The following is a 57,671-nucleotide window of genomic DNA, read 5'->3' as shown; positions in this document are numbered from 1 at the left end:
TAGATAATAAATTGGTATTTGGTTGTACATTGCCCAAATATAGAAATTAATTCTTACGTGAAAAAAGAAGTTGGAGAATTTACATCACTTTGGAATGTGTGATATTATAGAATATCACCGAAAGACTAATTTATGCCTCTTTTGTACTAAGTTATGAAATACAATTCTTTATAGTTGGGCACAATTTTTTATACATAAAACAATTATTCTTTATAACTATTCTTAAATCATGCGTTCCTTTTTACCAGAAAGTAATATTTTTGTTCCCATAAAAAGAATGTTTAAGCGACATATTCTAAATTAAGTCTTATGAATTTTTTAATATAAAAAGACAGCTGTTTGTGAAAATCGCTAATATTGTTTGTTTTGTTTGTGTTATCCCATTTTGAGTCAGGTGTGACTTCAAAATGGGATTTTTGCTATACCGGCCATTAAAACCACCTGAATACTATCAAAAATGACCTAAATTCTATCAACCGATAGATTTTCCCCTAAACAATGTCTGTTCTTCACCTGCCACATTTGTTGAAAACCCGTAAACTTGCAACATCAAAATTATAACAACGAATACTCACAATTTAAAAATAGCGTATATGAAAAGTTTAAGCTTCAGGAAAGATCTGATAGGAGTACAGGATGAATTACTCCGCTTCGCATACAAACTGACAACCGATCGTGAAGAAGCAAACGATTTGTTACAGGAAACCTCATTAAAAGCATTGGATAACGAAGACAAATATACCCCCGACACAAATTTTAAAGGATGGATGTATACTATAATGCGGAACATCTTTATTAATAATTACCGCAAAGTAGTGCGCGATCAGACATTTGTCGATCAGACTGAAAACCTCTATCATCTGAATCTGCCACAAGAGTCAGGTTTTGAAAGTACAGAAAGAGCTTACGATTTAAAGGAAATGCACCGCGTAGTCAATGCTCTGCCTAAAGAATACAGGGTTCCGTTTGCTATGCACGTTTCAGGATTCAAGTACCGTGAGATTGCAGAGAAGTTGAATCTTCCGTTAGGTACTGTAAAAAGCCGCATATTCTTTACCCGTCAGAAATTGCAGGAAGAGTTGAAGGACTTCCGCTAAACGTTAACTATCATTTTTCAGTAGGTATCAATAGGTATAAGGCAAAAGGATCTCGTTTCCTTTTGCCTTTTTTGTTTTATGTATTGGAGGTATACCTGCTATGGGGATTTTTTCAGTAACTTTGTCGCTGGGTAATAGACTGTAAATAAAAAATATAGATGTTATGATAAAAGCAATCATGCTCGATGTAGATGGAACATTAGTGAGTTTTGAAACTCATAAAATATTGCAATCTTCTGTTGAAGCTCTTAAGAAGATTCATGACCGTGGGATTCGAATAGTCATTGCTACCGGTAGAGCGGCAGGCGACCTTCATGAAATAGCTGCTGTTCCGTATGATGGAATTATTGCATTGAATGGAGCTGACTGTGTCTTACTGGATGGCACTGTGATAAGGAGACACCTTATTCCAAAGGATGATTTTAAGAAAGCCATGGAAATAACAAAAGCTTTTGATTTCGCAGTTGCTATTGAACTGGATGAAGGCGTGTTTGTCAATCGGCTGACTCCGACTGTCGAACGGATAGCCAAAATCGTGGAACATCCCATCCCCGCCGTTGTAGACATTGAAGAACTATTTGACAGAAAAGAGTGTTGCCAGCTTTGTTTTTATATCGATGATGAAATGGAACAGCAAGTAATGCCGCTTCTGCCTAACCTTTCCTTATCACGCTGGCATCCCTTATTTGCTGATGTGAACCTTGCAGGAATCAGTAAGGCAACCGGACTTTCAGCTTTTGCCGATTATTATGGAATTGAGATGGCGGAAATAATGGCTTGCGGTGATGGCGGTAATGATATTCCTATGCTGAAAGCTGCCGGAATCGGAGTAGCTATGGGAAATGCATCGGAGACTGTCAAGGCGTCAGCCGATTTTGTTACTGATACCGTTGAGAATGACGGTTTGTGTAAGGCTTTGAAGCACTTTGGAATCATTTAGTATTGATATTCTTATTTCAATATGGAGCACTGTTCCTAATTTTGTAAATCTCATTATTCTGACCGTATAAAAGAAAAACTCCTGTAAGTATTTCATTTACAGGAGTTTTTCGTGGGCCATCTTGGGCTTGAACCAAGGACCTCCAGATTATGAGTCTGTTGCTCTAACCAACTGAGCTAAAAGCCCGATGTATCCATTAACTGGATGCGGTGACAAAAGTAGTATTTTCCGTCGAATTATGCAAATTCTTTCGAGAAAAAACTGTAATCCTTTGCTTCTAGAACTTATATTTGCGCTTCGGATTCTTGGGGAACCATCCTTTTTGTACCCGTTCTTCCTGTTCGAAAACCTCTTTGATCGTCCAGAAGGAAGAAAACGCAAACACGCCTAATAAAGAAGATAAGATCACATTATCGATACTTAAGGAGGCAATCACACCGGCAATGCCGAGTACCAGGAATATCCACCAGCATTTTGTGCCCCAGTAATATTCGGCCTTTACCACGACGGGGTGAAAAAGGCCGATAATCAAAAAGGTACAGATTCCGATGAATAACCCTGCAAGGTGATATTCATTTAGAAACTCCATCACAATTATTTTTCAACGCGGATGGGAATCTCTTTCTTGATACTCTGTTCCAGAGAAATCAGAGTCTCGGTAGCTACTACACCTGGTATTTCTTGCATTTTGTTATTCAGCAAATCCATCAGATGTTCGTTGTCGCATGCATAAAGTTTTGTCAGCATTGTGTACGGGCCTGTAGTGAAATGACATTCCACTATTTCGGGAATCTTTTGTAATTCCGCTACGACAGATTTGTACATGGAGCCTTTTTCCAGCTTGATACCCACGTATGTACAAGTTCTGTAGCCCAATGATTTCGGGTTCACATGGTAACCAGAGCCTACAATGACACCTAGGTCAATCAGTCTTTGCACGCGCTGATGGATAGCTGCGCGTGATACTCCACATTCGGCTGCTACGTCTTTAAAAGGGATGCGGGCATTCTGGGAGATAATCTCTAGGATCTGCCTGTCGAGGTTGTCTATTCTTTCCATAATAATAAATTGTAATTTCCTGTTGTTATCAAATAGTAAGCAAATATAGAGATTTATTTTAATTATTCTTCTTTTCGGAGAAAAAAAATAGGAAAAAGCAAAAAAAAGAGGCACAAACGTTTTGTGCCTCTTTCCTTTTTCTATTTAGAAAAGAACTTTTTTATTTCTTATCTTTTTCGATGCTCAACAGTTCAACTTCGAAAATCAAAGTAGAGAACGGTTTGATTTGGTTGCCAGATTCTCTTGCACCGTAAGCAAGTTCTTGTGGGATATAAAGTTCCCATTTAGAACCTACAGGCATCATAGTCAAAGCTTCTGTCCAACCTTTGATTACTTGGTTAGCACGGAAAGTAGACGGTTCGTTACGTTTGTAAGAGCTGTCGAATTCTGTTCCGTCGATCAAAGTACCTTTGTAGTTCACTTTCACTTTGCAAGTGTCAGCAGGAATTTCACCTTTACCTTCAGTGATTACTTTGTATTGCAGACCGCTTGCAGTTGTTTTTACGCCGTCTTTAGTCTTGTTTTCAGCAAGGAATTTTTCGTTTTCAGCTTTATAGTCAGCATATTTTTCTTCCAAAGCTTTTGCTTTGATAGTTTCCATAGCTGTACGAGTATATTCTTGAGCTGCTTCCATAGTCATTACGCCGCCTTTTTCCAAAGTACCTGCGATGAAACCTGCCATGAAGTTTTCTTTGCTGATAGTTTTAGTAGAGTCTGTACCAAACAATTCCTGGTTGATACCTTTCATCATCTGGTTGCTGATTTGCTGACCGATTTGCAGACCTGCCATGTAAGCGATGTCTTTTTTGCTAGTCTTGTTTGCACCTTCATTCAAACCTTTGATGAATTCTGCCATATAAGCAGTATCAACGTCCAGACGACCTGTCAGATAGCCTTTCAAACCTTGAGTCTGCGCCATACCGATAGAATACGACAGTGAGTCGATGTCTGTTTTCAGATTTGCTTTAGGAGCTTGAGCTGTACAAGAAGCAAGGCTTGCTGCAGCGGCGATTGCCATAAAAATACTAACTTTTTTCATTTTGCTTTGAAATTTTTTATTTATAATACTTCGAGTAATTCTACTTCAAAAATGAGTGTGCTGTGAGGAGGAATCATTTCTCCGGCACCTCTTGCGCCATAAGCGAGTTCTGACGGAATATACAGTTTCCATTTGGAACCTTCCGGCATCAGCTGCAAAGCTTCCACCCATCCCGGGATTACTTGGTTGACGCCGAATACAGCCGGTTCTCCGCGTTGGATAGAGCTGTCGAACAGTGTACCGTCGATCAATGTACCTTCATAGTGGCATCTTACCTGATCGGTAGCTTTCGGCTTTTTACCTGTACCTTCTTTGATGATTTCATATTGTAGTCCGCTGGGAAGGACAACTACGCCCGGTCCTTTTTTGTTTTCTTCGAGGAATGCCTGTCCCTGCTCAATAGCAACGGCACTCATCTTAGATTCCAATTCTTCGAAATATTTGTTCACTATTTCGCGGGCTTCATTGTGGCTGATAGCTGTCTGATTACCTTCTAATACATCTTTGATTGCTTGTGCGAAATCATCTACCGCAAGGTTTTCGATTCCCATGCTTGATAAGTTTTGACCAATTCCGAGGCCAATAGAGTAACTGAATTTATCCATATAATGTTTTTTGTTGGCGATTGAAATGTATCACCTTCATGGTTTTAGCTTTCAATCAATTGCAAATTTATGAAACGCAAAAGTACGTGTTTTATTTGAATGATTTAGCATTTGCTATTTAAAAATTCTTATATCTGTGAAAGTTAATCGCTTTTCTTTAAAGAATTAGTTTTTTGTTCGTAGGATTTAATCGGTTTATTCTGATTATTTAGGTTTGTTTATGCAGATAATTAATCGTCTGACTATAGTTTACTTTTCGTCTAACTATAGTCAGACGAAAGAATAACTATAGTCAGATGTAAATATAACTATAGTCAGACGAATAAATCTTAGTATGTCTGACACTAACTATCTGTATCTTTCATCTTAAAGTTTCGTATATATCAGGTTAGATTAAGCGTAAGAAAGTCTTCTTTTATTCGATGATTCTGATTACATTTGTGTGGCTATTAAAAAAGAAGGAGGAATAGTAATGAAAAATCTGGTAGTTTTGACGGGTGCCGGTATGAGTGCCGAGAGTGGGATCAGTACATTTCGGGATGCGGGCGGTTTGTGGGATAAATATCCTGTGGAGCAGGTGGCTACTCCTGAAGGTTATCAGCGGGACCCGGCTCTGGTGATTAATTTCTATAATGAACGCCGGAAACAGTTGTTGGAGGTGAAACCGAACCGTGGACATGAGTTGTTGGCGGAACTGGAGAAAAGTTTCCATGTAACGGTGGTGACGCAGAATGTAGATAATCTGCATGAACGCGCAGGAAGTAGCCACATTATTCATCTGCATGGCGAACTGACAAAAGTATGTTCCAGCAGAGATCCATATAATCCTCAATTTATAAAAGAGCTGAAACCGGAAGAATATGAAGTGAAGATGGGAGACAAGGCCGGTGACGGCACTCAATTACGACCTTTCATTGTATGGTTTGGAGAAGCTGTGCCGGAAATTGAAACAGCTATCCGCTATGTGGAGAGAGCGGATATTTTCGTCATTATCGGTACATCGCTTAATGTATATCCTGCGGCGGGGCTGCTTCATTATGTACCGAGAGGAGCAGAGGTGTATCTGATTGATCCGAAACCGGTAGATACGCATACTTCCCGTTCGATACATGTAATTCAGAAGGGGGCTTCTGAAGGAATGGGTGAATTGAAACAATTGTTGGGAGTTTGAGACTTCTTTCCCTCCGTTTTATTCCAGTTCGCTGGCAAAAATATGATTATTCCGGAGTATTTCTGATATTTCGAGTGCAGTGATACCACTGCACTCGATTCTTAATATTTTCTCCCAGTCCTCAAAGTCCACATTCCATTTGTCTATTTGAGGGAACTCTGCCAAAAGTTTTCCTATGCGTTTGATGTCACATCTTTTGGTGATAGAAGTTCGAAAAATCAGAATCTTATTTTCTTTTTCCATATTCTTTAGCGTTTTATTTTAGTGAGCGGAACTCCCGGATCGTCATACTGAAATGCAGCCTGAAATTGCGACTTAACAGCGAAAGGCTGCTAAAGCCGCAAAGGGCGGCAATTTCGGTGGCGGAAAGTTCCTTGTTTTGTTTTAATAATAGGGCTGCTTTTTCAATCCGGGTGCGTTTGATATAATCCGTAGGCGTTTCGCCGGTCAGGATTGTAAATACGCGGTGGAAGTGGAAAGGAGAAAAGCATGCGATACCCGCCATTTTCTGTAATGATAACGGCTGGTCAATGTTTTGATGGATATAGTCGGTCACTTTGTTGATCCGTAACTGATATTCTTCCTTATTTATATCTTTCGTTTCCATATCTTCTGCAAAATAAAGGATAATAAATGCCGGAGAGTTATCCTATCTTGCTAACTTCTCCGGCAGATAGTCAATTATCTTTTTTGTCCTATATAGAATACATAGCCGTAGTATTCCTTATACTTATTATATAGGCTCTCTTCGTGTCGTTGACCGGCGATGAGGTCTGCGGCAGCTTCATTTCCTGCATATTCCTTCAGAAAGGCTTCCTGAACCGGGAATTGGGGAGCATAGAAATGCTCGGTCCAGCAATTTTCCGGTAAGATGAAATGGGCTGTCGGGATATATCCGGCTTTCTCCATTTGTGCTATTTTTCTCGGAATCGTATCGATTTCCGGGTAATTAGCCATCCAGAAGTCGTCTATTTCGGAGGGGCGTTCCGGGGTGAACTAGGATGCTTCCGTTACAGCGATGAATCCGTTCTTTTTCAGGAACTTATTCCATTCATTCATGCCGCGTTCGAATCCTATATTATAGATAGCTCCTTCGGACCAGATCAGATCGAGTTCTTCCTCTTGAAACGGCAAAGCGTCCATAGAACCGACAATGCCTTTTACTCTGTCTTCGCAATGGGCTTCTATTGCATTTCTGTTGAATATTTCGATGAAGTCGGGGAAAAGATCGATGCCTGTAATTTGCCCTTTCGTATAGTTGGCTAATGCCATTGTCTGCCCGCCTGTGCCACAGCCAATATCGGCTATTCTGGCATTGTCAGACAGTTCGTTGGTGAAACTTAAGGCTTTTTGTGTGACTTCAGGGCTTCCCGGACCTTGACGTTTTAGTCCTTTGAAGTAATTACATATCAGTGTAAAATCGAATTCGTGGATTGTTTTTAATTCGTTACTCATTGTTTTTTAATGTTTTAGCAGTACGGTAAATGAAGGCATGTGACGATGCTTGTGACCATTTGACCATACAAATAGTTTAAAATTTAGATATAGAAAATAACTCTGACAAGAATATGTCAGAAAACATAAGGGATAATCTGTAATGAGAGGAAGGCTTACAGATTATTTACAGAACGGAATCCTTATGGAATGAAAATGAGTTAAACATCCAATTTTTCTTTTAGTTTGTGACAAAGATAGGATTTTAGGTGTAAAACTCAATGATAACTTTGATGAAAAAATACTGTAAACCTGCATTTTAGCAAGAATCGTCAAATAGAGACCCGTTTGTCTGTCCGGTTGTATGGATGAGATTGACTGCCCAAATTGATTGAAACTACCTATTTTTGAATTACATTTGCAGGATATTAGATACAAATCTCTCATTTAATGTATAATACCGATGAAAAGCAAATTATTACTCGCATGTACCATTCTGTTTTTCTGTTCCTCTTTTCTGTGCGGACAGAATCAAACATCTAAAGTTGCAAACTCTGCTGAAACGAATAATGGAGCTGTCCGGCATCCGTGGCAAGGAAAAAGAGTGGGATATTTAGGAGACTCTATTACAGATCCCAACTGCTATGGTGACAAAATAAAGAAATACTGGGATTTCCTGCAGGAATGGCTGGGGATTACTCCTTATGTATATGGTATCAGCGGCAGACAATGGAATGATGTGCCCCGTCAGGCCGAGAAACTAAAGCAGGAACACGGTGGAGAAGTGGATGCTATCTTGATTCTGATGGGTACGAATGATTTTAATGACGGTGTGCCTATCGGAGAGTGGTTTACGGAAACAGAAGAACAGGTGATGGCAGCCCGCGGACAGGTCAAAAAGCTGGAAACCCGCAAGAAACGTACGCCTATAATGGATGGAAACACGTATAAAGGACGTATCAACATCGGAATCCACAGGCTGAAACAACTGTTTCCGGATAAGCAGATTGTACTATTAACCCCGTTGCACCGCTCACTGGCGGATTTTGGAGAGAAGAACGTGCAACCGGATGAAAACTATCAGAATAGTTGTGGTGAATATGTGGATGCCTACGTGCAGGCCGTCAAGGAAGCCGGTAATGTGTGGGGAGTGCCCGTAATTGATTTTAATGCGGTAACCGGGCTGAACCCGATGGTGGAAGAGCAACTGATTTACTTCTACGACGCAGGATATGACCGTTTACATCCTAGTACAAAGGGGCAGCTACGTATGGCACGTACGCTGATGTACCAGTTGCTTGCGTTGCCTGCAACATTTTAAAGAGAACCAGCTTTACCGGTGAATCACCGCACGGATCACAAACCATATATGATGTGCTACGGTGCCAATCAACCCGTAGTGCTTTGCCATGATGCGAAATCTCTCTTTCAGGGAGGCTTTCTGATTGCGGGTAGTCATTCCTTCATCCAGATAATCGATAATCGTCAGATGGGTATTGTGTAAGGTGCGCGCTTTCTTCATAATACGGATGCACCAGTCGAAATCGGCAGAAAAACGATATTTCAAGTTGTAGGGCTCTACCAGCGTATGACGGGGAAAGAATGCCTGATGGCAGACTAACATACCCTGTTTGAAACTTTTCCAGGTAAGCGTTTCGGGAGCGGACAATCTGCGCATCCGCAGGAAATGCCTGTCCTGGTCTACGATAGCGGTTTCTCCGTAAAGCACATCGGGCAGTTCGCTGCCGTTGATGGTATGCACCATTTGTTGTAGTGTGTCGTCCTCGTGAAAACAGTCGCCCGCGTTCAGGAAACAGAGATAATCGCCGCTGGCAAGGGCGATGCCTTTATTCATGGCGTCATACAGCCCTTTGTCCGGTTCGCTGACAACGGTGTGTATGTGCGGGCGGTAGCGGTTGATAATAGAAATGGTTCCATCCTTGGAAGCTCCATCTACGATGATGTATTCTATATGATGATAGGTTTGTGAAATGACACTCTGAATCGTGTCTTCCAATACCTTTTCAGCATTGTACGTCACCGTAATGATAGAGAACTTGGGAGTAGGATGGACACTATGCATATTTCCCCGTTATTTTATTGTAGACATCTGTATATTTCTTTGCGACGATGCTCTCCGAATAATTGCCCAAGACCTTGCGGCAGGCTTGTGCGGAGAGTTCATCGTATTCCGGTTCCGTCAATATCCAATGTATGCCGTTGGCAAAATCTTCTGAAGATTTGTATTGTGCCACATAACCGTTGTGCAGATGATCGATCATTTCGGGGATACCTCCTACATTAAAGCCGACACAGGGTACTCCGCAGGCCATTGCTTCCATAATCATGTTAGGAAGATTCTCTTCCAGAGACGGGATGGCGAAGAGGTCTACGGCATTGTAGATATTTACTATCTCATGCTCATTCTTGATGTAAGGGAGCGGGTAGACATGGAAAGGAAGCTGCTCCTGCAATTGCTGTGACTGGTTGCCGAATACGACTACCCCCAGTGACTCTTTCCATTCCGGATGCTTTTCTGCCAGCAGTTTGCAGGCTTCAATGAGATAGTCGACTCCTTTTCGTTTGTCGGTGATCTTTAACGAGCCGAACAGAACCAGTTTCTTACCTTCCGGCAACATGAACTTGGCACGTGCTTCTTTTTTGTTCATGGGTTTGAACAGGTTGGTATTAATAGCGTTCGGAATATTGGTGACGCTTTTTCCTTCAAACAATGCGCTGGTCTGTGCTTGTTCCTTCAGCCAGTGACTGCACGTGACGAAATGGATGGGAGCGTAGCTGTATAACTTTTGTTTTTTGCGGAAAGTGCGGTAAGATAAATCTTTCCGGCCACCGCCTTTGTAGATGTAAGGGCAGTCGTGACACTCTTGCTGATAGTTTTTACACTCCCGTGCGTAGTGGCAGATGCCGGTACATGGCCACATATCGTGCATGGTCCATACCACAGGTTTGCCGGAAGTGAGTATTTTCCGTATATCTTTCAGCGAGAGCATTCCTTGGTTGACCCAATGCAGATGGATCACGTCGGCTTGGCGAAATTCCGGGAGTGAGGTGATGTCTGTACCTGTGTTGGCAATGTCAACGTCGAACAGATGGTATCGGCGGAAACGATTGGCACTCCAGATAACGATCCGTTCCCACATGAACTTCCACACTTGCAACCAGTTACTTTTTAAGCGGACCACACTGATTTGGTCGGTCTGCTTGTCACGCACCAGCATTTTGGCTTTGATACCGTTGTTTTTCAGTGACTCCATCAACCGGCTTGCTGCAATGGCCGCTCCTCCTATTCGTTCAGATGTATTTATTATCAGGACTCTCATGGGCAAAAGTTTATGCAAATGTACGGTTTTTAGAGGAAATGTTTGATATTTCCAACAAGCTTTCTGCTATTTCGCGCGAAAAGATTTCGAGGTTGAAGCGTTCTTCTGCCAGTTTGCGTGCATTCTCTCCCATGCGTCGTGCCTCTTCGGGATGGTCGGCGATGTAGCGGATAGCGTCTATCCAGCCTTGTACATCGTTATATTCTACGGTGATGCCGATTTCTTCCTTGTCGATGTCGATTTCGAAGTTGGGGTTGCGCGAGCAGATGACGGGGATGCCGAGGGCAAATGCTTCTACGAGAGTGGTCAGTCCTACGGTGTAGGGGAAGTCCAGACAGCAGATGACGATGCAGCTTTTGCGGGCTACCAGTTTTCCCAGTTCGTAGGGAATCACTCCGTCGGTGTAGTGGATGTGGATGGAGTCGGGCACTGAATAGCGGTCGAGTATCTTTTTATAGTTGATGTTGCCGCATGAGACGGCAATGTACAGATCCAATTCCTCGTTGGTTGCGGAGAATGACTGGAGCAAGGTGTCCACGTCCCGGTTCTCTTTGCCGGTGGAGATAAATCCTTCGGGTTTCCGATCGGGCATTTCTGCCAGCAGATGGTCGTAGAAAGGAAGGTCCGGGCCCCAATGTATCAGTTTCAGTTTGTGGGACGGAGCTTTCCGGGTTTTCTGCGAGTCCTGAATCAGCTTCCGGCTGAATAGGAACATTTGGTCGATACCTTTGTAAAAAAGGCGGGAGATTTGTTCGCGCCAGGGTTTGGGGTTGGTGACGACGGCCGTGTGATGCCAGATGACAATAGGTTTGCGGTACAGTCCCAGCGCACGGAGGAAGATGACGGGTTCTATCCCCCGGAAAGAGGTGGCATAGAGCACGTCGTATTTTTCTTTGCAGAAGAGAATCTCTTTGGTGGCGTAAAACATGAGTTTCAGGCGGCCGGAGAAGTATTTGCATTTGTGCATCACGGAGCGTATTCCGTAATTTTCCAGCAGAGGAAGTCCGTATAAAATATGTCCGGGGAATTTATATTCTTTCCATTCCTCGTAACTTTCCCGTGTGAGGCGGGTATGGTAAAAATAAATAGTAAGCAACGTATTTAGTGGTGCTTGTTTCTTTTCAGCCATTTGTTTATTCGGTTTTTGACAGCTTTCGTAATGATGGAGAAATTACCGTATTTCAGGTTGAGGAACAGTTCTTCGAACGAACGCCCTATCTTGATCCATGGATGATCCCAGCCCATGATGCGGTAAACCTTCTCTTTGTAGGCTACGTTTTCAATGACGTAGCGGGGATGCCGCAGCGGAAAGTCCACCTCGTAACGCTTCATGGTGAAGATGCGGCGATAGCCCTTGGGCAGGGTGTGGACCGAGCCGGCAAAATGGGTGGAATCTGCCGTTGCTCCGAGGTTGTTTATCATGTTGCGGGTAGGCACGATGCTTAGTCCGGAGTTGAACAGGATAGAGGCGTGGAAGATGGTTTCATAAAAGGCTTTCTGCTGTTCCCGGTGACGCTGGCACATATAGATAAAGTCGCTCCGGAATTTGCGTTCCTTGATGAGTTGCTCAAGCTGCTGCATGTTGAAGGAGTCGTCCAGGAAACTGTAAAACTCGTCCCATTGGTCGACTACCCGTTTCCAGCTCGCCCATCCCCAGATGGAAAAGGTGGTGGCGAAGAAATAGTCGGATGGCATATCCTGGGTGATTTCTTCGGGGTTGAATCCGGCAATCATGCTGATGCGGGTGTCGTGTTCGTATTTATCCAGCATCTCCTTGCAGAATTGGAAAAAGGAGACGGAGGGCACATCGTCGTCTTCCAATACGATGCACTTGTCGACTTTGGAGAAGGCCCATTTTTGCGAAATGTATTCTGAAGGGTCACAGCCGAAATTCTTTTCCTGATAAAGCTGTTCTACTTCACATTCCCAGTCTATCTGTGATACGATTTCACGGCAGGCTTCTATTCCGGGCAAATCGCGCTCGTTTCGTGCTCCGTCCTGATAGAGGAAGAGCCGGGACGGACGTGCTTTCTTCACTTGCTCGAACACTTGCGACAGTTGTTGCGGGCGGTTGAAGAACAGGATAAGTACCGGGACGTCTACTAAAGCGGATTTCATATTCATAGTTCTTGTTTTGGGGTTGTACTGAATGACAGGGCGGCAGGATAGTGGTTGTTCACTTTCTCCTGTTCTTCCTTGGTAAATCGATGCAAGGTCGGGTAGTTGTATCGCAGGAACCCTTCCAGGTCATCGGGAGTGGTCACGGTGAGGGGACCGAATTTCACCGGTTGCAGGTGGCGGAGGCTTTCTACGGTCACGTGGTCGGCGGTTGCCATGACGTTGTTGTAGTAGCGGGTGTTTCGTGAGTTGAAACAGCTTTGCACGGATACTAGCATCCGGTAAATTGCTTTTTTAGAGAAAAGAGAGTCGACTATTCTGTTCAGGAGACAGGAGAAGGCTCCCCGGTTTGTAGGGTTCTCTATTTCACATTTGCCGAAGTGTTTCCACATCCATATCTCTTTTCCCATCAGGCAGCATTTGAGGAAGCCGAGTATGCCGGATTGCATTTGCCGCAACAGTTTGTTGTCGGGAATCCTGTCGAACGGGAAGATATCTACAAAGATGCCCGGATGCATCGGGACGTTCTTGAACATTTCTTCTACGAAAAGGGTGTTGTTTTTCTTAACCTTCGCGTAGTAATAGGGGGTGTGAGGGTCTGTCTCTATCCATGAAAGGAAGTAGGAAGGACCCAGTTCTCCGGGTGCTACTTTTAAGAATTTGTTGTAATTCTCCCGCGTCATGCCGATGTCTATATCATCATCCCAGGGGAGAATTCCCTGATCGTAGAGTGCGCCGATGGCTGTGCCGCCTATCACAAAATAGGGAATATCGTGCTTCTGACACACCCGGATGGTTTCTCCCAATATGTCGTAAAGTTCGGCATGTAATAAATCAAGCTCTTCGGCTGTATATTTCTTGTTCATCGGAAATGGTTAATGCACGTTGTCTTGCAAATGTAGTAATTATATTGCTAAGTTACTATAACTTTAAGTTTCCTTGCATAAATTTGGTGGCCACTCGCCCACGTCCCGGAATGGGGAGGACGGATGCTTGCGGAAAGTCCTTGAGCAGACAGTCTGCCGGATTGATCTCCGGATAGAACTTCTTCAACAGGAACAGGCTGGGACCGGTGGTGATACTTCCTATAAAGACGGAAGCATCCATCAATAGCTGTATCGAGCAGAGGAAACGTGCCATTTGCTTCTGTTTCAGTTCTTTGGTGGTCTGTGTGAAGGCGCTGTTGACGTATCCTTGCTCGTTGGGGCTGCAAAGGGTGTACCAGTGTATGTCCGGGGCAAGGGTTTGCACTTGCTCGAAGAGGCGGTAGTCGTCGGTCAATACAAAGACGTCGCGGATGGCTGTTTTTTCTTTGATGAGGCGTATGTAGTGTTCCGGTGGCAGCAGGTTGGTTTCGGTTATCTTGTCTCCTCCGCGTATCTGGCATCCTGCGTATTGAGGCGGAAGTTGCAGGGTGGCGGCAAATTGGCGACATTCCTGTGCGGTGGTGTCGTTGAGTTTCCAGGTGATTTCCGTCAGTTTTTGGAAGGTGTGGAGGTAGTCACCGTCTATTCCCAGTTCGAGGATATGGAAGCGCTGGTTGGGGTTGAACGTCACTTGGAAGTTGAGCAACACCGGTTTACCATACGTGAAGAAAGCAAGGGCTTTTCCGATGATGTTCTTGCAGGTTACTTTCAGTTTCCATTTCAGTAACTTCGTTTTAGATAGTTTTTTGTCTTGCATCAATGCTTGCCATGAAGGCAGGCGATGGGTGTTGTAGGTGTGGTGAAACGGTTCGTGCACTTGCTCGCAGAAAGGTGCGAAACAGTCTTCCCAGCCTTTTCCCCATCCGAAGTTAGCGTCGTCGGAGTAAAGCTTGAACTGTATTTTGTGTTGCAGGCAATAGAGCATTGCATGGAGCATATAGGTATATTCGGTAAAGAATCCGGCGTCTATACCTATGTGATAGATCATCGTCTTTTTGAAAGAATTATTCAGAAGGCGGTATTTGGTGGCAAGATCATTGGGGTTCATGTGTCTTCTTTTTGATGAAATACTGGATGCTTTCTTTAAAGGTGACCGAACGGCTGCCCCACATGGCGGCTACGTAGAGTGCTGCTGCGAGCACTATCTTGCTTGCCAGGCGGAGATAGATATTCTCGATGGAGCGGGTGGAATAATAGGTGATTACCATAACGGTGGCGGCAATGACAGCGTATGGAAGTATGTCTATCAGTGCATGGCGCAGCTTTAGTCCGATTTCTTGCCATACGAAGTAGTGCCACGTCAGTAGCCACAGTATATTGGTGGATACATAGACGGCGAGCATGGCATAGATCCCGTGTGAATGGACTAACAGAACGCCTGACAGTAGAATAATGCCGAGCGCTATGGTGTTCCACATATAGATGCGGGATTTTCCTTTGCTGATGATGAGTTGCTGATAGAGGTATGCGATGGGAGTGAAGGCTCCGCTGATACACAGAATCTGCATGATGGATATGCTGGAATACCACTTGTCGGTGATGGTGATGGTAATCAGTTCTTCTGATACGATTCCCAGTCCGAGCATGGCGGGAAACGAGATGAAAGCGGTGAAACGCAGCATTTTGCGGAATACCCGTTTTTGCCGTTCAAGGTCGTCCGACACTTTGGTGAGTACCGGTTGCGCCACTCCGTTTATCATGCCGGATATAAAGAGCTGTCCCATGCCGCACCATTTATTGGCCTGGTTGTAATATCCTACTTCCTTTTCGGTGTAGAACTTACCCAGTATCACAGAGAACAGGTTGTTGTTGATGTGATTGAATACATTGGTTACCAATAGCTTTCCGCTGAATCCGAACATTTCCTTAATCGGGGTGAAATTGAATTGCAAGCTCGGTCGCCAACGGGTGAAATGCCAGTAACAGGCTGTGTTGACGGCTACATAAACGATGCTTTGCGTGGCAATACCCCAATAAGAGAAACCGAAGTAGGCAAGAGTGACTCCGGTGATTCCGGATACGGTAAGCCCGATAACGGAAGACAGGGCCCGCTGTTTCACCATCAGGTTTCGCAGAAGATAGGCACTGTGGGATATTCCCAGGCTGGCTATGAAGAATCCGATGAAGGAATAACGTGCCAGCGGTGTCAGTTCGGGAGTATGGTAAAAATCGGCAATGAGCGGTGCGCACAGGAATAACAGCAGATACAAGGATAAGCTGATGGCTGCATTGAACCAGAAGACAGCATTGTAATCGTTATGTGTCACTTCCTTCTTGTTGACAAGGGCGGCTGTGAAACCGCTCTCCTGTATCGAACTGGCAATGAGGGAGAAGATAGCCAACATTCCCACCATTCCATAGTCTGCCGGAGTGAGCAACCGTGCGAGGAATATTCCGAAAAGCAGGTTTAACAACTGCTGTATGCCGTTGCTGAATCCTCCCCAAAATAGTCCTTTGGCTGTCTTTTCTTTTAGTGACTGATTCTCGCTCATGTTATTTGCAAAGAATACATGAAAAGGCTATGCGCAATGATAGCTTTTCATGTATTCCCTATTTAAGTTTTATTATTTTACTTCGCTACCCGGCTTCACCTCACGTCCCGGCATGATAACTGCCAGACTGCCGTCGTTGTTTTCGGCACTTAGAATCATGCCTTCGCTGACGATGCCTTTCAGTTTGCGCGGAGCAAGGTTGGCGATGAAGCAAACCTGTTTGCCTACCAGTTCTTCCGGTTGATAATGCTTGGCAATACCCGATACGATAGTACGTGTTTCCAGTCCGTCGTCGATTTTGAATTGAAGCAATTTATCCGCTTTCGGCACTTTCTGACATTCAAGAATGGTACCTACACGGATATCCAGTTTCGTGAAGTCGTCGAATTCGATGTTCGGGCGGATAGGATTAGCCTTGTAGTTGGCTTCTTCGTTTGCTTTCTTTGTATCGAGCAATTTTTGTACTTGTGCTTCGATAGTAGCGTCCTCAATCTTTTCGAACAATAATTCCGGTTTGTTCAATTGGTGACCTACAGGCAGAAGGTTGTCACGTCCCAGTTCAGACCATTCGAAAGTATTCATGTTCAGCATTTTGCGGAGTTTTTCCGAGCTGAACGGCAGGAACGGATCGAAAGCGATGGCAAGGTTGGCAACCAGTTGCAGGGAGATGTTGAGGATGGTACCTACACGCTCCATATCTGTTTTTGCCAGTTTCCACGGTTCGGTGTCGGCCAGGTATTTGTTGCCGATACGTGCCAGGTTCATGGCTTCTTTCTGTGCGTCGCGGAATTTGAATACGTCGAGCAGTTTTTCCACTTCTGCTTTTACGTCTGCAAATTCTTTCAGTGTTTCCTTGTCGTAGTCGGTCAGTTCACCTTGTGCAGGTACGCGCCCGTCGAAGTATTTTTGAGTCAATACCATTGCACGGTTCACGAAGTTACCGTATACGGCTACCAGTTCGTTATTATTGCGTGCCTGGAAGTCTTTCCAGGTGAAGTCGTTGTCTTTCGTTTCCGGTGCGTTGGCGGTCAGTACGTAGCGGAGTACGTCCTGTTTGCCGGGGAAGTCCGCCAGGTATTCGTGCAACCATACAGCCCAGTTGCGGGAAGTGGAGATTTTGTCTCCTTCGAGGTTGAGGAATTCGTTGCTCGGCACGTTGTCCGGCAGGATATAGCTGCCTTCTGCTTTCAGCATGGCGGGGAATACGATGCAGTGGAACACGATGTTGTCTTTCCCGATGAAATGGATCAGGCGGGTTTCAGGATCTTTCCACCATGTTTCCCAGCTGTCGGGGAGAAGTTCTTTGGTGTTGGATATGTAGCCAATAGGTGCGTCAAACCATACATAAAGCACTTTTCCTTCTGCTCCTTCTACGGGAACAGGGATACCCCAGTCGAGGTCACGGCTCACGGCACGTGGTTGCAGTCCCATGTCGAGCCAGCTTTTGCATTGGCCGTATACGTTGGGACGCCATTCTTTGTGATCTTCCAGAATCCATTTGCGCAGCCATCCTTCGTGCTTGTCGAGAGGAAGATACCAGTGTTTGGTTTCTTTCATCACCGGTTTGCTGCCGCTGATAGCACTTTTCGGGTTGATAAGATCCGTAGGAGAAAGTGAGGTTCCGCATTTTTCGCATTGGTCGCCGTAAGCGCCTTCGGAATGGCAGTGGGGACATTCTCCGGTGATATAACGGTCGGCAAGGAATGTTTTTGCTTCCTCGTCGTAATATTGTTCAGACGTTTTCTCGATGAATTCGCCTTTATCGTACAATGTTTTGAAGAAATCCGAAGCCAATTGGTGATGCGTCGGCGAAGTGGTGCGGCTATACACGTCGAATGAGATACCGAATTCTTCGAATGATTTTTTTATCAGCGAATGATAACGGTCTACTACATCCTGCGGAGTAATTCCTTCTTTCTTGGCACGAATCGTGATAGGTACCCCGTGTTCGTCCGAACCTCCGATGAATAATACATCTTCTTTTTTCAGACGCAGATAACGCACATAAATATCTGCCGGTACGTATACACCAGCCAAGTGACCGATATGGACAGGACCGTTCGCATACGGCAGTGCCGATGTGACGGTGGTTCTTTTAAATTTCTTTTCCATTATATAGTGTGATTTTTGTTGTTTTCAACTTTGTAATGTGCAAAGATAATGACTTTTCACCACAGATTACACGGATTAACACAGATTATTTCATTGAAAAGTGGTCACAGAATGAAACAGGAACGTTTCGTAATAAAAAAACAGGTAAAAAGAAAGTGTTTTACCCTAATATAAGTTGGCTAGAAAATAGCCAATTTGTATCGGGGTATTTTTATATTTTCTATTATGTTCTATTTTTAAGATTGAAACAGATTAGGAGTATCTAAACTGTATTCTAATAAAAGAAGTGACGTATAAAATACTGTATGAATATGCGGAATAAGTCATCTTTCTTGAATACAAATGAGTGAATATTCATGATTGTTGATAGAATCATGAATCATTTCTTTTAAAGGAAGACTTCGTTCCTTTTAAAGAAACGGTTTATTGGTCAGTGAGAAGTGCTTCCTTGCTTTTAAACGAAAGGACAAAAGGGTATTTAGAATACTTGTTTTGTGCTGGTTGCTGTCGAATAGGTAACATGTGAGTTGTTTCTATTTGAACTTATATTTGCAATAATCTGCTCCTGAAATTAGGAATTTTGCCTTTTTGATGTTGAATCGAATGATTTAAAGTCTGTTTTGTGTGAATATGGATTATGCAACTTGCTTATCCTTCAAGTTTTCCAATATACTCCGGACTCATCTTGTATATTTTTGATTCTGTATGAGTTTTATGTCCATTTTTTCTGCATAAAGTGATATTCTGTTCTAATGATAAGAATTACATGGTAAGATTATAGCTTTGCATTTCAATAAGTCAGTATAATCTATATAATTTCTTGCTCATTTCCTCTTTTATCATCTATTTCCATCTATATTTCTCCCCTTTTTCTTTCTTTTTTCTCGTAAGAAAGAATATATTTGTACCTAAGTTAAACGAAAACCAAAGCATGATATGATAACAACCCAGTTGCTTCGTCCTGAAAGTATTGTCGTAGTAGGGGCATCGAATAATGTGCATAAGCCGGGTGGCGCAATATTAAAGAATTTGATAAACGGAGGTTATCAGGGAGAACTTCGGGCGGTGAATCCGAAGGAAAAGGAAGTGCAGGGAGTTCCCGCCTTTGCGGATGTGAATGATCTGCCGGACACAGATCTGGCGGTGTTGGCTGTGCCTGCCTTGATGTGTCCTGATATGGTGGAAACATTGGCTAGCAAGAAACAAACCAGGGCATTTATCATACTCTCGGCTGGTTTTGGTGAAGAAACCCACGAAGGGGCGCTGTTGGAAGAACGTATTTTGGAAACAGTTAATAAATACGGCGCTTCACTGATTGGTCCTAATTGCATCGGATTGATGAATACATGGCATCATAGTGTATTCAGCCAGCCCATTCCTAATTTAAACCCCAAAGGGGTGGACTTGATTTCCAGCTCCGGTGCTACGGCGGTATTTATTCTCGAAAGTGCCGTAACAAAAGGTTTGCAGTTCAATTCAGTCTGGTCGGTGGGAAACGCCAAGCAGATCGGTGTAGAAGATGTATTGCAATTTATGGATGAGAACTTCGATCCCGAAAAAGATTCTCATCTGAAACTACTCTATATTGAAAGTATTCAGAATCCGGACAGGCTGTTATTCCATGCTTCGTCTTTGATTAGAAAAGGGTGCAAGATTGCGGCAATCAAAGCCGGAAGTTCGGAGAGCGGAAGCCGGGCGGCATCTTCCCATACAGGAGCAATCGCCAGTTCCGATTCGGCAGTAGAGGCTTTGTTCCGTAAAGCAGGCATTGTGCGTTGCTTCTCTCGTGAAGAATTGACTACTGTGGGTTGCGTGTTTACTTTACCCGAATTGAAAGGAAAGAATTTTGCCATTATCACTCATGCCGGAGGGCCGGGAGTGATGCTGACAGATGCGTTGAGTAAAGGCGGACTGAATGTGCCTAAGCTGGAGGGAGAAGTAGCCGAGGAACTAAAAGCCCAACTATTCCCCGGTGCTGCCGTCGGAAATCCTATTGATATTCTGGCTACCGGAACACCGGAACATCTGCGCCTTTGCATTGACTACTGCGAGGAAAAGCTTGACAATATAGACGCCATGATGGCCATCTTCGGAACTCCGGGATTGGTTACTATGTTTGAAATGTATGATGTGCTTCACGAAAAGATGCAGACTTGCAAGAAACCGATTTTTCCCATTCTTCCTTCCATTAATACAGCCGGAGCAGAGGTTTCCGCCTTCCTGGCAAAAGGGCATGTGAATTTTGCAGACGAAGTGACCCTGGGTACTGCTCTTTCACGTATCGTCAATGCTCCTAAACCGGCAGTTCCTGAAATAGAATTGTTCGGAGTGGACGTTCCGAGGATTCGTCGTATTATTGATTCGATTCCGGAGGATGGTTATATCGCTCCCAATTATGTACAGGCATTGTTGCATGCTGCCGGTATTCCGTTGGTAGATGAATTTGTTTCCGATAATAAAGAGGAGATAGTAGCTTTTGCCCGTCGGTGCGGATTTCCGGTAGTTGCCAAGGTTGTTGGTCCTGTGCACAAATCAGATGTCGGCGGTGTCGTTCTGAACATTAAAAGTGAGCAACATCTGGCACTGGAATTCGATCGTATGATGCAGATACCTGATGCAAGAGCAATTATGGTACAGCCGATGCTGAAAGGTACGGAACTGTTTGTTGGCGCAAAATATGAAGAGAAGTTCGGTCACGTGGTACTTTGTGGTTTGGGAGGTATTTTTGTGGAGGTGCTGAAAGATGTATCTTCCGGTTTGGCTCCGCTTTCTTACGAAGAAGCTTATTCAATGATTCATTCTTTGCGTGCTTATAAAATCATTCAGGGAACACGTGGGCAAAAGGGAGTCAACGAAGATAAATTTGCTGAAATTATTGTCCGTTTGTCCACTTTACTACGTTTCGCTACAGAGATCAAAGAAATGGATATAAATCCGCTCTTAGCAACAGAAAAGGCCGTTGTAGCAGTTGATGCGCGTATCAGAATAGAAAAATAGGACTATTCTTTCATTCATTGAGACATAGTTTTTATATATATTTCGAGAAATATTATTCCAAGATCCAAACTTTCTCCATCTTATTTTGCCAAGTGTTTCCAAAACAATTTGGAGTATTGCCAATGGATTTTGTAAGTTAATATTGATTTAGAACTATAAAGATTAGGTAAAAAGAATCTCTTAAAAGAATGATTTGATGAAAAAGTATGTAAATTTGTTCGTCTTCGTATTCATGATAGATGCCTGTTTTTCACGGGGGGGGGGGAAAGCACAGACAAAGTCTGCAGTGGGTTATAAAAATCTGATTGTAGATATTGCCAGGCCTGACTCTACGGTGAGTAAAGCTGCGGATGGGTGTTTTTATGTGTATGTTACCGAATTTACCAGAAATGTTCCGATAATGAAGTCGAAAGATTTGGTAGAATGGATGTATTGCAACACGGCATTCCCGATAAGACTCGTCCTTGGTTTGAGCCTAAAGATGGAATTTGGGCACCCGATATTAAAATTATATGGACGGTAAATATGTGTTGTATTATGTAATGTCGGTGTGAGGAGGATCTCCTTCTTACGAAACACAAAAAGCACCTGTATTTAATAACTGATTTTCAAATAAACCAATTATAATCTTAAATACCACAAGCATGAAACATACCCCTATTAGCAGGCGGGATTTTCTAAAGAATTTAGGCATAGCCGGGGCTGGCACTCTTCTTGCAGCAAGCCCTTGGCTTTCTGCTTTTTCGGAGGTGATGAACACCTCAAACGAGAAGTGTCGTCTGGCAATTATCGGGCCTGGTTCCCGGGGACGGTTTTTAATGGGATTTTTAGCTAAGAACCCCAAAGTCGATATTGTAGCATTGTGCGACATTTATAAACCGTCTATTGAGAACGCATTGAAACTTGCACCTAATGCCAAAGTGTATGGTGATTACCGGGAAGTGTTGGAAGATAAGTCGATAGATGCTATACTCGTAGCTACTTCTCTTAGCTCGCATTGTAAGATCGTATTGGATGCTTTCGACGCAGGAAAGCATGTGTTCTGTGAAAAGTCAATAGGTTTCACGATGGAAGAGTGTTACCGTATGTATCAGAAGCATCGTAGCACGGGAAAGATTTTCTTCACAGGACAACAGCGTCTGTTCGATCCTCGTTACATTAAAGCAATGGAGATGATTCATGCAGGTACCTTTGGTGAAATAAATGCCATCCGTACTTTCTGGAATCGGAATGGGGATTGGAGACGTTCGGTACCTTCACCCAATTTGGAACGCCTGATAAATTGGCGTCTTTACAAAGAGTTCTCAAAAGGACTGATGACGGAACTCGCTTGCCATCAACTTCAGATCGGAAGCTGGGCTTTGCGTAAGATACCCGAAAAGGTGATGGGACACGGTGCCATCACTTATTGGAAAGACGGCAGAGATGTGTATGACAATGTGAGCTGTGTATATGTGTTTGATGATGGGGTAAAGATGACATTTGACTCTGTTATTTCCAATAAATTCTATGGACTGGAAGAACAGATCATGGGTAATCTCGGAACGGTAGAACCGGAAAAGGGAAAATATTACTTTGAAAGTGTAGCTCCTGCACCGGCCTTCCTGCAAATGGTGAATGACTGGGAAAACAAAGTGTTTGACTCTCTGCCTTTTGCCGGAACAAGCTGGGCGCCGGAAACAGCAAACGAAAACAAAGGAGAATTCATTATCGGAGAACGTCCCAAGAGCGATGGTACATCATTGTTGTTGGAAGCTTTTGTTGAGGCCGTCATAACACAAAAACAACCTAAAAACATCGCAGAAGAAGGGTATTATGCAAGTATGCTCTGTTTGTTGGGACATCAGGCATTGGAAGAAGAACGGACACTCTATTTCCCTGATGAGTATAAAATAGACTATCTGAACCATCAATCTGTAAAAACATCCGAAGCAATATGAAAGACACGATTGTAACCGCACGACGTAAGAAAATAGAGTTAATCACTTTACTCGTTTGTTTCGTAGTATCTAATTTGCTACATCTTTATGCAATTATTGCTTATCATGCACCATTTACGGAGATGATAACGTCTATTTTTTATATAATTATATTTACTTTTGTGCTTTATGCTTTCTGGGGGATTTTGCGTCTCTTGTTTTATGGAATGCAAGCACTATTTAAAAAGAAAAGCAGGAGTTGATAGTTTTCTTGCATAATTTTAAAGAAGAACTTAATCAATATCAATGAAAATAAATAATTTATGGTAACACGAAGGGATTTTTTGAAAACGATGTCGATGGCTTCAGCCGGATTGGCATTGGGAACCGGTGATTTATTACATGCGCAAACTGCTTCACCTAAAAAAGGAAGAGGTGACAAAGTGAAGATTGCTTATATCGGCATTGGTAACCGTGGAGAGCAGATTATTGAAGACTTTGCACGGACAGGTATGGTGGAAGTGGTGGCTTTATGTGATGTAGATATGGGTGCCAAACATACACAAAAGATAATGGCTAAATATCCGAAAGCAAAGCAGTTTAGGGATTTTCGCCAAATGTTTGATAAGGCCGGTAACGAATTTGATGCTGTAGCAATTGCTACTCCCGACCATTCGCATTTCCCGATCAGTATGCTGGCTTTGGCATCCGGAAAGCACGTATATGTAGAGAAACCGCTGGCACGTACCTTCTATGAAGCGGAACTGTTGATGCAAGCTGCGCTTAAACGTCCGAACTTGGTTACTCAAGTAGGAAATCAGGGACATTCTGAAGCAAACTATTTCCAGTTTAAAGCCTGGATGGATGCGGGAATTATCAAAGACGTTACTGCTATCACTGCCCACATGAATAACCCACGTCGTTGGCATAAATGGGACACTAATATTTATAAACTTCCTTCCGGTCAGCAACTGCCGAAAGATCTGGATTGGGACACTTGGCTCGGAGTTACTCCTTATCACGAGTATAATAAAGATTATCATTTGGGACAATGGCGTTGTTGGTATGATTTTGGTATGGGAGCATTGGGCGACTGGGGAGCACATATCCTCGACACGGCTCACGAATTCCTGGAACTGGGATTGCCATACGAAGTCACTATGCAATATGCAAAAGGGCATAATGATTACTTCTTCCCGTATTCTTCCACGATTCTCTTCCGTTTCCCGCAGCGTAAAGGAATGCCACCGGTAGATATTACCTGGTATGATGGTTTGGATAATCTTCCTCCTATTCCTGCCGGTTATGGAGTTTCGGGACTAGATCCGAACATCCCGGTAACTAATCAGGGAGATACTCCGAAGTCTAAGTTGAATCCAGGAAAGATCATTTATACTAAGGATTTGATCTTCAAGGGTGGTAGTCATGGAAGCACTTTGTCTATAATTCCGGAGGAGAAAGCAAAAGAGATGGCAGACAAGTTGCCGAAGGTTCCTAAAAGTCCTTCCAATCACTTCGAGAACTTCTTGTTGGCATGTAACGGTATTGAAAAGACACGCTCACCGTTCGAAATCAATGGAGTGTTGAGTCAGGTATTCTCACTGGGGGTGATGGCTCAACGACTTAATACACAGTTGTTCTTTGATCCTCGTACGAAGCAGATTACAAATAATGAATTTGCTAATGCAATGCTGGCGGGACTTCCACCGCGTAAAGGTTGGGATGAATTTTGTAAATTATAAATAGAAAATAGCCTTTTCCATTCCTTCTTCTAATATAAGGGAGTGGGAAAGACTAATCAATGATTATGAAGAAGAATATCGTATTAACTTTACTTTTATTCTGTACCGCTTCTTTAGGTGCGCAGAATTGGGAACCTCTTTTCAATGAGAAAAACCTGAAAGGATGGAAGAAATTGAATGGCAAAGCCGAGTATAAAATTGTAGATGGTGCCATTGTCGGTGTATCTAAAATGGGAACACCCAATACTTTTTTGGCAACGACAAAGAATTATGGTGACTTTATCCTTGAGTTTGACTTCAAGGTAGATGACGGTTTAAATTCCGGAGTACAGCTTCGTAGTGAAAGCAAGAAAGATTATAAGAAAGGTCGTGTACACGGTTATCAGTTTGAGATCGATCCTTCCAAACGCGCTTGGTCAGGTGGTATCTATGATGAGGCACGTAGAAACTGGCTTTATCCTTTGACGCTGAATCCGTCGGCAAAAACCGCTTTTAAGAATAATGCATGGAATAAAGCTCGTATTGAGGCTGTGGGTAACTCAATCCGTACTTGGATAAACGGAGTACCTTGTGCTAATATCTGGGATGATATGACTCCTGTGGGCTTCATTGCTTTGCAAGTGCATGCCATTGGAAATGCGGCAGATGAAGGTAAAACTGTTAGTTGGAAAGATATCCGCATTTGTACGACAGACGTAGAACGCTATCAGACACCGGAAGCGCAAGCTGCACCGGAAGTGAATCTGATTGCCAACACGATTTCTCCGAATGAAGCAAAAGAAGGATGGACTCTATTATGGGATGGTAAGACTACTGATGGATGGAGAGGAGCTAAGCTTTCTACTTTCCCTGCAAAAGGCTGGAAGATAGAAGATGGAATTCTGAAAGTAATGAAGAGTGGTGGCGCTGAATCTGCTAATGGCGGTGATATTGTGACTACCCGTAAATACAAGAACTTTATTCTGAAAGTAGATTTTAAGATTACCGAAGGTGCCAATAGCGGAATTAAATATTTCGTAAACCCGGATATGAATAAAGGTGCAGGCTCTGCTATCGGTTGTGAATTCCAGATTCTTGATGATGACAAACATCCTGATGCAAAACTGGGTGTGAAAGGTAACAGAAAGCTAGGTTCGTTGTATGATTTGATTCCGGCTCCTAAGAATAAACCTTTCAACAAGAAAGAGTTTAATACTGCTACCATTATCGTAAAAGGTAACCATGTAGAACATTGGTTGAACGGAGTTAAATTGATTGAATATGATCGTAACAATGATATGTGGAATGCATTGGTAGCATACAGTAAATATAAAAACTGGCCTAATTTCGGAAATCCGGAGGAAGGAAATATACTTCTTCAGGATCACGGAGACGAAGTATGGTTCAAGAACGTGAAAATTAAAGAACTGAAGTAAGGCGTATTCCATATTATTGTGGGAGATACGTCAAAATTCTTTATGACTTTTTATTCAGGCACGGATTGCGCGAATTTCACGGTTGTTCTAATGAAATAGCAATCGTGTAATTTGGGTAATCCGTGCCTAATTTGTCCTGCTATACGATGCAAGTCCCTATTCAACATATGTATAAGCCGTCCCATGAAGGCAGTGGACTGCTTTATGCCTGGTTTCTTTCCATGCATACACGGGTGGATATTATCCTGTATAGCAAGAAAACGGAAGGAGAATTGTTGTTTGTGGTCAATTGTATTTATGATGCATTGTGCCGGTTGGAAAAGATGGCGAACTTTTATAATCCGGCCAGTGAATTGGCTTATGTCAACCGGACAGCTTTTGTTTCTCCGGTCGTTCTTAGCGAAGAACTCTATTCAATGATTGATCTATGTCTGGAATATAATGGGAAGACTCTGGGGTGTTTTGATATTACAGTCCATTCAGAAAATTACAATCAGAACACGATACAATCGGTCCATTTATCAGCTGAAGATCATAGTATCTATTTTTCACGACCGGGAGTTGCTGTCAACTTATCTGGTTTCCTCAAAGGGTATGCTTTGGAAACAATTAAAAGCATATTGAATGAGTGTGTGATAGAAAATGCATTGATAAATATGGGAAACAGTTCCGTCCTTGCTTTAGGTAATCATCCGGTAGGAACGGGATGGAAAGTCAATAATATACTTCTTCATAATGAGTGTCTTACAACCTCTGGTAATGACTCTCCTGAACGTCGGCATATTGTTTCTCCTCGAGATGGAAAATTGGTGGAAGGTGCTCGACAGATATCTGTAGTTACAACTAATGGGGCAATAGGAGAAATATTGTCTACCGCTTTGTTTGCTGCTGACAGCGAACTGCGCAAGGATTTACTGGCTGAATTCTCTTCTGTATTAAGCCAGTTTTTCTTGATTGGTTATTAGGTATTTCTCTGATGTGCTAATATTTGTTTTCCTAAGTAGCTATGTTTGATTTTAAAGTATTCTGATGGGTTTTTCAATTATTAATAATTAAGGAGGTAGTTATTAATAGTTGAGGTGATAACTACTGATATCTGACAGGGCTTTTTGGGGCATATAGATACAAAATAGATACGGTAACTATTGTCAGGGAATGAGAACGCTATATGATAGAGATGCTCAATAATTCTGTTTCAGGTATAAATAAGGTATTGTTATTGCTAAAAGTGACAGTGTGGTACTTTGCGGTTTGGGAGGTGTTTTTGTGGAGGTGCTGAAAGATGTGTCTTCCGGTCTGGTTCCTTTTTTAGCTACACCAAAAGCCGTTGTAGCAGTTGACGCGGCGTATCCGAATAGAAAAATAGGACTATTCTTTCATTCATTGAGACATATTTACTATCTTTCCGCTGTGATTTTGCCTACATTTGGTAACTCAAACGGAAGGATAGAAAATATGTATATTTATGAAGAAAGTTCTAATACTTTTAATCTGTTTAATAGGCTATCAGATAAGCTGCCATGCACAAATGGCGGATGAACATTATTATTTTAAAAATCTAAGTGTACAAAACGGCTTATCCCAGAATACGGTTAATGCGATTTTGCAGGACAGGCAAGGCTTTATGTGGTTCGGCACCAAAGATGGCTTGAATAGATATGACGGTTTATCATTCCGTAAATTCAAACATGATGACCGTACTCGACGGAGTATCGGAAATAATTTTATCACAGCACTTTATGAAGATACGAAAGGAGATATTTGGGTAGGTACTGACGTGGGACTTTATATCTATGATCCTGAAAAAGACTCTTTCCGGCACTTTACCGAATTGAGTGAGGAAAACACTAAAATAGAACATACTGTAACCGCAATTTCCGGAGACAACGAAGGATGCGTTTGGGTGGCAGTGGAATCACAGGGACTGTTCTGTTATAATCTCGAGAAAGGAGAGCTTCAAAACTATACCTTACAGAACTTCTCCTTTCTTACTACTAATGTTGAGACCTTTGCTTTTGACAATAGCGGAACCCTTTGGATCGGCTGTTATGGTGATGGACTATTCTATTCGAAAGACCGTCTGCAAACCCTTCATCCTTATCTTTCGCCTCTGGATAACAAGGAATTTTATGCGAACGACGTAGTGACCTGTATTGTGAAAGGTGCATACAATTGTCTGTATGTAGGTTCTTTAAAGGGAGGGGTGAAAGAGCTGAACCTGACCTCTAACAAATTGCATGACTTGCTTTCAGAAGATGAAAGTGGAGAGCCTGTTTTCTGTCGTGAACTGTTGGTCGCTTCTGACAATGAACTATGGATTGGTGCAGAGTCGGGACTTTATATTTATAATTTCCGGTTAAGTAAGTACGCCCATTTGCGCAGTTCGATCAATGACCCTTATTCTTTATCCGATAATGCCATTTATTCATTGTGTAAAGATCGTGAGGGTGGCATATGGATTGGTTCTTACTTTGGTGGTATAAACTACTATCCCCGTTTTTATACGAACTTCGAGAAATATTATCCCAAAGGGACTGATAAAGGTTTGCATGGGAAACGGGTACGTGAGTTCTGTCAGGATAACCAAGGAATTCTGTGGATTGGTACAGAAGATGGCGGTCTGAATCGTTTTAATCCTAAGACCAAGACTTTTTCTTTTTTTACACCAAGCAATGCTTTTACAAATGTTCATGGGCTGTGTTTAGTTGATGATAACCTTTGGGTGGGCACTTTTTCGAAAGGAGTGAAAGTGGTGGATACGCGTACGGGAGCTATTGTGAAAACCTATCAGAAGACAGATTCGCCCCGCTCATTGATAGATAACAGTGTTTTCTCTATTTGTAGAACGACGACAGGGGATATTTATCTGGGTACTTTATTCGGTTTGTTGCGTTATAATAGACAATCTGACGATTTTGACCGGATACCAGAGCTGAATGGCCGGTTTGTATATGACATAAAAGAAGATTTCGGAGGAAACCTTTGGCTGGCCACTTATGCAAACGGCGCTTACTGTTATAATGTAAGCGAGAAGAAATGGAAGAATTATCTGCACAATGAAAATGATCCGAAAAGCCTTCCGTATGATAAAGTGGTAAGTATCTTCGAAGATTCTCACCGGCAAGTTTGGTTGACAACTCAAGGCGGAGGGTTCTGCCTGTTCCACCCGGAAACGGAAACTTTTACCAGCTATAATCTGGCAGACGGATTGCCAAACGATGTTGTTTATCAGATTGTAGAAGATAAAGACGGATTTTTCTGGTTGACAACGAATAATGGGCTCGTATGTTTCCAACCTACTACCGGAACAATGAAAGTATATACTACCTCTAATGGTCTGCTGGGCGATCAGTTTAATTACCGCTCCAGTCTGGAGACGGAAGACGGTACGATTTATTTGGGAAGTATCGACGGTTTTATCGCTTTCAACCCGAAAACTTTTTCAGAGAATAGGTCGCTTCCATCTATTGTGATTACGGATTTCCTGTTGTTTGGTAAAGAAGTGTATGTCGGTGAACCGGGATCTCCATTGAAAAAGAGTATCACTTTCTCTGATGAACTCATTCTCCAGTCTAACCAGAACTCTTTTTCTTTCCGGGTAACAGCATTAGACTTTCAAGCTCCAAGAATGAGTAAAATCATGTATAAACTGGATGGTTTTGATGCAGATTGGCTGACAATTGGCGAAAGTCCTATCGTTACTTATTCCAATCTGCGATATGGCAATTATACATTCAAGGTGAAAGTTTCTAATAGTGACGGAGTATGGAATGAAAACGAAATATCATTAAAAGTGCATATCCTTCCGCCTTTTTATTTTTCTGCTTGGGCTTATTTTGTGTATGCTTTGTTGATTATAGGTTGTTCTTTGTATATAATTATGTATTTCAAAAGACGTAGTAATAATAAGCATCGCAGGCAGATGGAGAAGTTTGAGCAGGAGAAGGAGCGTGAGGTTTATCATGCAAAGATTGACTTTTTCACGAATGTAGCTCATGAGATACGTACACCGCTGACATTGATTAAAGGTCCGTTGGAAAACATCATACTGAAAAAACAAGTGGATGCTGAAACCCGTGAGGACTTGAACGTCATGAAACAGAACACGGAACGATTACTTAATCTGACCAATCAGCTACTTGACTTTCGCAAGACGGAAAGCCAGGGATTCCGGTTGAACTTTGCAAAATGCAATATAACGGAAGTACTGAAAGAAACCCATGTACGTTTCACTTCTCTTGCAAAACAGAAAGGGTTGGATTTTACCCTACAGGTTCCAGAGAAGGACTTCTATGCTCATGTTAATCAGGAAGCATTTACGAAGATTATTAGCAATCTGCTGAACAATGGAATGAAATATGCCGAAAGTTATGTACATGTAATGTTGGAAGCTCCCCAAAGGGATGATAATAATCTATTCCGTATTCGCACAGTGAACGATGGAGTAATTATTCCTGATGCAATGAAAGAGGAGATTTTTAAACCTTTTGTTCGTTTTAATGAACAAGAGGACGGAAAGGTGACTACCGGTACTGGAATCGGTTTAGCACTCTCCCGCTCGCTGGCTGAATTCCATCTGGGAACGTTGGTTATGGAGGCAGGAGAGGAAAGTAATATTTTCTGTTTGACTTTACCGGTTGTTCAGGATACGACAATCACTTTGACTCCGGAGGCGGAGGTTGAAATTGAAAGGGTTAACGAAATTCCTGCAGAGCAGGCAGGAAAGAAAGATAATCGCCCCGCTGTGCTGGTAGTGGAAGATAATCCTGATATGCTAACTTTTGTTGTCCGTCAATTGTCGAGAGATTATACAGTGCTGACAGCCACTAATGGTGCAGAAGCCTTACAGGTGCTCGATGGCAATTATGTGAACTTAGTGATAAGTGATGTTGTGATGCCCGTGATGGATGGTTTTGAATTATGTAAGACTATTAAGTCAGATTTGAATTACAGTCATATTCCTGTCATCCTGCTGACTGCCAAGACCAATATACAATCAAAGATAGAAGGGATGGAACTGGGGGCAGATGCTTATATTGAAAAACCTTTCTCTGTAGAATATCTGCAAGCATGTGCTTCTAATCTTATTCAGAATAGGGAAAAATTACGTCAGGCTTTTGCAGAGTCTCCTTTTATAGCTGCTAATACAATGGCCTTAACAAAAGCTGATGAGGAGTTTATTAAGAGGTTGAACGAAGTAATCCAAATTAATTATGGCAACCCTGAATTTAGCATGGATGATATGGCGGATAAGCTGAATATGAGCAGGTCTAACTTTTATCGGAAAATAAAGGGAGTCTTGGATTTGAGCCCGAATGAGTTTTTACGCTTGGAGCGTTTGAAAAAGGCGGCCCAATTGCTGAAAGAGGGAGAAAACCGTGTGAATGAAATCTGTTATATGGTAGGATTTAATTCTCCGTCTTACTTTGCTAAATGTTTTCAAAAGCAATTTGGAGTATTGCCTAAAGATTTTGTTAATTCGAAAGAAGAGTAGTTTATACATAAAGCTGTATTTCATTCTATTGCATCTATTATATTGAGATTTTATAATTTATTAGTGTAAATTTTTTTAATAATACTATAAGATATGATGACCAGACAAAAGACAGTGTGGCTTGCACTATTACTAATTGGATTATATACTGATTTTTTGAATGCCAGTGAGATAATGAGATGGATGATTGCTTCTTCCGATAGTATTTGCTGGAAAGTGAATGGGGCGCATAATGACCACATTGAAATGAGTGGACTGAAAGTTTCAACGGTATTGCGCTATGGTGTTAATGAGGCAGGTGAATGGGTGATTGACCGGAATATGGTTTTACCTACTTTTCGTACTATCCCTAATGATACCCATGGTAGTTTACAACACCATTTTAATGGGGACTGGGCACATTTATGTCTTGTAAATGGCCAGCCGTTAGTAGGGGAAAAGGTGGAGACTGTATCGTTGAATGGAATTATGACTGTAAAGAGTATATATGCTGCTAGGGGGATTTCATTGACACGTACGCTTTTTCCTTCCACATCACAACCGGCCTTCTGTGAGAAATATGAGTTGGAGAATACGACAGATCACCCACAGACAGTTCAATTCCCATCGACCACTCTTTCTTATTCTACTGATGAGACAAAAGGAGTGGAGGGTAGCTATACATTAACGGCCACTCTTTCTTCTCCAGTAAAAAATGGTACTTATCTACTGAAAGCCGGAGAAAAAGCTTGGTTTCAGGTAGTCTATGCAGGATATAAGAAACATGATCAGGAGTTGGCGCTGGATGTTAATAATGAACTTTTGGCACGTCGGAGATTTTTGAGACGGATACAAGGTAACCTTGTGTTAGAAACTCCGAATGACGTAATCAATACCATGTTTTCTTTTGCCAAGATACGTGGTTCGGAAAGCATATTTGATACCAAAGGCGGATATATGCAAAGCCCTGGCGGAGAAGCTTATTATGCTGCTGTTTGGGCAAATGATCAGGCTGAATATATCAATCCATTTTTTCCATATTTAGGTTATCAAGCCGGAAATCGTTCGGCTATGGATTCATTCGGCTTGTTTATGCGCTATATGAATGATGAGTATAAACCTTTACCCTCGTCTATAATTGCAGAGGGGATTGATTGTTTTGGTGTTGCGGGTGATCGTGGTGATGTAGCAATGGTTGGCTATGGTGCAGCACGTTATGCTTTGGCATCCGGTAATCGTAATGAGGCTGAAAAATTGTGGCCGCTGATTGAATGGTGTCTGGAGTATTGTCATCGCCAACTGAACGTAGACGGGGTAGTAAAATCAGATTCAGATGAACTTGAAAATCGTTTTCCTGCCGGAAAAGCTAATCTATGTACATCTTCATTATATTATGATGCCTTGATTTCAGCTGCTTATCTGGGGAAAGCGTTGAAAAAAGAACATAAACAGATAAAGTCTTATCAGGATAGGGCTGCTGAACTTTATAAGAACATTGATGTATATTTTGCCCGTAATGTAGAGGGGTATGATACTTATCGCTATTATGATGGTAATACTGTACTACGTTCATGGATTTGCATTCCTTTGACTATGGGTATTTATGAGCAGGCGAAAGGTACTGTAGAGGCTCTATTCTCTGATAAACTATGGATGGAGAATGGGTTGTTAACTCAGTCGGGTACTTCTACTTATTGGGATCGTTCTACACTCTATGCTTTCCGGGGGGCTTACTCTTGTGGTGCTAGAGACATAGCTACTGAATATTTGGATAAATACTCTGCTACTCGTTTGTTGGGTGATCATGTTCCTTACGCAGTGGAAGCGTGGCCGGAGGGAAACCAAAGGCATTTGTCCACAGAAAGTGCTTTGTATTGTCGCATTATGACTGAGGGCTTGTTCGGCATCCGTCCCATAGCATTGGATGCTTTTGTGATGACACCGCAGTTGCCGGAAAGTTGGAACATGATGTCATTGAAACGTGTCTGTGCATTTGGTTCCATATTCGATATTGAGGTGAAGCGTGATAAAGATAACAAACTGTCGGTTTTGATAAAAAAGGATCATAAGATTGTAAAAAGAAGCAAGATAATGAACGGAAAACCGATCGAAGTGCGCATTTAAATAAGATAAAATAATCTGCCCTTTGGTTTAAGCCAATTTTGGTAACAAAATTGGCTTAAATATTATTTTTTAGTACGATTCTGGTTGATTTGTTATATCATTTGGTCTGGTTATTTCCTAATGATTGGCAGATACGCCCTATTTTTGTGTCGGATGTCATTAACAAATTAAATATATTATTTTTTATATGAGAAGTCTATTGATCGTATTTTATTGTCTAGTATCAGCTCTCACCATTAAGGCAAATGGACAGGATCGTTTGTGGAAGATACAGACAACTGATTATCACGGAACTTATTACGGGGCAACAGTAGCCAATGGAGGTATTGGTATCCTGCCGTGGAAAGAGCCGTTTTCTATTCGCCATGTCATGCTGAACCATGTTTTTGATTCTGCTACTCCTCAAGATGTGAGCCGTGTTTTACGAGGAATCAATCCATTCAATTTACAGATGCAAATTAATGGACAGACTGTAAATGGCGATAATATTTCGGGATGGGAACAGTGTATAGATATGAAAGAAGCTACTCATAATACGCATTTCATTTGTGATGGAAAAGCAGATGTGTCTTATAGTATCTGTGCTCTAAGAAATTTGCCTTATGCGGGACTAGTTCGTGTGGAGGTTACGGCACTGGGGGATATGTATTTGACAGTGTCAAATCCTATCGAGGTGCCTGATGAGTATAAAAACATAGGTTCGAAACTGGTCAATGTGAATGTTAATGGGAATGATATAAAAATAGTGCGTACTTGGGCTTTATCAAAACACCGTGAACAGAAAGTTTCGGCTTCTTCCGCATTTATTTATGATAAGAATTCTAACGTGCAGCAACAATATAATGGGAATGGGCAGATTTCTATTCCATTAAAGAAAGGAGAGAAATTCTTCTTTACTTTATTAGGTGCTGTTTGTACCGGGCGTGATTTTATAGATCCGTACAATGAGGCGGACCGTGAAGTTATTTATGGTGCGAAAGAGGGATTGGCGCGTCTGATGGATGGGCATCAGAAACTCTGGGACGAGATGTGGAAAGGTGATATTGTGATTGAGGGGGATGACGAAGCGCAGCGTGCTGTGCGTTTTGCACTTTATAATCTGTATTCCAATGCACGCAAAGGAAGTCGGTTGAGTATACCTCCTTTTGGGCTTTCTTCACAGGGATATAATGGACATATTTTCTGGGATACCGAATTTTGGATGTATCCGCCTATGCTCTTTATGAATCAGGGGATTGCACGAACAATGATGGACTATCGTACTGACAGGTTGGAAGCTGCTTGTCAGAAAGCATTAAGTTATGGATATGATGGAGCTATGTTTCCTTGGGAAAGTGATGATGCAGGAGAAGAGGCGTGCCCAACTTGGGCGTTGACTGGTCCTTTTGAGCATCATATCACTGCTGATATCGCTATTGCGGCTTGGAATTATTACTGTATGAGCGGAGATCAACGATGGTTGCGTGAAGAAGGGTTCCCTTTAATGGAGAAAGTGGCAGAATTTTGGGTAAGTCGTGTAGAAAAGAATGACGATGGTTCCTATTCGATTCGTAATGTTGTTTGTGCCGATGAATATGCAGAGGGTGATGATAATGCCTTTACGAACGGTACTGTTATTCGCGCATTACAGGATGCTACTAAGGCTGCTTTCATATGTGGGGTTAAAGCTCCGGTAATTTGGAAAGAAATAGCAGCAAAGCTACGTATCCCCAAATTTGAAAATGGAGTGACTATGGAGTATGATGGTTATAGTGGACAGGTTATCAAGCAGGCGGATGCTAATTTACTGGTCTATCCATTAAACCTGATTACCCGTCCGGAAGAAATTCGTAAAGATTTGGAGTATTATGAGGGGAAGATTGACAAAGGAGGTCCTGCAATGTCTTTCTCTGTATTGGCTTTGCAATATGCACGCCTTGGTGAGGGAGATAAGGCATATGAGCTGTTTGTGCAGAGCTTCCGTCCTAATCAGTTACCGCCGTTCGGTGTTCTTTCTGAGGGTGCAGGAGGTACTAATCCTTATTTCTCAACTGGTGCGGGGGGACTTTTGCAGACTGTAATCAATGGCTTTTGTGGTTTGGAAATTACAGATAACGGCATTAAACAATTGCCATCGAAATTGCCGGAACATTGGAGAAGGTTGGTAGTTAAAGGAGTCGGACCGGATGGTAAAACATATGTCCGGCTGCAGAAATGAGTTCAATTTTTTTGGTTGTGTAAATAAAAGTCAGAGGATGTATGCTTTGGGAGGGAAATTGAGACTGGAATTTCATTTATTGACCTGTTTTTAATATCCTAAGCTGGTAGAATTCCATATTTTTGTTGCGTATCACACAAGCTACAAGATGTTAGCTGTTGCTCAAGTTTGAAAATGAATTATTAATGTATTAACAGAACCAGTATTTATTTTATTACTGATTCATTTAATTGAATTTACATGAATTTAAAATGCTTATTTTGTGGAATACTTGTTGGGTTATATGTTGAGGCTATTGAAGCTGTCAATTATACTCCAGAAAAGATTTCAGCATCTATTTCCTTAAAAGTACCGGGAAATGAATCGGAAAAATACTCGCTGGATATGCGGCAGTTGAAGAATGACCGTTCATCTTATCTGTTGGAACCTTCAAAAGGTATTCCGATGGTAATAACTCAGAGAATGGAGGATATGAATGGTAAGTTACGCATCAATGTCAGTCTAACTGCATTAGAGGATGTTTATTTTAATTTTAGCGAGCAGTTGTCAACCGGTTTTAATCATGATGATTGCCAGTTCTATATGCCGGGGTTCTGGTATCGTCGCAATCTGCGATCTCCTAAGGAAGCACCTTCATTTCATACATCAGACAGCTGGTTGGTACGTGAGGATAGATTGAGTGCTCCTCTTACAGGTATTTATTCAGAAAAGGAAAAAAGCTTTGTGACAGTGAGTCGTATAGACAATTTTGCTAATGAGGTTTTGTCTACTCATCGAGAGGGAGAAATCATTCTTGCAGGTAAAACTTCAATAGGTTTTACTGGATTCGAAAATCAGAATGGAGTGGCAACACTTTCTTTCGGTTTTCCTTACCGTGAAGCACCTAAAAGCTATATTCGAAAATTAACATTGGCTCCGGCGGTAGAGGCTTTTCAGTCTCTGAAAAAAGGAGAAACAATGTTACTGACATGGGAGATTATGGAGAATAAAGCTGATGATTATTCTGATTTTATTCGGAATGCGTGGGAGTATAGCTATGACACTTATGCTCCGGCTCCGGTTGATACTCCTTATTCTATTGAGGATATGAAAGAAGTAATGAGCCGTTTCTTTGTCAATAGTCTGGTGACTGGTAATTCGTTGACTTTTAATTCGGGTATTCATTTGCGGACTGCTGATTGTCAGAGTAACGGCCAGGCAGAAGTAGGTTTTATCGGTCGTGTGCTTCTTAATGCATTCAATGCTTGGGAATATAGTTGGCAATGTGGCAGAGAGGATCTGAAAGAAAACAGTATGAAAGTATTCGATAGTTATTTGAAGAATGGCTTTACCCAAGCTGGTTTCTTTAAAGAATCGGTAAACTTTGATAGAGGGTATGAAGATCCTGTACATAGTATTCGTCGTCAATCAGAAGGAATTTATGCTATGCTTCATTTTCTTGCTTATGAAAAGGAGAATGGTCGTCGTCATCCTGAATGGGAGCAAAAGATGAAAAATATGCTTGATATACTTCTACAGTTGCAGCATGCGGATGGCAGTTTCCCCCGTAAATTCCACGATGATTTTACAGTAGTTGATGACAGTGGGGGAAGTACGCCTTCGGCCACTTTGCCTTTAATAATGGGATATAAATATTTTAAGGATAAACGTTATTTAGCCAGTGCTAAAAGGACAGCAGATTATCTGGAGAAAGTCTTGATATCTAAAGCTGACTATTTTTCATCTACTCTCGATGCCAATTGTGAAGATAAAGAGGCTTCTCTTTATGCTGCTACAGCAACTTACTATCTTTCGTTAATAACGAAAGGAGACGAGCATCGTCATTATGCCGACCTGACAAGAAAGGCTGCTTATTTTGCATTGTCATGGTATTATGTATGGGACGTTCCTTTTGCTCAAGGTCAGATGTTGGGTGATATCGGTCTGAAAACTCGTGGTTGGGGCAATGTCTCTGTAGAAAACAACCATATTGACGTGTTTGTTTTTGAATTTGCTTCGGTACTGCAATGGTTGTCAAAGGAATATGAGGAGCCACGTTTTGCCCATTTCGCAGAGGTGATCTCTACCTCCATGCGCCAATTGCTACCTCACGAAGGGCATCTATGTGGAATTGCTAAATCCGGTTTTTATCCGGAAGTCGTTCAACATACCAACTGGGACTATGGCAAAAATGGAAAAGGGTATTATAACGATATCTTCGCACCAGGATGGACAGTTGCATCTTTGTGGGAGTTATTGACTCCGGGACGTGCGGAACATTTCTTAAAATGACAGAAATAGGTCAGAAGATATCTCAATTATATTTTAATTTCATTTTGAACGATTTTTTTTAATTATTGGTTTATATGTTTTATTATATTTTATGTTGGTTGTCTACTTTTGCTCTCACTCAATATGAGATAAAGTATTTATTATGAGTTTTTTAAATTTAATATTATGGATTTGAAGAAAGCATTGTTTGTTTGCTTGTTGTTGTATTATGGAATAAGTGCTAACTCCGCTTTACCGGAACATTCTTCTATGTTTGGTAAGACTAATATGTCGGAGCAAGCGAAAGGTATTCGTATCAGTGGTACGATAACCGATAAGGACAAGAATCCTCTTCCTGGTGTGAATGTACGTGTACTGGAACAGACAGGGACTGGAGTGATTACGGATATGGACGGACACTTTTATTTGGATGTACCCGGAAAGAATTCCGTAATAGAGATTTCGTATATTGGTTTCAAAACTCAACAAATAAAAGTTGGAAGTAAGATTAACTTTGATGTAATTTTAGAAGAAGATATTGAAGCCTTGGATGAAGTTGTGGTTACTGGATATGGTAGTCAGAAGAAAATGTCGGTTATCGGTTCTATCGAGACATTACAGCCTAAGAAGTTACAGGTTGGTGCCACGCGCTCTTTGTCTAATAATCTGGCAGGACAGATTGCCGGTGTGATAGCGGTTCAACGTTCGGGAGAACCGGGTTACGATTCCTCGAATTTTTGGATTCGCGGTATTGCTTCTTTCTCTGGTGGACAATCTCCGTTAGTGTTGGTAGATGGTATTGAGCGCGACTTGAATAACATAGACCCTGCTGAAATTGAATCTTTCTCAGTATTGAAAGATGCATCGGCGAGTGCTATGTATGGTGTACGTGGTGCAAATGGTGTCATCGTTATCAATACGAAGCGTGGTAAAGTAGGAGCTCCTTCTGTCAATCTGCGTGTGGAACATTCTATTGCAGAGCCGACAAAACTTCCGGATTTTATTGGGGCAGCCGATCATATGACATTGATAAATGAAATAACAGAGAACAAGTCGCGTTTGCCTTTCAGCCAGGAGCAGATTGACAGAACGAGATATGGTTATGACAGAGATTTGTATCCGGATGTAAATTGGCTGGATGAAATAACAAAGGATTATGCTTATTCTACTCGTGCGAATCTGACCGTATCAGGTGGTTCTGATTTTCTGCGTTATTCGTTGGTTGGTTCTTATTTCGGTGAGAAGGGAATTATGGAGACGGATAAATCATTGCCTTATGATACGGGAACGAAACTAACTCGTTATAATATGCGTGCGAATGTTGACTTGGATGTGACTAAGACAACAGTGCTGCGTTTAAATGTCGGTGGGTTCCTTCAAACACACCGCAGACAGGCATTTAGTACGGACGATGCTTTTGATAGAGCGTTTATAACTTCCCCTTTTGTGTATCCTGCCCGCTATTCAGATGGGACTATTCCAATTATGGCTATTAATGATGTGAACCCTTGGGCAGCGGTGACACAGCGAGGTTACGACGTAGTTACAGCTTCACAGATTCAGTCACTCTTTGCTATTGAACAGAATCTGAAGATGATCACGCCGGGATTAAAAGCGAAAGTAACCTTTTCTTTCGACCGTTGGAATCAGAGTTCGATTACAAGGGGAAAGGATGCTACTTATCATAGTATTGCTACCGGACGTGACATTGAAGGTAATCTGATTCATTCGGTACTTAAATATGGAGATGAGTCTTTGGGACATGGAAATAAGGGGGAATATGGAAATTCGAGGGTGTATTTTGAAGGAACATTAACGTATGCTCGCACTTTCGGAAAGCATGACGTAGATGCATTGTTTCTGTATAATCAGCAAAGTTATGATAATGGTAGTGTACAACCTTATAGAAAACAAGGTATTGCGGGTAGATTATCTTATACTTTCGATAGCCGTTATGTGACGGAGTTCAACTTTGGATATAATGGTTCAGAGAATTTTGCTAAAGGTAAACGTTTCGGCTTTTTCCCTTCTGTGGCAGTCGGATGGTTATTGTCTGAAGAACCTTTCATGGATCGTTTCAGAAATACATTGAGTAAATTGAAATTAAGAGGTTCTATAGGAAAAGTAGGTAATGATGATATCGGAGGACGCCGTTTTGCCTATATAACAACATTGAATACCAATGCAGATAAGTATAACTGGGGTGATACAGGACAGATTGGTCGTACCGGTATTTCAGAAGGAGAAGTTGGAGTTGAAAATCTTACCTGGGAAACAGCTCTGAAAATGAACCTTGGTTTTGAGCTGGGATTATGGAATGAATTGGAATTACAGGTAGATGTTTTCAAAGAAAAACGTACCAATATCTTTATGCAGCGTAAGATTATTCCTTCACAGACAGGATTCTTGACTAATCCTTGGGCTAATTTTGGTGAAGTGACTAACCGCGGTGTAGAATTCTCCTTAAACTATAATAAACAAATTAATAAAGATTGGTTTGTAGGTTTCCGTTCTAATTTCACGTATGCTATCAACAGGGTGGACGAATACGATGAACCAGAAACTGTGAAAGGTACATACAGAGGATTGACAGGTCGTTCATTAAATACTTTGTATGGATTGCAGGCAGAAAGATTGTTTACAGAAGATGATTTCGATGCGAATGGTAATTTGAAATTCGGTATACCGACACAGGACGTTGGAGCTTCAAAAGTACGTCCCGGTGATATCAAATATATAGATATGAATGGTGATGGCATTATCACTGATGCGGATGAAGGATACATTGGTGGAACGGTAGACCCGCGTATTGTTTATGGTTTCGGAGGTAATGTAAGCTACAAAAACTGGGATTTGAATTTCTTCTTCCAGGGAACAGGTGATACTTATCGTGTGATTGGTGGAACTACGTATTTCATTCCGGGTAGCGGACAAACATTACAAGGGAATATTTACTCTAATTATAACGACAGATGGACAGAAGAGAACCCTGCTCAAGATGTCTTCTGGCCGAGACTGACGGAGGAGCCTAATAGACAGAATTACCGGAATTCCACATGGTGGAAAAAGAATATGCGTTTTATGCGTTTGAAAACGTTGGAACTTGGATATACTTTACCGCAATCTGTAACTGATAAGATACATTCCAAAGCTATTCGTTTTTACGTGAGTGGTAATAACTTATTTTGTTTCTCTCCTTTCAAACTGTGGGATCCGGAATTAAATACGAACACCGGTCTGCGTTATCCGGCTATGCGTTCTGTAATGTTTGGAGTTGACCTGAATTTCTAATTAAAAAAATGACGATAATGAAACTTAAGAAATATATAGTTGCCGGTTTAATAGGCATTGTATCGTTGGGTTCCTGTACGTATCTTGATAAAGAACCGGATACGGAAATTGACATAGACATGGTCTTTGAGAATAAGACAAAAGTAGAATCATGGCTGGCCAATGTATACAGCCGTATCCCTAATCCGGGTAATGACTGGCTAAATACGTATGGTTGGGAAGTGTTTGCAGATGACTTGACTGCTTCTGCACGCTGGCAGCAATGGGACTGGCCCAATATCACCAAGATTTTTGGTGGATGGACACCGAATACACAATGGGCAGGAAATTTCTGGGATGGTCTTCCGAGAAAAATACGTCAGGCTTATATTTTTATAGAACGTGTACACGCATTACCTGATTCCGACCTTCCTCAGAGAGAAGTGGATTATATGAAAGCGGAAGCACGTTTTCTTGCAGCTTATTATTGGTGGCAATTATTGGAAGCATATGGGCCTATTCCATTCAGACCGAATTATATTGCCCCGACTGACTTTACTCTTTCAGATTTGATGGTGGGACAAAGGCCATTTGATGAAGTTGTCAGTCATTTGGATAATGAAATGTTGGAAGCATCTAAACAATTACCTGCTGTATGGCAGAGTGTGGAGAAATATGGGCGAATAACTTCAGTCATGTGTCTGACTGTTCGTGCGAAGATGTTATTATTTGCTGCAAGCCCGTTAGTAAACGGAAATGAGTGGTATATCGGGCATAAGAATAAAGAAGGTGAGGAATTGTTTAACTCTACTTATAGCCAAGAGAAATGGGTGAAAGCGGCAGAGGCTTGCAAACAATTACTTGATGTGGCAGAGCAAGCTGGTTATCGTTTGTATGTAGAATATAATGATGAGGGAGAAATTGATCCGTTCACTTCACTTGAGAATCTTTGGTTTACAAAATTTCAGGATGGAAACAAGGAAATATTGTTCCCATATACAAAAGAAGATGCTTATCAAAGTTATCAGTTCTACACAAACAAGGCGGTTACTAAAGAATATGGTGGCGGAAATGGTTTGGGCGTATATCAAGGATTGGTGGATGCTTTCTTTATGAAGAACGGACTTCCGAAAGACGATGACAATTCAGAATATGTAGAAGAAGGTTTCTCGACAAAAGTAGAAGCTAGGTCTACCAATTGGACTGGCGGAACAGGGCAAAAGGGAGAAATAACTGCCGAAGGTACATATAATATGTATTGTAACCGAGAGCCACGTTTCTATACGGCAGTGAGCTATAATGGTTCGTGGTATGCTTTGGCAGGGCGTAAATTTGAATTTTTTAAGAATCAGAGAGATAATGACTATACACACGATGCCCCCCAAAATGGTTATTTGGTTCGTAAAAAAGTATATCCGCAAGATAGTCCGAAGAATGGTAGTTATAAATGGCGGCAAATGTTCTTGTATCGTTTGGCAGCTTCCTATTTGGATTATGCCGAGGCCGTTAATGAGGCCTACGATAATAGAGCATCTCGTGAGGATGCATTGAAATATGTGAATAAAGTCCGTGAACGTGCGGGTGTACGTCAATATACGCTGAATACTGTAGCACTGGATGATCCCAAATACATCCATGTTGATGATAATCAATTAGCTGTGCGTGCGATCGTTCGTATGGAACGTCGTGTTGAACTTTGTTGTGAAGGATCACGCTGGTCGGATATTCGCCGTTGGAAAATTGTAGAACAACTTCCGGAGATGTGTGGAGATGATTATGGTATGAACTTTGCAGGAATAAATAGTCAGGAATTTTACAAGAGAACCGTTTTTCAGACCCGTGTTTGGAAAAAGGCGATGTATTGGCTGCCGGTATATATAGATGAGATGAATAAGAACACGAACTTGGTCCAGGCGCCTTTCTGGAATTAATAAAATGAAAAGCATAATTATGAATAAGATAATGAAACTAATATGCTTGCTCTTTCTTATGTCGATAGCAGCGAGCTGTAATAAAGATCCGGAGTATTACGCGCTTGAAACTCCTGTAGATCAGATGCTTTTGAAGGCTTCTTCTACTGAAATTACTTTGGAGAAAGAGAAGGAGAATGAAGTTGCTGTTTTATTTACATGGGATGCTGCGGCTCAACGTGGGGGAGCTGATGCTACTATCACCTATTTTTTCAGAATGTATATGGCAGATTTACATTCTAATGTGACAGATTTGTATGAGATTGAATCGGAGGAACGTTCCATTAGTTTTACGCATAAGGAGTTGAATGATATACTGGCTTCCTGGAGTGTACTTCCTGGAGATAAGGTGACTATTGAAGCAGAGGTTATAGGACAGGTCAATTCATCTGTAGAATACTTGAAACCGGAGTTGTCGAAGACGCAATTGGATGTGATCGGATATGATAAGAATGCTACTGCGATATATATGGTGATGGTGGATGATGCTGGAGAGAAAACTGTTCGCCGAATGACCGAGAAGGTTGTGGGTTCAGGAGTATATCAGTCGACAGCAGAATTGAAGCCATGTGAGTACTTCTTTGCACTTAGTCCGGATTCTGATTATCCATGCTACATGAAAGCTGAGAATGGAGATAATTCTTTGCAATATGTGGCAGAAGCAGGGAATGGTGAGATGTTTGAAAACACAAAGAGCGGTACCTATACAATAGTTGTGGACTTAAATCGTTTGGATGTGAATATCGTTAGTATTTACCCTTTACCGCAAGATGGGATTTGGATTGTTGGCGATGCCAGTACCATCGGATGGGATTGGGGTAAAATGAAAAAGGAAGGTGCATTTGTGAATAATGATCCACGCCATCCAGAACGTTGGACGTATACAGGTAACTTTTATGGCGGTAAAGAGTTTAAGTTGGCGTTGGAGCCGAATGGAGCAGATTTTGCAGGAAAATTCTTTTTTGCTCCTTCACAAGGAGCAAATCCGGGCGTAGAACATGAACTCGGAGAAGCAAGGTATCAGGATAATGGCGGTGACTTGAAATGGATTGTTGCTGATGATGGTAAATACATTTTGACAGTAGACCTTAATGAGATGAAGATATATTTGGAGCCGACTGAATAATCTCCATAAGAAGTAAATTAAAATATGAAAATCATGAAAAAACTGTTTATAATACTATATCTGCTTACTAATATATTTGTATTGGGAGCATGTGGAGATGTGGAAAGTGAGGGTGACCCACAACCACGTGTACCGAGAGTAGAAGTGGAATCTGATGATTATTATGTACAGATTACACAGGAGAATATGGATGGGGTTGCTTTTGTCTACCGTTGGCTGGATATAGAAACAGCATCGAAGTATGTTATGACTTTAGGACTGCAGGTAGATGGAGAAATAACTGAAACAATGGGTGTGGAAGATAAAAGCATACTTACTTATAACGGAGTACGCGAACAGCTTTTTACCAATCAACAGATAATGGAATATATGAAAGCTTTTGGAGTGGACGAAAAAGAAGCTCAGTTTAGCATTACATTGGAAGCGTTTCAGTCGGATGGTATGCCAATTACTTCAGAAATGGACAAAGAATCAAAGACTTCCATAATCCATATTGTATTGGGACCTGGTGTTGAATTGAATTCGAGTATGGAATAGATTAGTAAAATTAATAAAAAACTGAGAACTTATGTTATACTTACAACATACGATTACGCTTGGAATACTCTCCCTGCTTACATGGGGGTGTGGTAACAGCGATAAACAAAAAGGTGAAGCAGAACAAGCTCCATTGGCAGACAAAGTGTGGTATTCAAATCCTGTCATCGATTCCGATAATCCGGATCCGACAGTGATAAAAGCGGAAGACGGATATTTCTATTTGTATGCTACCGGAGGAAATACATGGATACACAAATCCAAAGACTTGGTTCACTGGACTTATGTGGGCGGTGCTTACGAGGATGATAAGAAACCGTCATGGGAACCGGAAGCAGGTATTTGGGCACCGGATATCAATTATATCAATGGAAAATATGTGATGTATTACTCCTTGTCCAAGTGGGGAGGTGGAGCAACTTGTGGTATTGGTGTTTCTGTTTCGGACAAGCCGGAAGGACCGTTTACTGATCAAGGCAAATTATTCCGTAGCAATGAGATCGATGTTCATAATAGTATCGACCCTTTCTATATTGAAGATGATGGTAAAAAATATCTTTTCTGGGGAAGCTGGTATGGTATTTGGGGTGTTGAATTGACTGAAGACGGTCTTGGACTGAAAGGAGGTATTGAAAATGCAAAAGCGACAAAAATACAGGTCGCTGCCAATACTGGAGGTACCAATGCTTATGAAGGATCATATATCTTGAAAAGAGGTAAATACTATTATTTGTTCTGCTCTACAGGCACTTGCTGTGACGGTGCAAATAGTACATACCAGACAGTTGTGTGTCGTTCCACCGAGCTTTTTGGTCCTTATTTGAATAAATCAGGTGACAACATGAATGATAATAAACATGAGGTACTGATACACAGAAATGATGCGTTTCTAGGGACAGGGCACAATGCTGAAATAGTGCAGGATGATGAAGGTAAAGATTGGATTATCTATCATGCTTACCGGACTGCCGATCCATCTTTAGGGCGTGTAGTATTGCTTGATAGAGTTTATTGGGATGACGATGATTGGCCGTATCTCGTAGGGGACGGACCGGTTGTGAAGGCGGAAGCTCCGACTTTCAAGAAGAGTAAGTAGTTGACATAGGGTGGTTGTAGCTATGATAACTGCAACGACCCTATTTTATTCTCGAATTATAAATTTATTGCTTTTAAATGTTATCATGAAAAGAGGATTATTGCTTTTACTCTGTGTCATGCAGAGTTTTATATTTGTATTGCATGCGCAAAACACACAGCGAAATATTGCTTATACAGATGATAATGTAAGATTTACAGTCATTTCTGATGGAGCAATCCGTCTGGAATATGCACCGGATGGGAAATTCGTAGACGATAGATCTCACATCGTTGTGAATCGTAACTATCCCCAGGTAGATTACAAGCTAAAAACAAGAGGGGGATGGGTTGAAATAACGACTTCCAAAATGAAGATGCGTTATAAGAAAAACAGTGGACAGTTTACAGATAAGAACTTGGTTATCACTGCCTCTAAAGAAATATTACCTTTTACTTGGAAACCCGGTATGCAACAGAAGGGCAACTTGAAAGGAACCTATCGTACATTGGATGGTATGGATGGTGATACACAGACACAAACATGGGTGGCTGATACAAAGAAAGGTGATAAACTGAAACTGGAAGATGGTCTGTTGGCTACTGACGGTTGGACTCTGATTGATGATTCTCAGGGACTTTTGTTTGATGATAATAAAGATTGGGATTGGGTGAAAGAGCGTCCGGCTAATGGCGGACAGGATTGGTATTTCATCGCATATGGACATGACTATAAAGCTGCCTTGAAAGATTATACCCTCTTTGCGGGAAAAGTACCATTACCTCCCCGGTATGCATTTGGTTATTGGTGGTCACGCTATTGGTTATATTCTGACAGGGAGTTCCGTAATCTGATTGATAATTTCCATACTTATCAGATTCCTTTGGATGTATTGGTGGTAGATATGGACTGGCATTATACAGAACAAGGAAAAGGTGGTTGGACCGGTTGGACATGGAATCGTGATTTATTCCCGAACCCAAAGGAGTTTTTGGGATACTTGAAACAGAATGATGTGAAAATCACCCTTAACTTACATCCGGCGGATGGAGTAGCTTCTTATGAAGAAAAATATCCTGGATTAGCAAAAGATATGGGAGTCGATCCTCAGTCCAAACAGACTATTCCATGGATAAATTCAGATAAGAAGTTTATTAAAAATATGTTTAAGAATGTATTGACGCCAATGGAGAAAGATGGTGTTGATTTTTGGTGGCTGGACTGGCAACAAGGGATATATGATCCGAAGGTGAAGAATTTGAGCAACACTTGGTGGATTAATTATGCTTTCTTTAGTAATATGGAAAAGAACAGGGACACACGTCCGATACTATATCACCGTTGGGGAGGTTTGGGTAATCATCGCTATCAGGTGGGTTTCTCCGGTGATGCAGTTGTTTCATGGAAATCATTAGATTTTCAGCCTTACTTCAACTCGACAGCTTCCAATGTATTATATGGTTATTGGAGTCATGACCTGGGAGGACATATCGGTGAAAGTATAGATCCGGAAATGTACACTCGTTGGTTGCAATTCGGAGCCTTAAGCCCGATTATGCGTACACATTCTCAAAAAAGTGCCGGTTTGAATAAGGAACCATGGGTATTCAACAAAGAATATTGTGATGTTCTTCGTAAGACAATCCAGCAACGTTATGAGATGGCGCCTTATATTTATACAATGGCTCGTAAAGGTTATGATGAAGGATTAGCACTTTGCCGTCCGATGTATTATGATTATCCGGATAATAAGGAAGCATATGAATTCCGTAATGAATATATGTTTGGAGATGATATTCTGGTTGCTCCTGCCACAGCTCCTGCAAAAGATGGTTATGTACAAGTGCGTGTGTGGCTGCCCGAAGGTGAATGGTATGAGTTGCATACAGGCACCTTACTGAAAGGAGGACAAATAGTGGAACGTCCTTTTGCTATTGATGAATATCCGATTTATGTAAAAGCGGGAGCGGTATTACCGATGTATACAAGAAAGGTGATGAACCTGAACGGTAATGATGAGGAGGTTGTTGTTACCGTATTCCCTGGTGGAAATGGAATTTCGTCCTTTAATTTCTATGAAGATAATGGAAACGATAAGAACTATGCTTCGGAATATGCTGTGACTAAATTAACATCTTCCAGCCAAGGGCAGGAACGAACGATTGTTATCGGTAAACGTGATGGTCAATATAAAGATATGCCTGAATCTCGTTCATTCAAAGTGAAAGTGCTCTCATCACTTGTTCCTCAGTCTGTCACTGTAAATGGTCAACCTGCCAAATATGAATATTTGGGTGAAGAGTTTGCTCTTTCGGTTGATTTGTCTGTTTTGTCGTGTGATCAGGAAAAGGTTATTAAAATAGTTTATCCTACGGAAACAGCTGATATGAACGGCTTGTTGGGAGTATCTAGACGAATTGCTAAATCTATGGAGCAGTTAAAATACCGTGATTCATATATTTGCTTCAAGGAAGAATTTGGTAAAATGGGAAGTCTGAGTGAAGCGGTAATCTATGCACCGGAGAAGATCTCTTCTTTAGTTTCCGATTTCTGGAAAAGTTATACTGACCTCCCGGAGGTTTTGAAGCGTCAAGGTTTGAATGACGAAAATAAAGCTTGGTTTTTGCAATCTATTTGCTGGAGCAAGCAATAGTATGAGAAATGTAATAGTGGGGTGATAAAAGCATCCCACTATTTTTTTTATAAGTAATGAAGGGCAAGCCAGATACTGTAGTTGATATTTTCTGATGTTGCTCCGTTTTAGAAAATGTTTGTATTTTTATGACCATTTATATAACTATGCTATATGTAACATCACTTTCGGGGGGGGAGATATAGGCTGGATGATAATAGAGGAAAGCACACAACATAATAAAATAGTAAAAGTGCTCCAAAACATACTTGAGATAGTCGTTTTATAGGTTCTTGACCTGTTTTTGTCATTTATTGAACCGTTATTTTTATTCTATTAATAGGATAGCGTTTTATTTTGCATTTCGTTAATAGTGCGCATTGGAATAATGTATAGTTATTTTTTTCTTTTGATTTTTATATTTATTGTTTAACGAATAATTAAATACAATGAAAAACCTTTTTAAAACAAAAAAAGGAGGGAAACAGGTTAGGTTTGTATTGTTTTCCTTGATTTGCCTGGGTGGATTGGGTAGTTGCATGGACAAAAATGTGGAAGTAAATCTTCCGTCTTATGTAGCTTCTGATCCTAATGTTGAAGTTGTTTTTACTGACTATTCTCCCTTAGAAGGTGCTGTGCGCACGAACATGTTTATCAATGGTAGTAATTTTGGGACTGATCCTTCACTGATACGAGTGGTTGTTGGTGGTAAGGAAGCGAAAGTTGTTAGCTCTTCCGGTACACAGATTTATTGTATTGTTCCTTCCCGTGCGGATGGAGGATTTGTGCAGGTGGATATATTGAATAAGGATAAAAGCTTGAATGCCACCTATACATTTGAACAAAAGTTTTCTTATCAGTATAATGTAGTTGTCGGCACGTTGTGCGGTGTAGTAGATAGTGAAGGTAATACTTCTATTACGGATGGTAATTTTGATAAAGCAGGAACTCAAACTCCTCTTGCCATGTACTATGACGAATCATCAGGCGAACGTTGCATTTATTTTTTCGAGAATGAACATAGTTTACGTAAAATCTATCTAGATAAAGATTCCATAGCTACTGTGATTACCAATGGTGCTGCTGGTTGGAGTAGTGCTCCGAGTGGGCTTGGCTGGAGTGTGGGCAGGGATACTATGTTTGTGAACTGTCCGCAGGGGAATGTAGAACGTGCAGGAGCTTATTATCTACTTCGTAAAGAAAATTTTAAAAATTCTTATCCGGCTTTAAATGGGGATGATTTCAATACATTATTCACACATCCTATAGATGGTACTATCTTTTTGTGCCGTGGTCGTGATGCTACGCTTCATAAAGCGGTTTGGAATGAGAAGACACAAATGTGGGATCCGAAGCAGATTGCCAAGATGGGACCAAGCGGCTGGTTTCAATGTGTTACTTTTCATCCAAGTGGAAACTTTGCTTATTTAATAGCACGTGACAAGCAATGTGTGATGAAAGCAGAATATAATTGGGCTGGTAAATATCTGGAAACTCCTATTACTTTTGCTGGAGAGTTCGGGTCATATGGTTACAAGGACGCATCCCAAAATTCAGCCCGTTTCGATAATCCAATGCAGGGGTGTTTTGTGTTGAACGAAGAATATGTGGCAGAGCAACGTTTAGATGTATATGATTTTTATCTTACTGATGCTGCCAATCATTGTATTCGTAAGATCACTCCTGATGGTATTGTTACAACGTTTGCTGGTCGCGGAAGTTATTCGACAGATCAAATAGTATCAGGATATATTGATGGTGATCCTCGTGAAACAGCACGTTTCAACTATCCTTTAGGACTTTGTTATGAAGAGTCTACAGGTACTTTCTATGTTGGTGACAACGGTAATCACCGTGTTCGTACCATTGCATTGCAGTAAATTGATGATTAATACACAATTCTTATTTTATGAAGAAATTTTTATTTATGATATTATTGCTGACAACAGGTTGCGTCATTGATATGTATGCCCAGAGTCAAACGATAGAGGTAACCGGTATGGTCAGAGATGCCGAAAAGATACCTTTGGCTGGAGTCAATATTTCGGTAAAGAATGTTGCAGGTTTGGGAGTTATCACTAATATTGATGGTGAGTATAAGATCAAAATAGCTCCTTACAGTACGCTGATCTTTTCTTATATAGGATTTGAAACACAAGAAGTCCTGATAAAGGATAATATGAGTAAGGTTGATGTCACATTGCGCGAATCTTCTGCGAGTGTGATCGATGAAGTGGTTATCACTGGTACAGGTGCTCAAAAGAAGATAACAATGACAGGTGCAGTCTCTACGGTAGATGTGGATGTGCTGAAGTCATCTCCTACTTCAAGTCTGGTAAATGCATTGGCAGGAAATGTTCCTGGTGTGTTAGCGAGGCAGACTTCCGGTAGACCGGGAGCCAATATGTCGGAATTCTGGATTCGTGGTATTTCTACTTTTGGGGCAGGCTCCGGAGCATTGGTTTTGGTAGATGGATTTGAACGTAGCCTGAATGAAGTCAATGTGGAAGATATTGAGTCGTTCTCCGTATTGAAGGATGCTTCGGCTACAGCAATTTATGGTAGTCGTGGTGCGAATGGCGTAGTGTTGATTACTACTAAGAGAGGTAAGGCTGGTAAAATTAATATCAATGCGAAAGTGGAAACTTCTTATAATACACGTACCATGACTCCTGACTTTGTAGATGGTTATACTTACGCTACCATGCTGAACGAATCACGTACAACTCGTTCTCAACAGCCAATGTATTCCCAAGATGAGTTGAGACTGATTCAGACAGGACTGGATCCAGATTTGTATCCGAATGTGGACTGGATGGATGTATTGTTAAGAGACGGTGCAATGACTTATCGTGCTAATCTTGATATAAGTGGCGGTGGTTCTGTGGCACGCTACTTTGTGTCAGCAAGCTATGTTAGCGAGGGGGGGATGTATAAGACAGACGGCAAGTTGAAAGATTATAATACAAATGCCAATTATCAGCGTTGGAACTATCGTATGAATGTAGATTTTGATGTTACAAAGACCACCATGGTGACGGTGGGTGTTTCAGGCTGGCTTTCTACTCAAAATGATCCGGGACTTGGTTCTGATGCATTGTGGAAGTCTGTAATGGGACAGACACCTATTAATATGCCAGTGATTTTTTCGAACGGAAGAATTCCGGCCGCTGGAACAAGTGAGCGTACTAATCCATGGGTAATTGCTACACAAACTGGTTATTATGAGGAGTGGCAGAACGTAATTCAAACGAATGCAACTTTGGACCAGAAATTGGATTTTATAACGAAAGGTTTGAAGTTTACCGGACGTTTTGGATTTGATACTTATAACAATAACTATCGTAATCATAAGCAGTGGCCTGAACAATGGCAAGCCGAACGTCAGCGAGATTCTAACGGTGAAATCGTTTTCAAAAAAGTGGCAGAGAAACAGTTGATGTTTCATGAGTCTTCTGCTTCAGGTAACCGCAGGCAGTTTTTGGAGGCTATTCTGCAATATGATCGTAGATTCGGCGATCATTCGGTGGGCGGTACGTTGAAATATACTCAGGATGAATATGTCAACACACAAAGTACAGCCGGCTATGATTGGCTACCTAATAGGCACATGGGACTTGCTGGCCGTGTTACCTATGGATGGAAATATCGCTATATGGTTGATTTCAACTTTGGTTACAATGGTTCAGAAAATTTTGCCCCAGGTAACCAATTTGGTTTCTTTCCTGCATATTCAGTAGCATGGAATATTGCGGAAGAACCTATTATTAAGAAGAATCTGAAATGGATGAATATGTTTAAGCTTCGTTATTCTTATGGTAAGGTAGGTAGTGACAATATTGGAACTCGTTTCCCTTATCTGGAGCTTTTTGAAAGTAGAAATCCTTATAATTGGGGAGATTACAATACTCCTAATGTGGATAATGGACAGATTTATAAGCAGATATCTTCTTCTGGTGTGACATGGGAGATTGCTACTAAGCATGATATAGGTGTTGACTTCTCTCTATGGGATGACAGGTTTACTGGTACTGTAGATTACTTTCATGAAACACGTGATGGAATCTTTATGCAGCGTCAAAGTTTACCAGGAACTTTAGGTCTGAGTTATCTTACCCCTAGTGCGAATGTAGGTAAGGTACGTTCTACCGGTTTTGATGGAAATGTTGCTTTCAAACAGGATATCGGCAATGTCAGTCTGACTGTACGCGGTAATTTCACTTATAGTAATAATAAGATTCTAGCTGCTGACGAGGCAAATAGTGCATATCCTTATATACGTGATACTGGGTATCGCGTCAATCAGGCGAAAGGTTTGATAGCTCTTGGCTTATTTAAGGATTATGATGATATACGTAACAGCCCTCAGCAAACAGAATGGGGAACAGTAATGCCTGGTGATATTAAGTATAAAGATGTGAACAGTGATGGCGTGATTAATGATAGTGATAGGGTGCCTATTGGTTCTACAACCCGTCCGAATTTGATTTATGGTTTTGGTATGTCTGCTACATGGAAAGGGTTTGATGTGAATCTGCATTTCCAGGGTGCTGGTAAATCCTCTTTCTTTATTGATGGGTTCGGAGTCAGGCCGTTTAGTGGTGGTGATTGGGGTAACATTCTTACGGATGTAGTAGGAAACTACTGGAGTCTTGGCACGAATGAGAATCCTGATGCCAAATATCCTCGTTTGACTTGGCAGAATAACAGTAACAATAACCGTGAATCGACATATTGGTTGCGTGATGGTTCATATTTACGTCTGAAAACGGTAGAGGTGGGTTATACACTTCCAAAGAACATCAGCCGTGCCATCTTGATGAATAATGTACGCATCTTCTTTATCGGGACAAATCTGTTAACATTCTCTAAGTTCAAATTATGGGATCCTGAAATGGGGAGCTCTAACGGGCAGCAGTATCCATTGTCTAAAATACTCACTTTAGGTTTAACTGTTAATATATAATACGAAATATGAAAAAGAAACATATATTGTTTTCCACCATTATCAGTATGGGAATGATGGTTTCCTCTTGTTCTGATTATTTGAGCGTGGAGGGGAAATTGGGAGAAAATACCCAGAGTTTGGAAAATATATTTGAAAATAAAGAATGGTCGGAACAATGGTTGGCGACTGCGTACGCTTGGCTGACATGGAGTAACATCGATATTGGTTCGAAAGATAACTGTATCACTAACTTTTCCGACGATATGTGTTATAGCGACCGTAATCTTGAATATCGTGTATTCAAATATTGTGAATATGATGAGAATTGGAAACAAGACTCTTGGGCACAAGCTTATGATGGTATTCGTCATGCCTCGATTTTTATTCAGAATATTGACCGAAATAAAGAAATGACTCCGGATGAAATTGTTGATTATAAAGCACAGGCCCGTTTTGTACGCGCTTATTTCTATTGGAAGTTGTTGCAAAAGTACGGTCCTATACCAATTATACCTAATGATGGTGTGATGGACTATAATGCTGCTTATGAGGATCTTTATATCCCACGTAGCACGTATGACGATTGTGTCAACTATATTGCAGAGGAAATGAAGCTTGCAGCGAAAGACCTACCATTGAAACGTGATACACGTAATATGGCACGTCCTACTCGTGGAGCAGCTTTGGCAACTCGCGCAAAAGCATTGCTTTATGCTGCCAGCCCTCTCAATAATCCGCGTCCAACTGATACTGAACGTTTCACGGATTTGGTGGATGATGAAGGACGCTATCTGATGGCTCAAGAATACAATGAAGAAAAGTGGGCAAAGGCGGCAGCAGCTGCTCGTGATGTGGTAGAACTTGGTCGTAAGGGTGTGTATGAGCTACATACGGTCTCAGCTCACTCTACTGGTACAATTGATAATCCGGCAACGATTGCTCCTCCTACGCATGCGGTATATTCTCATGCGGATTTTCCTGCAGGATGGCGGAATATTGACCCGTTACAGTCTTACGAGACACTTTTTAATGGAGTGATTTTTCCTTCGGAAAACAAAGAGATGATTTTTACAACCGGACAGAACAACGGAGATATCAATACGATGATTCAACATCAGATGCCAATAGCATTCGGAGGTTATAATTGTCATGCTATGACAGGTAAGCAATGCGATGCCTATCAGATGAATACCGGAAAACCTTTTGATAAGACGAAAGACTGGACGGGTGATGAAAATTATGTGAGTGCCGAGGAAGCAGCTAGTGGTGATTGGGCACCATTGGTGGAAGGTGTGAATAAACAATATGGACATCGTGAACCACGTTTTTATGCTACGGTAGCATACAATGGTTGCTTATGGAATGGTACTAATGCTGTACAGTCGTATGACCGGAATCTAATCATATGGTATTATCGTGGTGAAGAGAGTGGCTGGAGTAATTCAGGTGATCGTTGGTTGGCTACTGGTATTGGGATCAGGAAATTTGTTAGTTCTCGTGACAACTTTAAGACAGAGGGAGGGGTTATCTCAAAGCCTGTGATTGGTATTCGTTATGCTGACGTGTTGTTATGGTATGCAGAGGCATTAAATGAATTAGGTGCGAGTACTTATCAGATTCCTTCATGGGATGGAACTCAGTCTTATGATATTTCACGTGATAAGAATGAAATGAGTTATGCTATTTCCAGAGTTCGTATTCGTGGAGGAGTTCCCGATTTTGGATCAGATGTTTATGAGAATGCTGATGAGTTCCGCAAGCATTTGAAGCATGAGCGCCAGATAGAGTTATTTGCAGAAAACAGTCGTTACTTTGATCTGCGCCGTTGGAAGGATGCCGAATATGAGGAGTCGCAGCAGATGTATGGTTGCAATGCATATATGAGTAAAACAGAAAGAGACTTATTTCATACTCAAGTGATCAATTCGAACTTGCCGACTACTTTTAGCCGTAAAATGTATTTCTGGCCGATTTCCCATGATCAGTTGAGAAGAAACTTGCGTCTGACTCAGAACCCGGGATGGACATATTATGATTAACCTTATTAAATGGAAAAATATGAAAAATTATATCGTATATTTTATATTGTTATTAACGCTTGTTCTGACTGGTGCATGTAACAATGAATGGGTGGAAGAAGTGTATGTGCAAAATGTCGGATTGAAAGCCCCTGTCAATAGTAAGGGAGTGACTGATGTATATTTGCGTTATCAAGCGAACGGTGAAGTGACTTATCGGCTACCGGTGATTGTAGGTGGCTCTACTATGAATGAAAGAGATCTGGATGTTGCTATTGATGTGGATCCGGATACATTGATTGGTTTGAATGAAGCTCGCTGGAAACAACGTGAAGACTTGTATTTTCAATTACTGGATAAGAAACACTATGAGTTTGCCTCTCCTACTTGTCATATTCCGGCTGGGGAATGTCAAGGTTTGTTTGATATTAAATTCAAATTTAACGGACTGGATCTTGTTGATAAATGGGTACTTCCATTGACGATTTTGGATAGTGACTTGTATGATCCGAATCCACGCAAGAATTATCGTAAAGCACTTCTCCGTGTGATGCCGTTTAATGATTATTCAGGATCTTATGGAGCCACCAATATGTTTGTATATATGATGGATAATACGAGTGCTATGGTTTCAAGTACACGTACCTTGCATGTAGTGAGTGAGAATCAATGCTTCTTCTATGCCGGAGTCATTAGTGAAGAATTGAAGGATAGAGATAAATATAAGATTGTGTTGACTTTTAACGAAAATGGGACACTGACAGCTGAACCTGCCGATCCGACTAATGCCATGAACTTCCGACTTATAGGAGATGCGCCTACTTATACGACTAGCATGTCTTTAGATGAAGTAACTCCTTATTTGGAACATCATTTCACGACGATTTATATGTCATATACGTATGATGATGTGACAACGTATGAAGATAAAGATATCGTTGTACCTTGTCGTGCTGAAGGTAGTATGTTGATGGAACGAAAAGTTAATAGCTTGATTCCTGATACAGACCAAGCTATTCAGTGGTAAAAATGGGAAATATGCCGCAAGAGTAAGATCTTATTGTCTGATATTTATTGATACAAAATATCGTGAGATGATATTCTGTAGAATAAAGCGGAAAGTCAGTTTATAAATAGAGAGAAGGCTATCTTATTATATATAAGTTAGTTTTCTCTTTATTTTTTCAGCAAAAAAACAATAGGTTCTTGACAAATGCTTTTTATTTCCTGATTAGTATCAGAAATGGTGTATCGACTATAGGCAAAAAGGCTACAAATTTCATGAAATTTGTAGCCTTTTTGTTGTAATAGATAGAGTTGAGAACTCGGAAATCCGATTGCAAAGTTTTTAATAAACTCAAATACTGTTCTTAATAAACTACTCAAAGGTTTATTTAAAACGTGATATCCGTTTATATGGGAAATTGTTCATATTTTTGTATGTTTTCAAGTTTGCGTTTGGAATACTCTTTGCTAAAGGTAACTATAATAAACAAATTAGAAAGTAATCTAATGATACAAGTTATTCGTTTTATGCAAAATTTAGACGTGAAGTTCCAGTATGAAACGGGTTCCTTTGGTATAACTGGTATCTAGCGTCAGGCTACCATTCATTTTTGCGGCGATAAGTGAGCAGATTGGTAA

General features: G+C 41.3%; 40 protein-coding genes, 1 tRNA gene and 1 pseudogene (1 of these 42 cut by a window edge). 25 read left to right on the top strand and 17 right to left on the bottom strand.

The features are described from left to right. On the bottom strand, window position 1 holds a 1-nt sliver of the coding sequence (locus BXY_RS10115) for an SWIM zinc finger family protein (protein ID WP_015531825.1). The gene continues 1,355 nt to the left of window position 1, outside the view; only 1 of the gene's 1,356 nt is visible here; the start codon is cut by the window's left edge — 1 of its three bases falls inside, at window position 1; its stop codon lies beyond the left edge, outside the window. Between the two features lie 592 nt (window positions 2-593). Here BXY_RS10115 and BXY_RS10110 point away from each other — a divergent pair. Together BXY_RS10110 and BXY_RS10105 are read left to right on the top strand one after the other, a co-directional pair. Further along, a complete protein-coding gene (locus BXY_RS10110) occupies window positions 594-1,097 on the top strand; it encodes an RNA polymerase sigma factor (RefSeq protein WP_004296608.1) in 504 nt (167 codons plus the stop codon). Window positions 1,098-1,260: 163 nt separating this feature from the next. Further along, on the top strand, window positions 1,261-2,037 hold the full coding sequence (locus tag BXY_RS10105) for a Cof-type HAD-IIB family hydrolase (protein WP_004317096.1): 777 nt from the start codon (window positions 1,261-1,263) through the stop codon (window positions 2,035-2,037). Window positions 2,038-2,149: 112 nt separating this feature from the next. Here BXY_RS10105 and BXY_RS10100 read toward each other — a convergent pair. From BXY_RS10100 to BXY_RS10080, 5 genes are all read right to left on the bottom strand, one after another. Beyond that, window positions 2,150-2,223 (bottom strand) — tRNA-Ile (locus BXY_RS10100). A 91-nt stretch (window positions 2,224-2,314) separates the two neighbouring features. Continuing rightward, a complete protein-coding gene (locus BXY_RS10095) occupies window positions 2,315-2,626 on the bottom strand; it encodes a DUF4491 family protein (RefSeq protein ID WP_004296605.1) in 312 nt (103 codons plus the stop codon). Window positions 2,627-2,631: 5 nt separating this feature from the next. Next, window positions 2,632-3,096 (bottom strand): Lrp/AsnC family transcriptional regulator, encoded by a 465-nt coding sequence (locus BXY_RS10090; protein WP_004302580.1) that lies wholly within the window; start codon window positions 3,094-3,096, stop codon window positions 2,632-2,634. Between the two features lie 160 nt (window positions 3,097-3,256). Continuing rightward, a complete protein-coding gene (locus BXY_RS10085) occupies window positions 3,257-4,135 on the bottom strand; it encodes an FKBP-type peptidyl-prolyl cis-trans isomerase (RefSeq protein ID WP_015531823.1) in 879 nt (292 codons plus the stop codon). A 20-nt stretch (window positions 4,136-4,155) separates the two neighbouring features. Continuing rightward, entirely contained in the window at window positions 4,156-4,740 is a 585-nt protein-coding gene (locus BXY_RS10080) for an FKBP-type peptidyl-prolyl cis-trans isomerase (RefSeq protein WP_008023341.1), read from the bottom strand. A gap of 472 nt (window positions 4,741-5,212) precedes the next feature. Here BXY_RS10080 and BXY_RS10075 point away from each other — a divergent pair, with 472 nt between their 5' ends. Further along, window positions 5,213-5,911 carry an SIR2 family NAD-dependent protein deacylase gene (locus BXY_RS10075; RefSeq protein ID WP_195436739.1) on the top strand — a complete coding sequence of 233 codons (699 nt, stop codon included), beginning with the start codon at window positions 5,213-5,215 and terminating at the stop codon, window positions 5,909-5,911. 18 nt (window positions 5,912-5,929) lie between these two features. On the opposite strand, the gene BXY_RS10070 is transcribed toward BXY_RS10075, so the two are convergent. The 3 genes and pseudogenes from BXY_RS10070 to BXY_RS10060 form a co-directional block, all read right to left on the bottom strand. Further along, window positions 5,930-6,154, bottom strand: coding sequence for a hypothetical protein (locus BXY_RS10070; RefSeq protein WP_015531822.1), 225 nt, complete (start codon window positions 6,152-6,154; stop codon window positions 5,930-5,932). A 13-nt stretch (window positions 6,155-6,167) separates the two neighbouring features. After that, the gene (locus tag BXY_RS10065) at window positions 6,168-6,518 is read right to left on the bottom strand and encodes a helix-turn-helix domain-containing protein (RefSeq protein WP_004296599.1); all 351 of its coding nucleotides are present in this window, start codon (window positions 6,516-6,518) and stop codon (window positions 6,168-6,170) included. Between the two features lie 74 nt (window positions 6,519-6,592). Then, a pseudogene (locus BXY_RS10060) lies at window positions 6,593-7,366 on the bottom strand (class I SAM-dependent methyltransferase). Window positions 7,367-7,808: 442 nt separating this feature from the next. On the opposite strand from BXY_RS10060, the gene BXY_RS10055 reads away from it, so the two are divergent. Beyond that, window positions 7,809-8,666: an SGNH/GDSL hydrolase family protein gene (locus tag BXY_RS10055; protein WP_015531819.1), complete on the top strand. Its 858-nt coding sequence runs from the start codon at window positions 7,809-7,811 to the stop codon at window positions 8,664-8,666. Between the two features lie 12 nt (window positions 8,667-8,678). Here the strand turns inward: BXY_RS10055 and BXY_RS10050 are convergent, their stop codons facing one another. The 8 genes from BXY_RS10050 to metG form a co-directional block, all read right to left on the bottom strand. Further along, on the bottom strand, window positions 8,679-9,428 hold the full coding sequence (locus BXY_RS10050) for a glycosyltransferase family 2 protein (RefSeq protein WP_009038874.1): 750 nt from the start codon (window positions 9,426-9,428) through the stop codon (window positions 8,679-8,681). Then, a complete protein-coding gene (locus tag BXY_RS10045) occupies window positions 9,421-10,686 on the bottom strand; it encodes a glycosyltransferase family 4 protein (RefSeq protein ID WP_015531818.1) in 1,266 nt (421 codons plus the stop codon). The genes BXY_RS10050 and BXY_RS10045 overlap by 8 nt, the downstream gene beginning before the upstream one ends. 10 nt (window positions 10,687-10,696) lie before the next feature. Further along, window positions 10,697-11,815 (bottom strand): glycosyltransferase family 4 protein, encoded by a 1,119-nt coding sequence (locus tag BXY_RS10040; protein WP_008642337.1) that lies wholly within the window; start codon window positions 11,813-11,815, stop codon window positions 10,697-10,699. Then, window positions 11,788-12,810 carry a hypothetical protein gene (locus BXY_RS10035; RefSeq protein ID WP_015531817.1) on the bottom strand — a complete coding sequence of 341 codons (1,023 nt, stop codon included), beginning with the start codon at window positions 12,808-12,810 and terminating at the stop codon, window positions 11,788-11,790. Before BXY_RS10035 ends, BXY_RS10040 begins: the two co-directional genes overlap by 28 nt. Next, a complete protein-coding gene (locus BXY_RS10030; protein WP_015531816.1) occupies window positions 12,807-13,670 on the bottom strand; it encodes a LicD family protein in 864 nt (287 codons plus the stop codon). Before BXY_RS10030 ends, BXY_RS10035 begins: the two co-directional genes overlap by 4 nt. A 55-nt stretch (window positions 13,671-13,725) precedes the next feature. Beyond that, on the bottom strand, window positions 13,726-14,778 hold the full coding sequence (locus tag BXY_RS10025; RefSeq protein WP_015531815.1) for a hypothetical protein: 1,053 nt from the start codon (window positions 14,776-14,778) through the stop codon (window positions 13,726-13,728). Then, window positions 14,765-16,222, bottom strand: a complete 1,458-nt coding sequence (locus BXY_RS10020) for a lipopolysaccharide biosynthesis protein (RefSeq protein ID WP_008775231.1) — start codon at window positions 16,220-16,222, stop codon at window positions 14,765-14,767. Before BXY_RS10020 ends, BXY_RS10025 begins: the two co-directional genes overlap by 14 nt. Before the next feature lie 72 nt (window positions 16,223-16,294). Beyond that, window positions 16,295-18,334, bottom strand: a complete 2,040-nt coding sequence (gene metG / locus BXY_RS10015; protein ID WP_004317103.1) for a methionine--tRNA ligase — start codon at window positions 18,332-18,334, stop codon at window positions 16,295-16,297. Between the two features lie 936 nt (window positions 18,335-19,270). Between metG and BXY_RS10010 the strand changes: the two genes are divergently transcribed. The 21 genes from BXY_RS10010 to BXY_RS09915 all read left to right on the top strand — a co-directional run bounded on the left by BXY_RS10010 (window position 19,271) and on the right by BXY_RS09915 (window position 57,054). Beyond that, window positions 19,271-21,331 (top strand): acetate--CoA ligase family protein, encoded by a 2,061-nt coding sequence (locus BXY_RS10010; protein WP_015531813.1) that lies wholly within the window; start codon window positions 19,271-19,273, stop codon window positions 21,329-21,331. Between the two features lie 196 nt (window positions 21,332-21,527). After that, window positions 21,528-21,854 carry a Glycosyl hydrolases family 43. gene (locus tag BXY_RS10005; RefSeq protein ID WP_015531812.1) on the top strand — a complete coding sequence of 109 codons (327 nt, stop codon included), beginning with the start codon at window positions 21,528-21,530 and terminating at the stop codon, window positions 21,852-21,854. Window positions 21,855-21,975: 121 nt separating this feature from the next. Further along, window positions 21,976-23,271: a Gfo/Idh/MocA family oxidoreductase gene (locus BXY_RS10000; RefSeq protein WP_004317105.1), complete on the top strand. Its 1,296-nt coding sequence runs from the start codon at window positions 21,976-21,978 to the stop codon at window positions 23,269-23,271. Continuing rightward, window positions 23,268-23,513 (top strand): hypothetical protein, encoded by a 246-nt coding sequence (locus tag BXY_RS23540; RefSeq protein ID WP_008016134.1) that lies wholly within the window; start codon window positions 23,268-23,270, stop codon window positions 23,511-23,513. Before BXY_RS10000 ends, BXY_RS23540 begins: the two co-directional genes overlap by 4 nt. A gap of 60 nt (window positions 23,514-23,573) precedes the next feature. Further along, window positions 23,574-24,992: a Gfo/Idh/MocA family oxidoreductase gene (locus BXY_RS09995; protein WP_004317106.1), complete on the top strand. Its 1,419-nt coding sequence runs from the start codon at window positions 23,574-23,576 to the stop codon at window positions 24,990-24,992. Window positions 24,993-25,057: 65 nt separating this feature from the next. Then, window positions 25,058-26,407 (top strand): 3-keto-disaccharide hydrolase, encoded by a 1,350-nt coding sequence (locus BXY_RS09990; protein WP_004317107.1) that lies wholly within the window; start codon window positions 25,058-25,060, stop codon window positions 26,405-26,407. A 167-nt stretch (window positions 26,408-26,574) separates the two neighbouring features. After that, a complete protein-coding gene (locus BXY_RS09985; protein WP_004317108.1) occupies window positions 26,575-27,372 on the top strand; it encodes an FAD:protein FMN transferase in 798 nt (265 codons plus the stop codon). 500 nt (window positions 27,373-27,872) lie between these two features. Continuing rightward, the gene (locus tag BXY_RS09980; protein ID WP_008770548.1) at window positions 27,873-31,901 is read left to right on the top strand and encodes a hybrid sensor histidine kinase/response regulator transcription factor; all 4,029 of its coding nucleotides are present in this window, start codon (window positions 27,873-27,875) and stop codon (window positions 31,899-31,901) included. 93 nt (window positions 31,902-31,994) lie between these two features. Beyond that, entirely contained in the window at window positions 31,995-34,004 is a 2,010-nt protein-coding gene (locus BXY_RS09975) for a hypothetical protein (RefSeq protein ID WP_004317111.1), read from the top strand. A gap of 187 nt (window positions 34,005-34,191) precedes the next feature. Next, entirely contained in the window at window positions 34,192-36,201 is a 2,010-nt protein-coding gene (locus BXY_RS09970; protein ID WP_008770549.1) for a glycosyl hydrolase family 95 catalytic domain-containing protein, read from the top strand. Between the two features lie 240 nt (window positions 36,202-36,441). Then, window positions 36,442-38,472, top strand: a complete 2,031-nt coding sequence (locus BXY_RS09965) for a glycoside hydrolase family protein (RefSeq protein ID WP_015531809.1) — start codon at window positions 36,442-36,444, stop codon at window positions 38,470-38,472. Window positions 38,473-38,637: 165 nt separating this feature from the next. Further along, a complete protein-coding gene (locus BXY_RS09960) occupies window positions 38,638-41,742 on the top strand; it encodes a SusC/RagA family TonB-linked outer membrane protein (protein WP_004317114.1) in 3,105 nt (1,034 codons plus the stop codon). 17 nt (window positions 41,743-41,759) lie between these two features. Further along, a complete protein-coding gene (locus tag BXY_RS09955; protein ID WP_004317116.1) occupies window positions 41,760-43,652 on the top strand; it encodes a RagB/SusD family nutrient uptake outer membrane protein in 1,893 nt (630 codons plus the stop codon). Between the two features lie 19 nt (window positions 43,653-43,671). Continuing rightward, entirely contained in the window at window positions 43,672-44,817 is a 1,146-nt protein-coding gene (locus BXY_RS09950) for a SusE domain-containing protein (protein WP_004317118.1), read from the top strand. 24 nt (window positions 44,818-44,841) lie between these two features. Continuing rightward, window positions 44,842-45,354: a hypothetical protein gene (locus tag BXY_RS09945; RefSeq protein ID WP_004317120.1), complete on the top strand. Its 513-nt coding sequence runs from the start codon at window positions 44,842-44,844 to the stop codon at window positions 45,352-45,354. A 31-nt stretch (window positions 45,355-45,385) separates the two neighbouring features. Then, window positions 45,386-46,450: a family 43 glycosylhydrolase gene (locus BXY_RS09940; RefSeq protein ID WP_004317122.1), complete on the top strand. Its 1,065-nt coding sequence runs from the start codon at window positions 45,386-45,388 to the stop codon at window positions 46,448-46,450. A gap of 85 nt (window positions 46,451-46,535) precedes the next feature. Next, complete coding sequence (locus BXY_RS09935; RefSeq protein WP_004317125.1) at window positions 46,536-49,082, top strand: glycoside hydrolase family 31 protein; 2,547 nt, start codon at window positions 46,536-46,538, stop codon at window positions 49,080-49,082. A 428-nt stretch (window positions 49,083-49,510) separates the two neighbouring features. Then, window positions 49,511-50,941, top strand: coding sequence for an IPT/TIG domain-containing protein (locus tag BXY_RS09930; protein ID WP_004317127.1), 1,431 nt, complete (start codon window positions 49,511-49,513; stop codon window positions 50,939-50,941). Between the two features lie 29 nt (window positions 50,942-50,970). Then, window positions 50,971-54,027, top strand: coding sequence for a SusC/RagA family TonB-linked outer membrane protein (locus tag BXY_RS09925; RefSeq protein ID WP_008770554.1), 3,057 nt, complete (start codon window positions 50,971-50,973; stop codon window positions 54,025-54,027). Window positions 54,028-54,035: 8 nt separating this feature from the next. Beyond that, complete coding sequence (locus BXY_RS09920) at window positions 54,036-56,048, top strand: RagB/SusD family nutrient uptake outer membrane protein (protein WP_004317131.1); 2,013 nt, start codon at window positions 54,036-54,038, stop codon at window positions 56,046-56,048. Window positions 56,049-56,067: 19 nt separating this feature from the next. Beyond that, entirely contained in the window at window positions 56,068-57,054 is a 987-nt protein-coding gene (locus BXY_RS09915) for a DUF4973 domain-containing protein (protein ID WP_004317133.1), read from the top strand. The last annotated feature ends 617 nt before the right edge of the window (window positions 57,055-57,671 follow it).

The sequence above is a fragment of the Bacteroides xylanisolvens XB1A genome, assembly GCF_000210075.1.
Classification (GTDB): Bacteria; Bacteroidota; Bacteroidia; order Bacteroidales; family Bacteroidaceae; genus Bacteroides; species Bacteroides xylanisolvens.
Note: the sequence above shows the minus strand (reverse complement) of the source record. Positions and strands in the feature narration are given on the sequence as shown.

What these genes read in the sequence shown, in the direction of transcription:
- BXY_RS10110 (WP_004296608.1), top strand. Translation starts at nt 594, where the DNA reads ATGAAAAGTTTAAGCTTCAGGAAAGATCTGATAGGAGTACAGGATGAA.
- BXY_RS10105 (WP_004317096.1), top strand. Translation starts at nt 1,261, where the DNA reads ATGATAAAAGCAATCATGCTCGATGTAGATGGAACATTAGTGAGTTTT.
- BXY_RS10095 (WP_004296605.1), bottom strand. Translation starts at nt 2,626, where the DNA reads ATGGAGTTTCTAAATGAATATCACCTTGCAGGGTTATTCATCGGAATC.
- BXY_RS10090 (WP_004302580.1), bottom strand. Translation starts at nt 3,096, where the DNA reads ATGGAAAGAATAGACAACCTCGACAGGCAGATCCTAGAGATTATCTCC.
- BXY_RS10085 (WP_015531823.1), bottom strand. Translation starts at nt 4,135, where the DNA reads ATGAAAAAAGTTAGTATTTTTATGGCAATCGCCGCTGCAGCAAGCCTT.
- BXY_RS10080 (WP_008023341.1), bottom strand. Translation starts at nt 4,740, where the DNA reads ATGGATAAATTCAGTTACTCTATTGGCCTCGGAATTGGTCAAAACTTA.
- BXY_RS10075 (WP_195436739.1), top strand. Translation starts at nt 5,213, where the DNA reads ATGAAAAATCTGGTAGTTTTGACGGGTGCCGGTATGAGTGCCGAGAGT.
- BXY_RS10070 (WP_015531822.1), bottom strand. Translation starts at nt 6,154, where the DNA reads ATGGAAAAAGAAAATAAGATTCTGATTTTTCGAACTTCTATCACCAAA.
- BXY_RS10065 (WP_004296599.1), bottom strand. Translation starts at nt 6,518, where the DNA reads ATGGAAACGAAAGATATAAATAAGGAAGAATATCAGTTACGGATCAAC.
- BXY_RS10055 (WP_015531819.1), top strand. Translation starts at nt 7,809, where the DNA reads ATGAAAAGCAAATTATTACTCGCATGTACCATTCTGTTTTTCTGTTCC.
- BXY_RS10050 (WP_009038874.1), bottom strand. Translation starts at nt 9,428, where the DNA reads ATGCATAGTGTCCATCCTACTCCCAAGTTCTCTATCATTACGGTGACG.
- BXY_RS10045 (WP_015531818.1), bottom strand. Translation starts at nt 10,686, where the DNA reads ATGAGAGTCCTGATAATAAATACATCTGAACGAATAGGAGGAGCGGCC.
- BXY_RS10040 (WP_008642337.1), bottom strand. Translation starts at nt 11,815, where the DNA reads ATGGCTGAAAAGAAACAAGCACCACTAAATACGTTGCTTACTATTTAT.
- BXY_RS10035 (WP_015531817.1), bottom strand. Translation starts at nt 12,810, where the DNA reads ATGAATATGAAATCCGCTTTAGTAGACGTCCCGGTACTTATCCTGTTC.
- BXY_RS10030 (WP_015531816.1), bottom strand. Translation starts at nt 13,670, where the DNA reads ATGAACAAGAAATATACAGCCGAAGAGCTTGATTTATTACATGCCGAA.
- BXY_RS10025 (WP_015531815.1), bottom strand. Translation starts at nt 14,778, where the DNA reads ATGAACCCCAATGATCTTGCCACCAAATACCGCCTTCTGAATAATTCT.
- BXY_RS10020 (WP_008775231.1), bottom strand. Translation starts at nt 16,222, where the DNA reads ATGAGCGAGAATCAGTCACTAAAAGAAAAGACAGCCAAAGGACTATTT.
- metG (WP_004317103.1), bottom strand. Translation starts at nt 18,334, where the DNA reads ATGGAAAAGAAATTTAAAAGAACCACCGTCACATCGGCACTGCCGTAT.
- BXY_RS10010 (WP_015531813.1), top strand. Translation starts at nt 19,271, where the DNA reads ATGATAACAACCCAGTTGCTTCGTCCTGAAAGTATTGTCGTAGTAGGG.
- BXY_RS10005 (WP_015531812.1), top strand. Translation starts at nt 21,528, where the DNA reads ATGAAAAAGTATGTAAATTTGTTCGTCTTCGTATTCATGATAGATGCC.
- BXY_RS10000 (WP_004317105.1), top strand. Translation starts at nt 21,976, where the DNA reads ATGAAACATACCCCTATTAGCAGGCGGGATTTTCTAAAGAATTTAGGC.
- BXY_RS23540 (WP_008016134.1), top strand. Translation starts at nt 23,268, where the DNA reads ATGAAAGACACGATTGTAACCGCACGACGTAAGAAAATAGAGTTAATC.
- BXY_RS09995 (WP_004317106.1), top strand. Translation starts at nt 23,574, where the DNA reads ATGGTAACACGAAGGGATTTTTTGAAAACGATGTCGATGGCTTCAGCC.
- BXY_RS09990 (WP_004317107.1), top strand. Translation starts at nt 25,058, where the DNA reads ATGAAGAAGAATATCGTATTAACTTTACTTTTATTCTGTACCGCTTCT.
- BXY_RS09985 (WP_004317108.1), top strand. Translation starts at nt 26,575, where the DNA reads ATGTATAAGCCGTCCCATGAAGGCAGTGGACTGCTTTATGCCTGGTTT.
- BXY_RS09980 (WP_008770548.1), top strand. Translation starts at nt 27,873, where the DNA reads ATGAAGAAAGTTCTAATACTTTTAATCTGTTTAATAGGCTATCAGATA.
- BXY_RS09975 (WP_004317111.1), top strand. Translation starts at nt 31,995, where the DNA reads ATGATGACCAGACAAAAGACAGTGTGGCTTGCACTATTACTAATTGGA.
- BXY_RS09970 (WP_008770549.1), top strand. Translation starts at nt 34,192, where the DNA reads ATGAGAAGTCTATTGATCGTATTTTATTGTCTAGTATCAGCTCTCACC.
- BXY_RS09965 (WP_015531809.1), top strand. Translation starts at nt 36,442, where the DNA reads ATGAATTTAAAATGCTTATTTTGTGGAATACTTGTTGGGTTATATGTT.
- BXY_RS09960 (WP_004317114.1), top strand. Translation starts at nt 38,638, where the DNA reads ATGGATTTGAAGAAAGCATTGTTTGTTTGCTTGTTGTTGTATTATGGA.
- BXY_RS09955 (WP_004317116.1), top strand. Translation starts at nt 41,760, where the DNA reads ATGAAACTTAAGAAATATATAGTTGCCGGTTTAATAGGCATTGTATCG.
- BXY_RS09950 (WP_004317118.1), top strand. Translation starts at nt 43,672, where the DNA reads ATGAATAAGATAATGAAACTAATATGCTTGCTCTTTCTTATGTCGATA.
- BXY_RS09945 (WP_004317120.1), top strand. Translation starts at nt 44,842, where the DNA reads ATGAAAATCATGAAAAAACTGTTTATAATACTATATCTGCTTACTAAT.
- BXY_RS09940 (WP_004317122.1), top strand. Translation starts at nt 45,386, where the DNA reads ATGTTATACTTACAACATACGATTACGCTTGGAATACTCTCCCTGCTT.
- BXY_RS09935 (WP_004317125.1), top strand. Translation starts at nt 46,536, where the DNA reads ATGAAAAGAGGATTATTGCTTTTACTCTGTGTCATGCAGAGTTTTATA.
- BXY_RS09930 (WP_004317127.1), top strand. Translation starts at nt 49,511, where the DNA reads ATGAAAAACCTTTTTAAAACAAAAAAAGGAGGGAAACAGGTTAGGTTT.
- BXY_RS09925 (WP_008770554.1), top strand. Translation starts at nt 50,971, where the DNA reads ATGAAGAAATTTTTATTTATGATATTATTGCTGACAACAGGTTGCGTC.
- BXY_RS09920 (WP_004317131.1), top strand. Translation starts at nt 54,036, where the DNA reads ATGAAAAAGAAACATATATTGTTTTCCACCATTATCAGTATGGGAATG.
- BXY_RS09915 (WP_004317133.1), top strand. Translation starts at nt 56,068, where the DNA reads ATGAAAAATTATATCGTATATTTTATATTGTTATTAACGCTTGTTCTG.